This is a genomic window from Erythrobacter sp. HA7-11 (assembly GCF_055693605.1).
Genome location: NZ_JBVFUF010000002.1, coordinates 2,256,080 through 2,313,750 on the forward strand (window position 1 = coordinate 2,256,080; position 57,671 = coordinate 2,313,750).

General features: G+C 58.9%; 35 protein-coding genes and 2 pseudogenes (2 of these 37 running past the window's edge). 16 read left to right on the plus strand and 21 right to left on the minus strand.

What is annotated here, in order from left to right; all coding sequences use genetic code 11:
- The 4 genes and pseudogenes from ACZ1GU_RS11595 to ACZ1GU_RS11610 all read left to right on the plus strand — a co-directional run.
- Nucleotides 1–1,439, plus strand: a pseudogene (locus ACZ1GU_RS11595) (alpha-amylase family glycosyl hydrolase); it begins 398 nt to the left of the window's first position.
- 67 nt (nucleotides 1,440–1,506) lie between these two features.
- Nucleotides 1,507–3,167 (plus strand): annotated as a pseudogene (locus ACZ1GU_RS11600) (alpha-glucosidase).
- Between the two features lie 21 nt (nucleotides 3,168–3,188).
- Nucleotides 3,189–4,220, plus strand: coding sequence for a LacI family DNA-binding transcriptional regulator (locus ACZ1GU_RS11605; protein WP_472648143.1), 1,032 nt, complete (start codon nucleotides 3,189–3,191; stop codon nucleotides 4,218–4,220).
- Between the two features lie 6 nt (nucleotides 4,221–4,226).
- On the plus strand, nucleotides 4,227–5,747 hold the full coding sequence (locus ACZ1GU_RS11610; protein WP_472648144.1) for a tryptophan halogenase family protein: 1,521 nt from the start codon (nucleotides 4,227–4,229) through the stop codon (nucleotides 5,745–5,747).
- A gap of 122 nt (nucleotides 5,748–5,869) precedes the next feature.
- Here ACZ1GU_RS11610 and ACZ1GU_RS11615 read toward each other — a convergent pair whose 3' ends face one another.
- Entirely contained in the window at nucleotides 5,870–8,551 is a 2,682-nt protein-coding gene (locus ACZ1GU_RS11615) for a TonB-dependent receptor (protein WP_472648145.1), read from the minus strand.
- 503 nt (nucleotides 8,552–9,054) lie between these two features.
- Between ACZ1GU_RS11615 and ACZ1GU_RS11620 the strand changes: the two genes are divergently transcribed.
- From ACZ1GU_RS11620 to ACZ1GU_RS11650, 7 genes are all read left to right on the plus strand, one after another.
- Nucleotides 9,055–9,756: a DUF6445 family protein gene (locus ACZ1GU_RS11620; RefSeq protein WP_472648146.1), complete on the plus strand. Its 702-nt coding sequence runs from the start codon at nucleotides 9,055–9,057 to the stop codon at nucleotides 9,754–9,756.
- A gap of 15 nt (nucleotides 9,757–9,771) precedes the next feature.
- Nucleotides 9,772–11,283: a tryptophan halogenase family protein gene (locus ACZ1GU_RS11625; RefSeq protein WP_472648147.1), complete on the plus strand. Its 1,512-nt coding sequence runs from the start codon at nucleotides 9,772–9,774 to the stop codon at nucleotides 11,281–11,283.
- A gap of 100 nt (nucleotides 11,284–11,383) precedes the next feature.
- Entirely contained in the window at nucleotides 11,384–11,839 is a 456-nt protein-coding gene (locus ACZ1GU_RS11630) for a (2Fe-2S)-binding protein (protein WP_472648148.1), read from the plus strand.
- Nucleotides 11,840–11,866: 27 nt separating this feature from the next.
- Nucleotides 11,867–14,155 (plus strand): xanthine dehydrogenase family protein molybdopterin-binding subunit, encoded by a 2,289-nt coding sequence (locus ACZ1GU_RS11635; RefSeq protein ID WP_472648149.1) that lies wholly within the window; start codon nucleotides 11,867–11,869, stop codon nucleotides 14,153–14,155.
- 17 nt (nucleotides 14,156–14,172) lie between these two features.
- Nucleotides 14,173–14,340 (plus strand): hypothetical protein, encoded by a 168-nt coding sequence (locus tag ACZ1GU_RS11640; protein WP_472648150.1) that lies wholly within the window; start codon nucleotides 14,173–14,175, stop codon nucleotides 14,338–14,340.
- Nucleotides 14,341–14,349: 9 nt separating this feature from the next.
- Nucleotides 14,350–15,294 (plus strand): XdhC family protein, encoded by a 945-nt coding sequence (locus ACZ1GU_RS11645; protein WP_472648151.1) that lies wholly within the window; start codon nucleotides 14,350–14,352, stop codon nucleotides 15,292–15,294.
- Nucleotides 15,287–15,862, plus strand: a complete 576-nt coding sequence (locus tag ACZ1GU_RS11650; protein ID WP_472648152.1) for a nucleotidyltransferase family protein — start codon at nucleotides 15,287–15,289, stop codon at nucleotides 15,860–15,862. The genes ACZ1GU_RS11645 and ACZ1GU_RS11650 overlap by 8 nt, the downstream gene beginning before the upstream one ends.
- A 2-nt stretch (nucleotides 15,863–15,864) precedes the next feature.
- On the opposite strand, the gene ACZ1GU_RS11655 is transcribed toward ACZ1GU_RS11650, so the two are convergent.
- From ACZ1GU_RS11655 to ACZ1GU_RS11665, 3 genes are all read right to left on the minus strand, one after another.
- Nucleotides 15,865–17,082: an Nramp family divalent metal transporter gene (locus ACZ1GU_RS11655; protein ID WP_472648153.1), complete on the minus strand. Its 1,218-nt coding sequence runs from the start codon at nucleotides 17,080–17,082 to the stop codon at nucleotides 15,865–15,867.
- Nucleotides 17,079–20,714, minus strand: coding sequence for a hydantoinase B/oxoprolinase family protein (locus tag ACZ1GU_RS11660; RefSeq protein WP_472648154.1), 3,636 nt, complete (start codon nucleotides 20,712–20,714; stop codon nucleotides 17,079–17,081). Before ACZ1GU_RS11660 ends, ACZ1GU_RS11655 begins: the two co-directional genes overlap by 4 nt.
- A gap of 103 nt (nucleotides 20,715–20,817) precedes the next feature.
- Complete coding sequence (locus ACZ1GU_RS11665) at nucleotides 20,818–21,450, minus strand: bifunctional 4-hydroxy-2-oxoglutarate aldolase/2-dehydro-3-deoxy-phosphogluconate aldolase (protein ID WP_472648155.1); 633 nt, start codon at nucleotides 21,448–21,450, stop codon at nucleotides 20,818–20,820.
- 134 nt (nucleotides 21,451–21,584) lie between these two features.
- Here ACZ1GU_RS11665 and ACZ1GU_RS11670 point away from each other — a divergent pair, with 134 nt between their 5' ends.
- The gene (locus ACZ1GU_RS11670) at nucleotides 21,585–22,379 is read left to right on the plus strand and encodes a DUF1499 domain-containing protein (protein ID WP_472648156.1); all 795 of its coding nucleotides are present in this window, start codon (nucleotides 21,585–21,587) and stop codon (nucleotides 22,377–22,379) included.
- A gap of 5 nt (nucleotides 22,380–22,384) precedes the next feature.
- On the opposite strand, the gene ACZ1GU_RS11675 is transcribed toward ACZ1GU_RS11670, so the two are convergent.
- The 4 genes from ACZ1GU_RS11675 to ACZ1GU_RS11690 form a co-directional block, all read right to left on the minus strand.
- Nucleotides 22,385–22,822: a CDP-alcohol phosphatidyltransferase family protein gene (locus tag ACZ1GU_RS11675; RefSeq protein WP_472648157.1), complete on the minus strand. Its 438-nt coding sequence runs from the start codon at nucleotides 22,820–22,822 to the stop codon at nucleotides 22,385–22,387.
- Nucleotides 22,823–23,119: 297 nt separating this feature from the next.
- Nucleotides 23,120–24,445 (minus strand): NupC/NupG family nucleoside CNT transporter, encoded by a 1,326-nt coding sequence (locus tag ACZ1GU_RS11680; protein ID WP_472648158.1) that lies wholly within the window; start codon nucleotides 24,443–24,445, stop codon nucleotides 23,120–23,122.
- Entirely contained in the window at nucleotides 24,411–26,549 is a 2,139-nt protein-coding gene (locus ACZ1GU_RS11685) for an FAD-dependent oxidoreductase (protein WP_472648159.1), read from the minus strand. The genes ACZ1GU_RS11680 and ACZ1GU_RS11685 overlap by 35 nt, the downstream gene beginning before the upstream one ends.
- A gap of 73 nt (nucleotides 26,550–26,622) precedes the next feature.
- Nucleotides 26,623–27,741, minus strand: a complete 1,119-nt coding sequence (locus ACZ1GU_RS11690; RefSeq protein WP_472648160.1) for an FAD-dependent oxidoreductase — start codon at nucleotides 27,739–27,741, stop codon at nucleotides 26,623–26,625.
- 448 nt (nucleotides 27,742–28,189) lie between these two features.
- Here ACZ1GU_RS11690 and ACZ1GU_RS11695 point away from each other — a divergent pair, with 448 nt between their 5' ends.
- Nucleotides 28,190–30,037 (plus strand): DUF1800 domain-containing protein, encoded by a 1,848-nt coding sequence (locus tag ACZ1GU_RS11695; RefSeq protein WP_472648161.1) that lies wholly within the window; start codon nucleotides 28,190–28,192, stop codon nucleotides 30,035–30,037.
- A gap of 7 nt (nucleotides 30,038–30,044) precedes the next feature.
- Complete coding sequence (locus ACZ1GU_RS11700) at nucleotides 30,045–31,478, plus strand: DUF1501 domain-containing protein (RefSeq protein ID WP_472648162.1); 1,434 nt, start codon at nucleotides 30,045–30,047, stop codon at nucleotides 31,476–31,478.
- A 57-nt stretch (nucleotides 31,479–31,535) separates the two neighbouring features.
- Here the strand turns inward: ACZ1GU_RS11700 and ACZ1GU_RS11705 are convergent, their stop codons facing one another.
- The 3 genes from ACZ1GU_RS11705 to ACZ1GU_RS11715 form a co-directional block, all read right to left on the minus strand.
- Nucleotides 31,536–32,672 (minus strand): acyl-CoA dehydrogenase family protein, encoded by a 1,137-nt coding sequence (locus ACZ1GU_RS11705; RefSeq protein ID WP_472648163.1) that lies wholly within the window; start codon nucleotides 32,670–32,672, stop codon nucleotides 31,536–31,538.
- Between the two features lie 27 nt (nucleotides 32,673–32,699).
- The gene (locus ACZ1GU_RS11710; protein WP_472648164.1) at nucleotides 32,700–33,896 is read right to left on the minus strand and encodes an acyl-CoA dehydrogenase family protein; all 1,197 of its coding nucleotides are present in this window, start codon (nucleotides 33,894–33,896) and stop codon (nucleotides 32,700–32,702) included.
- Nucleotides 33,897–34,029: 133 nt separating this feature from the next.
- Nucleotides 34,030–35,613, minus strand: coding sequence for a sodium/sugar symporter (locus ACZ1GU_RS11715; protein WP_472648165.1), 1,584 nt, complete (start codon nucleotides 35,611–35,613; stop codon nucleotides 34,030–34,032).
- Nucleotides 35,614–35,800: 187 nt separating this feature from the next.
- Here ACZ1GU_RS11715 and ACZ1GU_RS11720 point away from each other — a divergent pair, with 187 nt between their 5' ends.
- Both ACZ1GU_RS11720 and ACZ1GU_RS11725 read left to right on the plus strand, forming a co-directional pair.
- Entirely contained in the window at nucleotides 35,801–37,450 is a 1,650-nt protein-coding gene (locus tag ACZ1GU_RS11720) for an acyl-CoA dehydrogenase family protein (RefSeq protein ID WP_472648166.1), read from the plus strand.
- Nucleotides 37,451–37,776: 326 nt separating this feature from the next.
- Nucleotides 37,777–38,784, plus strand: a complete 1,008-nt coding sequence (locus ACZ1GU_RS11725; RefSeq protein WP_472648167.1) for a transglutaminase-like cysteine peptidase — start codon at nucleotides 37,777–37,779, stop codon at nucleotides 38,782–38,784.
- A gap of 13 nt (nucleotides 38,785–38,797) precedes the next feature.
- Here the strand turns inward: ACZ1GU_RS11725 and ACZ1GU_RS11730 are convergent, their stop codons facing one another.
- From ACZ1GU_RS11730 to ACZ1GU_RS11775, 10 genes are all read right to left on the minus strand, one after another.
- The gene (locus tag ACZ1GU_RS11730) at nucleotides 38,798–39,745 is read right to left on the minus strand and encodes an HlyD family type I secretion periplasmic adaptor subunit (RefSeq protein WP_472648168.1); all 948 of its coding nucleotides are present in this window, start codon (nucleotides 39,743–39,745) and stop codon (nucleotides 38,798–38,800) included.
- Nucleotides 39,742–40,455: a cell wall hydrolase gene (locus ACZ1GU_RS11735; RefSeq protein ID WP_472648169.1), complete on the minus strand. Its 714-nt coding sequence runs from the start codon at nucleotides 40,453–40,455 to the stop codon at nucleotides 39,742–39,744. Before ACZ1GU_RS11735 ends, ACZ1GU_RS11730 begins: the two co-directional genes overlap by 4 nt.
- On the minus strand, nucleotides 40,433–40,774 hold the full coding sequence (locus ACZ1GU_RS11740) for a hypothetical protein (protein ID WP_472648170.1): 342 nt from the start codon (nucleotides 40,772–40,774) through the stop codon (nucleotides 40,433–40,435). Before ACZ1GU_RS11740 ends, ACZ1GU_RS11735 begins: the two co-directional genes overlap by 23 nt.
- Complete coding sequence (locus ACZ1GU_RS11745) at nucleotides 40,771–42,987, minus strand: type I secretion system permease/ATPase (protein WP_472648171.1); 2,217 nt, start codon at nucleotides 42,985–42,987, stop codon at nucleotides 40,771–40,773. Before ACZ1GU_RS11745 ends, ACZ1GU_RS11740 begins: the two co-directional genes overlap by 4 nt.
- 37 nt (nucleotides 42,988–43,024) lie before the next feature.
- Entirely contained in the window at nucleotides 43,025–44,425 is a 1,401-nt protein-coding gene (locus ACZ1GU_RS11750) for a TolC family protein (RefSeq protein ID WP_472648172.1), read from the minus strand.
- Nucleotides 44,426–44,443: 18 nt separating this feature from the next.
- Nucleotides 44,444–45,115 (minus strand): OmpA family protein, encoded by a 672-nt coding sequence (locus ACZ1GU_RS11755; RefSeq protein ID WP_472648173.1) that lies wholly within the window; start codon nucleotides 45,113–45,115, stop codon nucleotides 44,444–44,446.
- Nucleotides 45,116–45,194: 79 nt separating this feature from the next.
- Nucleotides 45,195–47,759 carry a hypothetical protein gene (locus ACZ1GU_RS11760; RefSeq protein ID WP_472648174.1) on the minus strand — a complete coding sequence of 855 codons (2,565 nt, stop codon included), beginning with the start codon at nucleotides 47,757–47,759 and terminating at the stop codon, nucleotides 45,195–45,197.
- A complete protein-coding gene (locus ACZ1GU_RS11765) occupies nucleotides 47,713–49,497 on the minus strand; it encodes a vWA domain-containing protein (RefSeq protein ID WP_472648175.1) in 1,785 nt (594 codons plus the stop codon). The genes ACZ1GU_RS11760 and ACZ1GU_RS11765 overlap by 47 nt, the downstream gene beginning before the upstream one ends.
- Nucleotides 49,494–54,512 (minus strand): beta strand repeat-containing protein, encoded by a 5,019-nt coding sequence (locus ACZ1GU_RS11770; RefSeq protein WP_472648773.1) that lies wholly within the window; start codon nucleotides 54,510–54,512, stop codon nucleotides 49,494–49,496. The genes ACZ1GU_RS11765 and ACZ1GU_RS11770 overlap by 4 nt, the downstream gene beginning before the upstream one ends.
- Nucleotides 54,451–57,671, minus strand: the 3' portion of a protein-coding gene (locus ACZ1GU_RS11775) for a beta strand repeat-containing protein (protein WP_472648176.1). The gene runs 2,242 nt beyond the window's last position; only the last 3,221 of its 5,463 coding nucleotides appear in the window; the start codon falls outside the window, past its right edge — the gene reads right to left on this strand; it ends in the stop codon at nucleotides 54,451–54,453. The genes ACZ1GU_RS11770 and ACZ1GU_RS11775 overlap by 62 nt, the downstream gene beginning before the upstream one ends.

Below are 57,671 nucleotides of genomic sequence, written 5' to 3' on the forward strand. Positions count from 1 at the left end.
CCATTTCGGGACAAACGCTGAGTTCAAGGCATTCGTCGATGCAGCTCACGCGCGCGGGATGAAAGTCTATATGGACATCATCACCAACCATACCGCCGATGTGATCCGATTTGAGGAAGGCGATGCCACCGGATACGTCTATCGCAGCAAAGGCGACTTCCCGTATTCGCGCCGACTTGGGTTGGACGGCGAGCCTATCAATGAAGGCTTCCTGGGCGACGAAGTGCGCACCGAAGAAAACTTCGCCCGCCTGACAGATCCTGGCTACGCGTACACGCCTGTCATTCCCGAGGCAGAGCGCGACGTGAAAGTCCCAGCCTGGCTGAACGACCCGATCTATTATCACAATCGCGGCGACACGACTTTCCGCGAGGAGAGCAGCCGCTTTGGCGATTTTGTGGGTCTCGACGATCTGTTTACCGAGCACCCCAGAGTGCTTGGTGGGATGATCGATATCTATGGTCAATGGATCCGTGATGCAGGCATCGATGGCTTCCGCATCGATACGGCGCGTCACGTCAATCCTGAATTCTGGCAGACCTTCGTCCCGGCAATGCTCGAAATAGCCCGCGAGGAAGGCAAGCCCAACTTTCACATCTTCGGTGAAGTATATCGCGACGGTCCCGATAACGGATATATCGCGCAATACACCCGCCGCGACCAATTGCCTTCGGTCCTCGACTTCGCCTTTCAAGCAGCGATGGTTGAGGTCGTCGTACCGCAAGAAGGGAACAGTCGTGCTGGCCGAGCTTTTTGATGGCGACGTTTTGTACGAAGGCGGAGAAGATGCAGCACTCTCGCTGCCAACTTTCCTTGGAAATCATGATGTTGGCCGTTTCTCGACCTTTGTGCGGAACGCCAATCCGGATATCTCGCAACAGGAGCTGCTTCAACGGGTCAAACTGGCTCATGCCGTGATGATGACTGTTCGGGGATCGCCCACAATCTACTCTGGTTCTGAACAAGGCTTCGTTGGCGATGGCAACGATCAGGCCGCACGCGAGGACATGTTCCCAAGCCTCACTGAGAGCTACAACGACAATGTGCTGATCGGAACGGATGCGACAACGGCAGATGAGAACTTCGACACTTCGCATCCTCTCTATCGACTGATCTCTGAACTGTCCGCTGTCCGGCAAGCGAACCCAGCGCTGCGTCGCGGCCTTCAGACGATGAGGGCATATCGCGATGAGCCGGGCATTCTGGCCATTACGCGCCGCGATCCTGAAACCGGTCAGCAAGTTCTCCTCGCATTCAACACGAGCACAGCGCCGATCAAGGAAAACATCCCAGTCGATTATCTGACGCGAGAGCTCTCCGCCTTGGCCGGCTCTTGTCCAGCGCGTGTCGCCGCACCGGGATCGGTCACGGTCGAGCTTGCTCCACTCAGCTTCTCGGTTTGCGAGTTGAAGGAAGCGGGCGAGCGCGAGGGATCATGAAACGGCTGACGAAACTAGTCGGCTCGCTCACGCCACTTAGCACGCTGAGCGCGAGCGAGACTGCACGATGAATGAGATGCTACCTGTGAACAGCGACAATTCCGCCTCAGCAAGCGATCAATGGTGGCGCGGCGCGGTTATCTATCAGATTTATCCGCGGAGTTTTCGCGATACGAATGGCGATGGCGTGGGTGATCTGCGCGGCATTGCCGATGGGCTGGATTACATCGCTTCACTCGGCGTCGATGGCATCTGGATCTCGCCGTTTTTCACCTCGCCAATGAAGGACTTCGGATACGACGTTTCCGACTATTGCGGGATTGATCCAGTCTTCGGTGACTTCGACGACTTCGACCGGATCATTGAAAAAGCGCACTCGCTTGGCCTGAAGGTCATCATCGACCAGGTCTATTCGCACACGTCTGACGAACACGACTGGTTCAAAGAGAGCCGCCGCGACCGCACAAACGACAAAGCCGACTGGTACGTCTGGGCCGATGCAAAACCGGATGGCTCTCCGCCTTCAAACTGGCAGTCGGTCTTTGGCGGCTCGGCGTGGCAGTGGGATGGTCCGCGCAAGCAATATTACCTGCACAATTTCCTGACCTCGCAGCCCGATCTCAATGTGCACAATCGCGAGGTTCAGGACGCGCTTCTAGAAGTGACGAAATTCTGGCTGGATCGGGGTGTCGATGGTTTCCGTATCGATGCGCTCAACTTTGCCATGCATGACCCTGAATTGCGCGACAATCCGCCGTCAAATGCTCCGATTGAGGACGTGACGCGGCCATTCGACATGCAGATCAAGCAGTTCAATCAGTCGCATATCGACATTCCACTGTTCATTGAACGCATTCGCCAGACAATCGATCAGTATCCGGGGCGCTTCACCGTGGCGGAAGTCGGTGGACCAGACCCGCTTGCCGAGATGAAGGCGTTCACAGCCGACGGCAAACGTCTCGATTCCGCCTACAATTTCGACTTCCTTTACGCGCCAAAGCTCAATGCCTCGGTACCGTCCGCCGGTCGCTTTCGCAATGGCCGGGCGAACAAGGCGAAGGATGGCCAAGCTGGGCGTTTTCCAACCACGATGCACCGCGCGCGATCACGCGCTGGGTCAGCGGCGGGATCAGCCAGCAGCAAATGGCTCGACTTGCCATGTTGTTGCTTCTGTCGCTTAGGGGAAATCCGATTATCTATCAGGGCGAAGAGTTAGGTCTGCCGCAAGGTGAGGTTGCTTTCGAAGACCTGCTCGATCCCGAGGCGATTGCAAATTGGCCGCACACATTGGGCCGCGACGGTGCTCGCACGCCAATGCCATGGATGGCGAACGCGCCGCAGGCAGGCTTTTCAAACGCGAACCGCACATGGTTGAAAGTCGATGCGGCGCATGCCGAACTCGCGATTGATAAACAGCGCAGTGATCCCGCCTCAACCGCAAGCTACACACGTGATCTGCTGGCCCTGCGCCAAGAGCACTTTGCTTTGGTCGATGGCAGCTCTGATCTGCTCGAAACGCCTGAAAATGTACTCGCGTTCATTCGCGAGAGCGCGGAAGCGCGCGTATTGTGCGCCTTCAACCTCAGTGATGAGCCATGCGAATGGTCACCGCCTAGCGAATTTGCTGGGGCAAAAACCATTGCAAACCAGCAGCAAGTGGGTTCACCTGACCCCATCAATACCGCTATGGTACCTTGGTCGGGTTATTGGGCTGCGACACAGGGGTAAAAGGGGCAAACTGGCGCGCATATGATCGACGAGCAGGACGAAAAAGGGACAAAGTCGGCCCGGCTCGAAGACATTGCGCGCGAGGCAGGGGTTTCGATCTCGACCGTCTCACGCGCACTGAACGACAATCCCGCCGTGAAGCGCCGGACCAAGCAAGCGATCTGGAAGATTGCGCGCGCCCACGATTACGACTTTCGCAGTACGATGCCCAACGCGCCCATTGGCGCCGAGGCAACCATTGCAGTCGTCGTTCCTGCTCCACAGGCCCGTGAGACCCGCGTTGCCGACCCCTTCTTCCTGGAACTGCTCGCTGGAATTGCTGAAGCGGCGCGCTCACGCAATGCCGACCTGGTCATGAGCCACCTCAGCCCGAGTAGCGCTGAAGATCTCGAGTTCGCAATGAACACAAGCAGGGCAACCGGCGTCATCTTCATCGGACAAAGTTCGCTGCATGATGCGTTCAACGACCTCTCCAAGCGCGATAGTCGCTTTGTCGTCTGGGGAGCCGAATTTGCCGATGCGGCCTATTGCTCTGTCGGATCGGACAATGTCGCTGGCGGGCGGCGCGCCACATCGCATCTCGCCCGCTTGGGCCGCGAGCACATCCTCTTCCTCGGCGACACAGAGGCGCCCGAAGCCGAGCAACGCTATCGCGGCTACCGTCAAGCGCTCGAAAATGCCGGGGTTGCGGTGCGCAGCGAATTGCAGATGCCCGCGCACTTCGATGTGCATTCCGGCGAGGCAGTTACCCGTTCGGCCATTGATCAGGGATTGCAGTTTGATGGGATTTTCGCAGCGAGCGATTTGATCGCGATCGGTGCCATGCGCGCGCTGGCGAAGGCGGGCCGTAAAGTGCCAGAGGACGTTTCCGTCGTAGGCTACGACAACATACCAGCGGCTCGGCTCGTCACGCCGCGCCTGACAACAATCGATCAAGATGCAAACCTCGCTGGACGTATGCTGGTTTCGAAACTGATCGACACGAAAGGCGGACAGGCGACATCCGACCGGCTCGAAACAAGCTTGATGATCCGCGAAAGTTGTGGCGGATAGGGAGAAATGGCTAGCACTCACTCTCCATTGAAATCGATCATCATAGTGGGCGGCGGCAGCGCAGGCTGGATGACTGCGGCGGCGCTCTCGAACACGCTGGGCAAAAGCTGCTCGATCACTCTTATCGAATCCGAAGCGATTGGAACGGTCGGCGTGGGCGAAGCGACAATCCCGCCTATCCGCCACTTCAACCAACGGCTCGGGATTGATGAAGCGACGTTCATCAAGGAAACCGGCGGCTCCTATAAGCTCGGGATTGAATTCGTTGATTGGGCGCGGCTCGGTCACAGCTACTTCCACCCCTTCGGACAGCATGGCGCTGAATTCGACAGCGTGCCCTTTTACCATTTCTGGATGCGCGAAAGCCTCGAAGGGCGGGTAGACGGCCCGATTGACGACTTCTCTATGGGTTGGGCGATGGCCAAGGCGGGCAAGTTTGCGCACCCCCTACCCGACCGCAGGCAAATCCAGTCGACCTATGACTATGCCTATCACTTCGACGCGGTTCTTTATGCCGCCTTCCTGCGCAAATATGCCGAAGCACGCGGTGTCGAGCGGGTTGAAGGCAAGGTAGTTGACGCGACGCTTGACGGCGAGAGCGGCGCGATTGCGAGCGTCACACTAGAAAGCGGCGAAGAGCTGGAAGCGGAGTTCTTCGTCGATTGCAGCGGTTTTCGAGGACTCTTGATCGAAGGCTCGCTCGAAGCGGGCTATGACAATTGGCAGCACTGGCTTCCTTGCGACCGAGCGGTCGCCGCGCCTAGCCCAAAAGACGAAGAGATAGCGCCCTACACACGCTCAACCGCGAAAAGCGCAGGGTGGCAATGGCGCATCCCGCTGCAGCACCGCACAGGCAATGGCTATGTCCATTGCAGTCAATTCATCAGCGAAGAGGACGCGACCGAGACGCTGCTGAATTCACTTGAGGGTAAAGCACTCGCGGACCCGCGCGTGTTGCGCTTCGTCACTGGCAAGCGCCGCAAATTCTGGGACAAGAATTGTGTCGCTATCGGATTGTCAGCGGGCTTTATGGAGCCGCTGGAATCCACCAGCCTGCACTTGATCCAGTATGGCATTCTCAGGCTGCTCGCCCTGTTACCCGACAGCGAGATGTCGCCGCTGCTTGCGCAGGAATACAACTCGCAGACCGCCGCCGAATATGAGCGGATCCGTGATTTCCTGATCCTGCACTACAAGGCAACTTCGCGTGATGATGCAGAATTGTGGCGTTATTGCGCGGCAATGGATGTTCCAGACAGTCTGCAGTACAAGATCGATCACTTCCGCAATTACGGGCTGCTCGTGTCGGACGAGCGCGAATTGTTTAAGAACCCGAGTTGGATCGCCGTATATCTCGGACAGGATATCGTGCCCGATCGAGCACCAGCCTTGGCTGCGATGCGCGGTGATGCGGTGCCAGTGAGCCAGAGGATGGACGCAATTTCGGGCGCCATGCGCGATGCTGTGGCAGCCATGCCAAAGCATTCGGAGTTTCTGGGCAAGCACTGCCCTTCCCCGCACGCCTAGATCGCGCGAACCACATCCGCCGCTGTCGTAACGCATCGGGTTCATTCTCAACTTTGGAATGCAAAAAAGGGCCCGCCATTTCTGGCGGGCCCCTCTTTCCAGTTGCGACCCTGGGAGAAAGCCTAGAATTCTTTCTTGATCGTGAAGTTGTAGGTCCGGCCATACAGCTCGTGACGGCTCGGGAACCTTCCAACCTGGGTGCCACTCGCATTGAACAGGTCGTTCTGCGTTACGAACGGCTCATTGGTGATGTTGAACACCTCAAACTGAACACCCACACCTTCAAGGAAGCCGCTAGCGTCTTCGAATGTGTAGCCAATCTGGCCATCCAGAATTGTTTCGCTGAGCGCGTCTGCACCGCTCAGACTTCCGTCGAAGTTTTGAACCTCTGACAGGAAGCCGCTGCGATAACGCGCGCTGAGCTTAGCCTGGAAGCCATTCTTTTCGTAAAAGACATCGCCCGACCAGACTGTTTCCGAATACCCTGGAATATCGAGCAGGTTCTGCATTGTGTCTTCAACTTCCGCATCTGCGTAAGTGAAGCTGAAGCTGCCGCCAAACCCATCAAGGCTCTCAGTCAGGTCAACAAAGTCAACGCGCAAGGTTCCTTCGATGCCGGTGATTGAACCGTCGCCGAAGTTCACAGGACCGCTGAACGAACCTGTTGCCAGTTCAGGAGCAGTCGTCAGGATCGAACCAAAACCAGCGTTGTTGATCTGTTGTTCAAGATCAATCGTGTCGTTGAAGTCGATCACCCAGTCAGACAGATCCTTGTGGAACACTGCCAAGACCAAGGCGGTCCCGCGTGAGAAGTATTTCTCGAACGAGATATCATACGAGGTGGATGCATATGGCTGCAAAGCGGGGTTGCCGCCGCCCAAATTGAAGCAAACGAGCGATGGCGGATTGAACCCGATCACTGTGTCAGGGATCTGGTCACCATCTGTGTCAGTACAGCTCAGTGGATTGACCGAGATGTTCTGGTTCGCGGCCAACTGATCAAGCCGTGCACGCGTGATCGTTTTAGCAAAGGCCAACTTGATGAAGAAGTCATCTGCAACTTCGAAGCTCAAGTTCGCGCTTGGCAACCAGTCATCGTAGCTTTCGGTTACAGTGTTGACGAAGCCGCCACCGATCGTGCCGGTCGAGCTCTGAGTCGTTTCGACATATTTGAGGCCGATATTGCCGCGGAGCGGAACCGAACCGAGTTCGGTGTCGATATTGGCCTGAGCGTAGAAGCTGTGGATCTCTTCCGAAACCACCCACTCGGTGTCAAACGTTGCCTTTTCTACGACATAGGTTCCGTCGGTCAGGAAGCTCGATGGATCATAAGCGATGATGTCAAAGCCAAGACCGCCGGTGTCGGTGCTTCCAACGATGGAACCAGCAGGAATTGCCAGCGAGCCGCCAGTGAATGCTGCAGATTCGCGAAGGAAGCTCTCGTTCGAGTCGAAAGTCTTCTCGCGATCGGTGTAAATCCAGCCAACGGTAATGCTGGAAAGGAACCCGCTATCGAAAGCGTAGTCCGCTTCTGCCCGCAGCTGGTGGAGCTCGTCGTCGATCTTGGGCTCTTTAATGAAGCCAACCTGGCCCCACCCACCCGGGTCGGTCAGCAGAACCGTGCCTGGATCGGTGTAGTCAAGCTGAGTATCGACACTGTAGCGTCCATTCCGAGGGAAGGTGAACGTGAGGGTGTCTTGCGCGCCCGAACGTCCCGGCCCAGTTCCGGCATAGCTTTCATAGTCGATATCATCGCGATCGAGCGTTGAATAACCGTAATCAAGTTGCAGAGTGAGATTATCCGTCACGCCCCATTCGAGGTTGGCCCCAGCAGCGAAGATCTGCGCTTCGTTGCCTTCGGTGTCTGTCCGGAGGATCGGAACAACCGCAGAGTAAGTCGCGGTGTCGGCAAAAGGTCCGTTGCCTGTCGCTCCATCAAAGCTCGCCCCGCTCCATGATGCAATCGGAGTCTCGGTGCCGCGGAAGATGCCTGAGTCTTGCGTATCGGTGTAGAACGCATCGAGCGTCAGCGAGAAGTTATCGGCTGGCTCAAACTGGAGCGCACCGGCAATCGACGTACGCTCGAAATCGCGCGAAACGACACCTTGGCGTGGGTTGTCCGATGGATAGATCAGACCATTGGCATCGATAGAAACCTGGTTCTGGTTGGTCTTGAGTTCACGCGAAAGGAACTGGGTAGGGTTCGACTGGTGCGTAACACCAAGTGACCAACCAACGGTTCCAGCATCGTTCTGACCAATATACGAACCAAAGAAACGATACCCGTCATTGCTGAAGTCCGGGTTCAGTTCGCCGCTATCGTTAATTACGTAGCGAGCAGAAAGGTTCAGCTTGGTTTCGTTGAAATCGAGAGGGCGAATGGTCCGCAAATCGACCGCACCGGCAATGCCGGTTGCAGCAAGGCTTGCGTCCGCCGTCTTGTAGACAACACCTTGCGCAATCAGTTCTGATGGGAATTGGTCAAATTCAATGCCACGGTTGTTGCCAGCGGAAACGACTTCGCGCCCATTGAGAAGAGCAAGCGAAAAGTCTGGGCCAAGGCCGCGAATAGAGATTTGCTGCGAACGGCCACGCACACGCTGAGCAGTAACACCTGGCAAGCGAGCAAGCGCATCAGCGATGGACAGATCAGGCAGTTTACCGACGTCTTCCGCCGAGATCACCTCGACGATGCTTGAGCTTTCCCGCTTTGCCTCGAGCGAGGTCTCGATAGCGCTGCGGATGCCGGTCACAACAATTGTGCCCTCTTCCGCGTCGTCCTGTGCAGCGTCGGTACGATACATCTTGAGCGACTGCCGGAACAGCTGTCGCCATCATCGCGAGGCCGGTTGCCGCCCCGCAAAGCAGGCGAACATTCGCCGATTTACGCGTAGATACCATTATGATCTCTCCCCTAACGCCGCAACGATCCCCGGCGTTTGCATCTTTTTTCATAACGGGAATTTTTGCGCAGGTAAATGCAAAATTTTTATCCTGCAGAAGTCGGGACAGAGGAGAATAAGACTCTATTTTCCTGAGATTTTCTCTCGTTTCGCTCGGTATATTGCAATTCGGCCCTCAGACATTTCAACAGCTTGTGGCCAAGCGGTCACACCTGAGGTGCAGCAAACGCAACATTGCCCCCTCGCGGATTCGCGAACCTCCGAAGTTGGCGATCAAAATTCATCTGCATATTCAGATAAATTACTATAAATCAGTATTTTAAATTCTCATGATTGGCTGCGAAGTACGACTTTGTTAGTTTGAGGAGAGACTGATTCCGATAAAAAGCGAGCCGAGCGCAGCCATGCATGATTTGACAATTTCGCTTGCAAACTCGCGCGCATCACATTTTTCATCGAATAAACATCATCTTATCTCAGTTCAGGACTTCCTCGACAGTCCAGAAGAAGCGATTATCAGCGCATCTTTGCAAAAATTTGCAAAGATCACGCCTCAATATCCCGGAGTGCGCGCGCCGCTTGCTGCCGCTATTTGCGAGGCATGGGCAAATCAGCTTGCGCCTACGCTGAACGATTCATTTGGCGAGAGTCGGAATGGCTGGGTCATGCAAGGCTGGTATTCGATCGTAACTACACCGCCGGAGCAATTGCTGCCGATACAATGCCTGCCCCACGTTGATGGCACTGACCCAGATCAGATCGCTTTGATGCTTTACCTTCACAGAACCGCGCACGGTGGCACAGCCTTTTTCCGTCACAAATCGACCGGGCTTGAAGCGCTGACAGACGCGACCTACCCGACCTATGCGGCAGCACTCCAGCAAGAGGTTAAGCAGCATGGCCTGCCTCCAGCTGCATACACCAAGGATGGAGAACCGTATTTCGAGCGGACCCATCTGGTCTCGGGCGAGTTCAACACGGCGGTTTTGTATCGTGGCAACATCTTGCATAGCGGGGTTATCGACAACACCTCGCCCCTTTCGTCCGATCCACGTGAAGGGCGCCTGACAATCAACGCATTCATCCGGCCCGTCGCTGCGGGTTAGCATCAAGAGCAGTATATGAGCGAACAACCCAAACGGACACTGGTGATCGTAGGCGGCGGAACCGCAGGCTGGATAACCGCCGCCGCCTTTGCGCGTCTGCTCGGTCAAAATCTTACGATCAAGCTCGTCGAATCCGAAACCATCGGCACGGTGGGGGTTGGTGAAGCGACGATCCCGCAGATCATAAGGCTCAATGCGATTCTCGGGATTGATGAGAATGATTTCCTCAAGAACACCTATGGGACGTTTAAGCTGGGCATTGAGTTCGTCGATTGGGGCAAGAAGGGGGACCGGTATCTCCACACCTTCGGGGATACGGGCCTTAACCTCTCAAGTGTGCCCTTCCACCATTATTGGCGCCGACGCTCACTGAGCGCAGAGGCGAAGGATCTTTGGCATTATTCCCTCCATCAAGTGGCAGCAGACGGTGATCGCTTCGGCAAACTGGATCGGGTCGGCAACACCGCGATGACCGGCCTCGCCTATGCGTACCACTTCGATGCCAGCTTGTACGCCCGCTACCTGCGCGCCTACTCGGAGGATCGCGGGGTGACACGACACGAGGGGATTGTCGCATCGGTTGAGCGTGACGGTGAAAGCGGTGATATTACATCCATCACCCTGGAAGACGGCGAGACCTTAGCAGGCGACTTCTTCATCGATTGCACCGGCTTTCGCTCGCTGCTGCTCGGGCAACAACTGGGTGTCGGATATCAGGATTGGTCGAAGTGGTTGCCATGCGACCGCGCGCAGGCCGTGCCAAGCGAGCGGTTACCAAACCTGCCGCCCTACACCCGCGCAACCGCGAAAGACGCTGGGTGGCAGTGGCGCATTCCGTTGCAGCATCGCACTGGCAATGGCCATGTCTACTCGAGCGGTTTCAAAACCGATGACGAAGCGACCGAGACGCTGCTTGCGGGCCTCGATACCAAGCCGCTCGATGATCCACGCCCGCTGCGCTTCACCACCGGAAGGCGCGAACAATTCTGGTCGCACAATTGCGCCGCGCTAGGCCTCTCGAGCGGTTTTCTGGAGCCTCTGGAATCGACCAGCATCCATCTGATCCAATCGCAGGTCAGCCGATTGATCCAGCTCTTCCCGCGCGGCACAAACGCCGATGCAGAGCGCGCGGAATATAATCGCCGGTGTGCGACAGAGTTTGAGCAAATCCGCGACTTTCTCGTGTTGCATTACCATCAGACAGAGCGCGAAGATACCGAGTTCTGGCGCTATTGCAAGAATATGGATGTGCCTGACAGCCTCAATCACAAACGCGATTTGTTCGCCTCAACAGGTCGATTGGGGCGCGATGTCGATGACCTTTTCCGCGAAGCAAGCTGGGTCCAGGTGATGCTGGGCCAAGGGATCACGCCGCAAAATTACGACCCGATGGCTGACACGATCAGCGATCAGCAACTCGGCGAATTCCTCGGCAATCTGCGCACGATCATCGAGCGCTCGGTGGGCGGATTGCCGACACACGCGGATTACATCACGCAGAACTGCGCGGCGCCCATCAACGCCTGAGAAAACGGCGGTTCCTCCGAGCGACACAATTTGGTAGTCTTGTGCAACTGAATTGCAGCCGACGTTCTTAGGCGTCGCAATCCTCGACGGAGCAGAGTGCATGATTTCCTTCACCATCAATGGCGAGCCGCAAAGCGTCGACGCCGATCCGGCTATGCCGATCCTCTGGGTCGTCCGCGAGAAGCTCGGCATGACAGGCACCAAATTCGGATGCGGGATTGCTCAATGCGGCGCATGCACAGTGCATTTGGATGGCGAACCAATCCGGTCATGCTCAATGCCTTTGTCAGCAGCAGAAGGGCGCTCGATCACCACGATTGAGGGCATTTCAGGCGAAGATGGAGCGCTCACACCTGTCCAGCAAGCCTGGATCAGCGAGCAGGTGCCGCAATGCGGATATTGCCAGTCTGGCCAAATCATGGCCGCGACGGCGTTGCTGCGCGACAATCCCTCACCCAGCGACGAAGACATTGACGCGGCGATGAGCGGCAATATCTGCCGCTGCGGGACGTACACTCGTATTCGTAAAGCGATCAAAGTCGCGGTACGGACTTGAACAAGCCACAGACGAGGAGACGGCAGCATGAGCGAGCAAGCTGACACTCCCGTAGGCGAAAAACCCGAACGCAGCGCCGCAGCCAAATGGAGTCGCCGCGGCTTCATCGGCGCGGGCGTACTTGCAGGCGGCGCATTACTGATCGGCGTAGGCGTTCGTCCCGGCAATCCTGTTGGCAAGCTCGCTCCGCTTGTGGCAGGCGGCGAAGGCGAACAGCTGGTCAACAGCTGGGTGAAGATCGGCGCGGACAACATCGTCACCGCGATCATCCCGCATTGCGAGATGGGTCAGGGGGCGCATTCGGTGCTCGCACAAATGCTCGCCGACGAACTAGATGCCGACTGGTCGATGGTCGAGGTGATGCAGGCGCCGACCGATGGCAGCTATGTCGTGAGCGACACCGCGCGCATGTTCGTCGCACCCTTCACCATGAACGCTGCGGACTGGCTCGAACCCACTTGGGACGGTCTCTTCACGCAAATCGGCAGGCTGGCCGATGTCATGATCACCGGCGGAAGTTCGTCAATACGAACGACCGGGCAATACCAGATGCGCATCGCCGGTGCGGCAGCGCGCAAGATGTTGGTTGGAGCGGCCGCGCAGGAATGGGGCGTGCCGGCTAGCGAGATCGCGACGCGCGACAGCACGTTGATCCACGAGGCGAGCGGCAAGTCCGCGCCCTATGCTCAGTTTGCGGCCGCCGCTGCCGAGCAACCAATGGACAGCTCACCCAAGCTCAAAGACCCCAAAGACTATCGTCTGATGGGCAAGAGCAAGAGGCGCACGGACATCCCAGCGAAGGTCACTGGAAAGGCTGACTTTGGCCTCGATGCCCGGATTCCCGGCGTTGATCCGGCCCATCTGTCTTACGCAGCGGTCCTGCGTCCACCTGTGCCCGGAACCCAAGTTACCTCGATGGATGCGGAGGCCGCGAAAGGCATGCCCGGCGTTCAGCAAATCCTGAACATGGGTAGCTTTATCGCGGTCGTCGCCGATGGATACTGGAACGCTCAACAAGCGCTGAACACGATCACCGCCGAATACAGCGCTTCGGAAAGTCCGATCAAGACGACCGAGGATCAGTTCGCAGCCTTTGCGAGCGCACTGGATGCCGCGGGCGAAGATGGCGGGAATACCGCCGCCTCGCGCGGTGATGCGGTGAGCGCCTACAACAATGCCGCAACCAAGATCGAAGCAGAATATAAAGCGCCCTTCCTCGCCCACGCGCCGATGGAGCCGGTCAACTGCACCGCTTGGGTGCGAGACACCGGTGATGGCGCGAAATGCGACATTTGGACGAGCACGCAGGTTCCGCTGATGGCTCGGAGTGCTGCCGCAAAAGCTCTCGGAATGGATGCCGACGATATCACCGTGCATCATCCATTTCTGGGCGGAGCGTTCGGACGTCGGCTTGAGAACGATTACGTGACTATGGCCGCCCGCATCGCCAAGGCCACCGGCTATCCAGTCAAAATGATCTGGTCGCGCGAAGAGGATACGCAAAAAGCGCTATATCGGCCCGCCGATCTCAGCCGCTTCAAGGGCGGATTGGATGCAGACGGCAAACTTGTTGCGTACAACAATGTCTTCACGCAGCGCCATGATCCTGCCGAGGCCAGTGTGCCAGGTATCTACGATATTCCCAACACCTCAGTCCGAGTGGCCGAGGCTGACCTGCACCTGCCCTTCTCCGCATGGCGTTCGGTCGATCATTCGCAGCAAGGTTTCTTCATCGAGAGCTTTATCGATGAGGCTGCGCATGCCGCGGGCGCTGACCCGATTGCTTACCGCTTAGCGATGCTCGGCGCGAACACCGAACGGCACAAAGCTGTGCTCGAAAAGGTTGCCGAGATAAGCGATTGGAGCACACCACGCGAAGAAGGCATCGGCAAGGGCGTCGCGATCGTCGAAAGCTTCGGGACCGTCGCGGCTGAGGTGATCGAGGTCGACATGACCTCTGGCAAGCCCAAGCTGCTGAATGTCTGGACTGCAGCAGATGCAGGCTATGTCATGAATCCGGATGGCTTCCGCAACCAGATCGAAGGCGGGATTGTATTTGGCCTGACCGCCGCGCTTTATGGCGAGATCGACATTGTCGACGGCGCAGCAAAGCAGAGCAACTTCCACGACTACAAAATGCTGCGCATGAATGAGACACCGGCCATCGAGGTGGCGATCATCAATAGCGGTACGGTGCCTGCAGGCGGAGCGGGTGAACCGGGCACGCCTCCTGCCGCCCCGGCCCTCGCCAATGCCATCTTTGCAGCGACCGGCAAACGCCTGCGCGAAATGCCATTCGCAAAGCAGTTCGCGTGAGCAGGAGGGGCAAGGTGATGCGCGCAAACTCGGTCATGCTGCTTGCAATTGGGACGTTGGGTCTCGCTGCCTGCGGCTCTGAAGTGGAGGAACCTGTCGAGCAAATCGTAGTCGCTGAACCGGGCGAGGCGGCAAGCTACCCGCAACCGGAAGAGAATTCTGAGTCCGAACAGGCGCCAGAGTAAGCACCAGCGATGGACCGCGATCGGGTCTTCGAATTTCTGTTCGATTGTCAGCGCGCGGGCCAAGCCTGCGCTCTCGTAACGGTTATGGCTGTTGAAGGCTCGTCCATCCGCAATCCCGGCACACATATGGGCGTTTGCGAAGACGGCAAATTTGCAGGCTCGCTATCAGGCGGCTGCATCGAGAATGCGGTCGTTTCAGAAGCGCTGGAAGCGCTACGCGAGAGTGCGCCAAGGGTCGTGCGCTTTGGCAAAGGCTCTCCCTATATCGACATCACCCTGCCCTGTGGCGGAGGCATTGATGTGCATTTTCAGCCGCTAGACGATGACGGCTTCACCAATGCGTGCTGCGCGGCAATCAGGGCGCGCGAGCCATTCACTGTGCTACTGAACAGCGAAGTCGCCCGATACGACCCGGGATGGCGAGAACCGCTCATCGACCTTGAGACAGGAACGGCTGCGTTCGGTCACTTTCCGCAGCCGAAGCTATGCATCGTCGGGCATGGAGCGAGCGTTGAAGCCTTGGCGAAGCTCGCGCGAGCGATGGACATCGAAAGCGATGTCCTGACGCCGGATGCGGCCATATGCAGCCGTCTGAAAGCCGATCATTTCACGGCCCACCAGTTGGAAAAGACAAGCGATACTGATGCGCTCAAAAGTGATCCTTGGACTGCTTTTGTCTTCCTGTTCCATGACCACGACTGGGAGGTGCAATTGCTCGCCCGCGCGCTGAGCCTGCCGCACTTCTATTGCGGCGCGATGGGCAGTCGCAAGGCGCATGCCTGGCGCAGCGAAGCGCTCGCTGGGGCTGGCGTCAGCGCGCAGACCATCGCTTCGATCAACGCACCCATTGGCCTGTTTCACTCTTCCCGCGATCCAGAAACCCTCGCGCTCTCGACCTTAAGCGAGATCGTTCAAGCATATCAGGCCGCCAATTTTGGGGCCGCAAATGACTGATGCGGGAGGCCTCGCGATTGCCATCCTCGCCGCAGGACAATCACGCCGATTTGGAAGCGAAGACAAGCTGACGGCGGATTTGGATGGGCGCATGTTGGGGCTGCATCCGAGCGAGACTTTGTCTGGTCTTCCAGCGGCACACCGCTGGGTCGTCGCGTCTTCTGCGGAGCATCCTTGCGCCGATGGGTGGCGGGCGGCAGGCTTCGAAATCGCCGTCAATAAAAATGCAGAGAATGGCCTCGGCACTTCGGTCGCGCTAGCGGCGAAACTTGCAAGCGAGGCTGGCGCGATAGCTCTGCTAATTGCGCTGGCTGATATGCCTTTTGTGTCACGCGCACACTTCGCCGATCTCGCGAGCAAAGCAGCTCCGGACATATTGCTCGCCTCCCACAACCGAATGGCTCCAACCCCGCCAGCCTTGTTTGGTAGCGATCATTTCGCAGCCCTGATGCAAGCTACCGGCGATCGCGGTGCCGGCACCTTGCTAAAGCATGCTGAGATTATCCGTTGCCCGGCTGAGGATATGCGCGATGTCGATGTTCCCGAAGATCTGACGGGCGAGGGATAGGGCTACATCAGCCCAGCGGCGCGCAGCACCAATCGCAACCCTAGTCCGCTCGCGATGAGCAGCACGACCACGCCAAGTATATTGGCCAACATGCCGTTCGCATGCTCGCCCAATATGCTCTTCTGGTTCATCACATAAAGCAGGAAGACGGCGATGATCGGCAACAGCAATCCGTTAGCGAATTGCGCGGCGACGATCACTTCGATGGGCTTGATACCCAGCATCGAAATGCTCGCCCCGATCACAATCACGCTGAGTGCGATGGCGCGAAAAGCGAGCGACTTCTGGCCGCCTTCGAGCTGCAGGATTTCGGTCATCGCAAAGGCGGTCGCTAGAGGAGCAGTGATGGCGCTGGTGAGGCCTGCAGCAAACAAACCTAGTCCCAACAGATATTTGGCCGAGGAACCGAATAATGGTTCGAACTGCCCGGCCATTTCAGCAGCGCTTTCCACCTTGATCCCGGCGGCAAACAGGCTCGCGGCGGCGGTCGACACAATCAGGATTGCGATGATCCCGCCAAGGCCAATGGCGATGCTTGTGTCAGTACGCGCAGCGCCGAGATCTTCTGCGCTACTCCAACGCGCTTTCGCAGCCGAGGCATGAAGGAAGAGGTTGTAGGGCACCACGGTTGTGCCGATCAGAGCGACCACTGTCAGCAAGGCATCTGCCGGGATGCTGGGTGAGAACATGCCTTGGAGCATGCCACTGAGATCGGGGCGAACCGTCACAAATGTTAGCGCGAATGCAAGCGCCATGATCGCAACCAACCCGAGCAAGACCCGCTCGATCTGTTTGTAAGTGCCGGTGAGAAGCAGCGCGACCGCGAGGATCGCAATAATGAGCACTGCGAGCGTGAAGACGCTGTCACCCTCTCCAACGATCGCTGCGATGCCGAGCGCTGCGCCTGACAGATTGCCCGCCTCGTACGCCGCATTGCCTGCATAAAGCGCCAAACCGACAAGCAGAACCAAGGGCCATTTGAGGAAGGAATGGTCGAAGACCTTGGCGATGCTTTCGCCAAGCCCTTGCTGCGCTACTGTGCCAAGCCGCGCGGACATTTCCTGCAGGATGATCGTCGCGATGGTTGCAAACACGAGCGCCCACAGCAACGCATAGCCAAAGCTCGCGCCCGCGATTGTGCAAGCCGTAACCGTGCCAGGTCCGATAAATGCGGCGGTGACCAGCGCGCCGGGGCCGATATTGCGAATGCGCTCGATCATTCCGACTTGCCTCTTCTGCGCTGATTGACTGGTCCAAAGCCACCACCTGTCGGCGTCTCGATCACAATCCGATCGCCGGGCTTCATTTCTGTCTGCGCGCAGCCGCCAAGGTCTTCGAGTGCGCCATCGCTGCGCTCGACAGTGTTGCGCCCCAGCCTGCCATCCTCGCCTCCCTTCAATCCCGGTGCCGCAACTCGCCTGCGATCAGACAGGATCGAGCTTTGCATATCCTCTCGGAAGCGGATCACCCGGCGCACACCGTCGCCCGCATTCCATTCACCCTTGCCGCCCGACCCGCGATCAATACCGAACTCGTCGAGTGCTACCGGATAGCGCTGTTCGAGAATCTCAGGATCGGTCATGCGCGTGTTGGTCATATGCGTGTGGACCGCCGATGCACCGTCAAAACCAGGACCAGCAGGCGCACCCGAGCAAATCGTCTCGTAATATTGCACGCGGTCGTTCCCGAACGTCAGATTGTTCATCGTGCCCTGCCCCGTCCCCAGCTTTCCGAGCGCGGCGAACAGAGCATCCGTTACCGCTTGGCTCGTTTCAACATTGCCCGCGACGACCGCGGCAGGGAAAGCAGGGTTTAGCATCGAGCCCCTCGGAATGATCACGTCGAGCGGTTTCATGCACCCGGCGTTCAAGGGGATGTCATCGTCAATCAGGCAGCGAAACACGTAGAGGATCGCCGCATTTGTGACCGCAAATGGCGCGTTGAAAGCGCTGTCCAATTGCGCGCTCGTGCCGGTAAAGTCGATGGTCGCGCGACCAGCCCGCTTGTCAGCCCGCACAGCAACTCTGATCACCGCACCGCTGTCGAGATCAAGTGCAAATTCGCCATCATCAAGCTCGGCAATCGCCCGCTTGACCGCCGCTTCAGCCGCATCCTGGATAAAGCCCATATAAGCGCTGACCACGGGCAGGCCGTAGCCTCGCACCAGTTTGGCAAGCTCGTTTGCGCCTGCTGCATTGGCCGCGACCTGCGCCATCAGGTCGGCGACATTCTGCGGAATGTTTCGTGCCGGGTAAGGACCACTGCCAAGTATCTGCTCGATCCGCTCACTCTGAAACTCGCCGCTTTCAACCAGCTTCACGTTGTCGAGCAGCACGCCCTCTTCATGGATGGTCCGGCCCATAGGCGACATCGATCCCGGCGCAATACCGCCGATATCTTCATGGTGCGCACGCGACGCGGTGAAGAACATCAGTTCACCACTCAGCTCATCGAAAACCGGCGTGACGACTGTAACGTCGGGTAGATGAGAGCCGCCCTTATGCGGGTTGTTGTGAACGAAGGCGTCGCCTGAATTGATCACTTCACCACTGTCCAGAATGGTCTTCACGCAGGCATCCATCGAGCCGAGATGCACCGGAACATGCGGGGCGTTGGCGACGAGATTGCCCCCAGCATCGAAGATCGCACAGGAGAAATCGAGGCGCTCCTTCACATTCACCGACTGCGACGTGTTGCGCAAGACAATGCCCATCTGCTCAGCAATCGACATGAAGAGATTGTTGAATATCTCGAGCGTAACGGAATCTCGCTCGACCACGTCGCCCGCATGCGTGATCGAAGGTTTCGCGGAGGATTGAGCGGTCACGATCAAATGTCCGAAACGATTGAGCTTCGCGCTCCAGCCCGGCTCAATTATGATGGTTCCGGTTTCCTCGGTGATGATTGCCGGTCCAGTGATGCGATGGTCAAAATGCACATCTTCAATTTTGAAGATCGGCGCGTTGTGGAATTGCCCTTTTGAGAACATTTGGAACGTATCGATAGCCTCCAGAGCTCCGTTCACACGCTCGTCAATCGCGCTTTCTTCAGGTGCACCGGCATCCACCCTCGACGCAACCAAAAGCGTGTCGAGCAAGACGTCTTTTCCCGACGCCAGAAAGCCAAATTGGCGGGCGTGATCCGCCTCGAATTGCGCGCACATATTTTGCGCGCTGCCCAATGGCACGCGGATGACCGTGTCGGTGCCGCGATATCGCAAGAGCGCCGACGCCTCGTGCTCGACTTCTGTCTCGGCCACGCCCTGCGCAGCCATATCCTCAAGGTTCTCCGCTTCCAGTTCAGTGGTGATCGCGCGCAGCTTCGTCTGATCAATCTCACCCAGCGCCAGCTCGATCACGCGCTGCCGCTCGGTCTCAATCGCCGCGAGGCCCATGCCATAGGCCGACAACACGCCTGCAAATGGGTGCAGCATGATCGTGCGAATCCCCAAGCGCTCGGCAACCAGACATGCGTGCTGACCGCCAGCTCCACCGAAGCAATTGAGCACATAATCCTGCACGTCATATCCGCGCGAGATCGAGATTTTCTTGATCGCTTGGGCCATGTGTTCGACAGCAATGTACAGGAAGCCTTCCGCCACTTGCTCTGGCGAGCGGCCATCTCCAATCTCATCGGCGAGCGCAGCGAAGCCTGATAGCGCGGCATCGTAATCCAAGGCCTGATCTTGGTGTGGCCCGAAGATTTTCGGAAAATGGTCAGGCTGCAATTTGCCGAGACACACATTAATATCCGTCACGCTCAACGGCCCGCCTCTGCGATAGCTGGCAGGGCCCGGATCAGCCCCTGCCGATTGCGGGCCTACTCGCATGCGTCCTTCATCACATCGCAAGACCGACCCGCCGCCTGCCGCAACCGTATGGATGTGCAGCATCGGCACGCGCATTTGCACACCTGCCACCTTCGTCTCATAGACCTTTTCGAATTCGCCGGCGTAATGCGAGACGTCGGTCGATGTGCCGCCCATGTCGAAACCGATCACGCGGTCGAAACCGGCGAGTTTGGCGGTGTGAACGCAGCCAACAATTCCCCCTGCTGGCCCGGAGAGGATTGCGTCGCGTCCACGAAATTGCACCGCATCGACCAAGCCGCCAGCGCTTTGCATGAAAAGCAGCTGGCCAGCTTCCTGATCGCCTCCGAAAGCGCCTGCGACCCGATCGACATATCGTCGCAGGATGGGCGTGAGATAGGCGTCGACGATCGTCGTTTCTCCGCGCGGCACAATCTTGCTGAGCGGGCTAACGTCATGGCTCGCAGAAATTTGCGTGAAACCGATCTCGCGGGCGATCTGGGCGACTTGCTGCTCGTGTTCTGGAAATTTGAAGCTATGCATGAGCGCGATTGCTACCGCCCGCAGCCCTCGATCGTAGTGCATCTGCAGAGATCTGCGCACTTGATCATGGTCCAGCGGCTGCTCCACTGTTCCATCAGCCAGGATGCGTTCATTCATTTCAGCCACGGCGCTGTAGAGAAGGTGCGGCTTTTCGATGTTGAGCGCAAACGTGTCGGGCCGAGACTGATAGCCGATCTCGATCACATCACCGAGGCCGCACGTTACCGCCAGCAATGTCGGTTCACCTCGCCGCTCCAAGAGGGCATTGGTGGCGATTGTCGTGCCCATCTTGATAGCAGCTATCCGATCGAGGGGGATGGGCGCGCCCTCATCCACGCCCAAAACCATGCGGATGCCGTGAAGCGCGGCATCCCTGTAATGCTCGGGATTATCAGACAGATGTTTGTGGGTCGTCAACGCGCCATCAGGCGAGCGGGCTACAATGTCGGTGAATGTGCCGCCGCGGTCGATCCAGAATTGCCAACCCGCCGTTTCGCTCATCACGCGTCGTCGCCCTCTACTCCCGTCATCCTGGCAGGGCATGAGCGAGAGTAGTCCGCTTGGCAAGCTACCCTCTGGCGATGGTGACCGCCTCTTGCGCAAGCTACCCTCTGGCGATGGTCACCGCCTCTTGCGCAAGCTTAGTGATCGCCGCGTAATCGCCGCTTTCGGTTGCAGATTTTGGGGTGAGCCAACTGCCGCCGCATGCGAGGACCTGATCGAGCGCGAGGAATTCGTGCAGATTTGCCGCCGAAACTCCCCCGGTTGGCATAAAGCGCATCTCGCGGAATACTGAACCGAGCGCCTTGAGCATCGGCACTCCTCCGGCGAGACTGGCTGGAAAGAACTTCACTTCGCGCAGGCCCAATGCGTAAGCGCGCTGAACTTCGCCAGCTGTCATTGTGCCGGGGAAGATCGGTACATCGTTCTCGATGCAGTACACCGCTATCTCGTCGACGAGGCCGGGTGAGACGATGAATTGCGCGCCGCTGTCGAGCACAGACTTGGCCTGATCCAGTGTCAGGACAGTGCCTGCGCCGACGATCAAGCCTTCGGTCTTCGCGATAATAGCTTCCATCCCTTTTTGTGCATCATCACTACGCATAACGACTTCAATGACTGACAATCCGCCCGCCACCAAAGCCTCTGCCGTCTTCACGGCCACATCGGGATTGTTCTCGCCGATCAGGGGAACCACTGGAGCTGCTGCGAGGCGGGTGGAAAGGTCGTTGCTCATTGCCAGATCTCGTTCGTTTTCAGGGTGTACACGGCATTAGCGCGCCAATTGCAATCAATGCCACTGAAATACGTATCCAAAGCGAGGTTTCTGCACGCTTGCACGAATTGACCGGGTCGCTAAACACGCGAGCCATGAAACAATATCCTTGGCACACTCGCGCTGTTTTCTACATGGCATTGCTGCTCCCGATTTACTTTGCGGTGGCTGCGCTCGGCACAAAGTTCGGCATTTGGGGCTGGCAGTTCAGCCTCGGCACGCTGATCGTCAAAGTCGGGCCGATCCTGCTGGGAGTCGTAGCGTTTGCGTCGCTGGTCTCGCTGGTCGTCGCCGCGCTGAAGAAGCCGCGCAAAGGCTGGCTGCTTTCAGTCATCGCTCTTTTTATTCCGATTTCGGCCTTTGTTCTGCTCGCTATGGCTCGCAGCCAGGCTGGCGCGGTTCCGCCGATCCATGATGTCTCGACCGATACCGCAAACCCGCCTGGTCTTTCAACAGCAGCTCTGGCGGCGCGTGATGAAAGCGGAGCAAACCCGATCAACGATTACCAGACGCCGTTGGGTCAGCTTGAGCCATGGAAGGATAGCGATCCAGAGCTTGCTTCGAAATCGCACGCGCAGATTATCACGAGTGCCTATGCAGACCTCGCCCCTCTGCCGCTCGGCGGTGCAAGCCAGGCTGACGCTGTCGTAGCCGTCGCAGCCGCGATGGAAGATATGGGCTTTGCCGAGGTGACTGCGGACACCGAAACTGGCCGGGTCGACGGTGTTGCAGAGACTTTCTGGTTCGGCTTCAAGGACGATGTGACGGCCCGCGTCAGCGAGAGCCAGATCGACTTCCGATCCGTTTCTCGTGTTGGCCTGAGTGACCTTGGCGCGAATGCTGAGCGGATTGAAGAATTACGCTCCAATGTGGCGGCGCGGCTTAACTGATCAGATCAATCTTTGAACTGATGGACAGCCATTGCGCTGCGCTGAAAGACGGTCGCTAAGCACAGACTCGCATGCGCGTATGCGAGCAAGGCGAACCATGTTGGAAACACGCACATTGCGATAAATACCACAATGGTTTCAGTCCCTTCCGCCAATCCGGTCGAGTAAAAGAAGCTCTTCTTCCCGTGTGCGTCTGTTCGTAAGCCGCGCTCTGCCGCAATGGTCGCAAATGCGAGGAAACTCGTGCCGGTCAGAACGAAGCTCGCAACCAATACCAGCGCGGGCAAAGCGTTCTCCGAAGCAGCAAATCCAAAGCCGACCGGAACCACGACATAAAACGCAAAATCGGCGACAATGTCGAAATAGCCGCCCAATGCGGTTGGCTGGGTGGCGCGCGCCACCGCGCCGTCCAAGCCATCGAGCACCCGGTTGGCGACAATCAACGCGAGCCCCAGCCATAACTCGCCAAAGCCGATCGCGGCTCGCCCCGCCCAGCCCGATCACGAGCCCACCAAGGGTCAGCATGTTCGCGCTGACACCGACGCGCGCGAGCACAGCGCCAATTCGGTTGAGCGGCGGATCAATCAGCGGGCGCAGCTTGGCGTCAAACATGGCTTTCTTTCTAAACGCCGCGACCTGCGCGGCGCAAACCTCCCGCTCCGCTTCCCGACCCGGCCACCAAGGAAACTATCAGGATATGGTGGCCGGGTGGGGAGGCGGGGCGGGAGGTCTGACACATACTAAAATGTCACCAGTCCAATCCACGCGCCCGTCATCGCGGTCGCCAGATTGCCCGCGATCCAGCTCTTCATGCCGAGGCCTGCCGTTTCTGCGCGCCGTTCCGGGCACAAGGTGCCAATGGTCGACACCAGCAGGCCAACGCTCGCAAGGTTGGCGACCCCGCACAAGGCATAGGTCACGATCAACAGGCTGCGCGGACCGAACGTGCCATCGGGCAATCCGGCCAGCTCCAGATAGGCGACATATTCGTTGAGGATCACCTTGGTACCCATCACGCCGCCAGCGGCCTGCGCTTCGCCCCAAGGCACACCGATCAGCCACATCAGCGGCGCAAACAGCCAGCCAAAAATCCGGCTGAGGGTTAGCGCTTCATCGCCGACCAGCGGCAAAAGCGCCAGCGCCTGATCGACCAGAGAGACCAGCGCAAACACCACGATGATCACCGCGATAACCGCCAGAAACAATTGCATCCCGTCCATCGTGCCTTTGACGATGGCATCGATACTGCCGTCATATTTCAGGCCCGGCTCGTTGCGCTCAACTTCGGTTCCGCCCGCATTGTCTGCGCCTGCAACCGCCACATCAGGCACCATCAGCTTGGCGATCAGCAAGGCTGCTGGCAGCGACACCAGAGAGGCAGCGATCATATGACCGACAGCATCGGGCACGGTCTGCGACAGGGTCGTCGCATAAAGGATCAGGATTGCGCCGCTGATCGTCGACATGGCGAGCACCATCACCTGAAACAGCTCTGCCCGGCTCATCTTGGCAAAGTAAGCGCGCACAACCAGCGGGCTTTCCACCACGCCGAGAAACATGTTCGCACCCCCCGAAAGGCCGACAACGCCGCTCACTTTCAGCGTCCGCCGCAGCAGATAAGACAGGCCGTTCACCAGCCAGCGCAATACGCCCCAATGCCACAGCAGCGCGGCGAGCGCAGAAAAGACAATCACCAGCGGCAGGATCTGAAAGGCGATGATAACCGGCGCATCCACGCCCTCTTTCAGCTCAAACGGCAGCGGCGCGCCGCCGAGATAGCCGAACATGTAAGACGAGCCATCGAGCGTCGCGCGCTCAATCGCGGAAACACCCGCATTGGCAAATTCCATCACGCTCCAAATGAAGGGTACGCGCACGATGATCAGGGCGAGCAGCCCTTGCAGCGCCAGCGCTCCTGCGATCCATTGCCACGTCGGGCGGCCTCCACGGTTTTCGGACAGGCTCCAAGCTAGGGCGACCAGGACAATCAGCCCCACTCCCCCCGGAACTGATCGAATAGTTCTATTCCGCTCAACCGCGCCGCCAATCGTGATACTTCTCGACAATACCGAGCAGCTTTTCAGGCTTGTTGGCTTTCTTCCAATTTCCGGCTGCGAACTTGTTCGCCTCAGCCATGGTCGGATATGGATGCACCGTGCCGAGGATCTTGTTGAGGCCCAGCTTGTGCTTCATCGCCAGCGTGTATTCGGCCAGCAATTCGCCCGCATGGCTGCCGACAATCGTCGCGCCGAGGATCGTGTCCTTACCCGGAGGCGTCAGAACTTTGACAAAGCCTTTGGTCTCGCTTTCGGCAATCGCGCGGTCGAGATCGTCGAGGTCATAGCGGGTGACTTCGTATTCGATGTTCTGCTCCTTCGCCTCGATCTCGTTGATGCCAACGCGGGCAACTTCGGGATCAAGGAAGGTCACAGCCGGTATCACGCGGTAATCCGCCTTAAAGCGTTTAAACTGGCCGAAAAGCGCGTTGACGCTGGCAAACCATGCCTGATGGCTTGCGGTGTGGGTGAACTGATACGGACCGGCGACATCGCCAGCGGCGTAGATGTTGGGGAATTTGGTCGCGAGAAATTCGTCGGTATTGACCGTCTTGTTGGTGTCGATACCGATGTCTTCAAGGCCGTAGCCTTTAAGACGCGCCGCACGGCCCACGGCGACGATCAGCGCGTCATAGGCAATGCTTTTTTCCTCGCCGCCATGCTCGACCACGACTGATCCATCGGCCACGCGAACAGCCTTGTGATCGGTCAGCACGTCGACGCCGGATTCCTCAAGCGATTGTTGAGCGAGTGCGGACACTTCTTCATCTTCGCGGCCAAGCACGCGCTCAGCCATTTCAATCTGGGTCACTTTGGAACCAAGCCGCGCGAGCGACTGGCTGATTTCGCAGCCGATTGGCCCACCGCCAAGCACCGCGACACGCGCAGGCGCTTCGTCCATCTCGGCAAACGCATCCCACATCGTGTCAGAGGTGAGGTAATTGCCTTCTGCAAGGCCATCGAGCGGCGGCACGAATGGCTCTGCGCCTGCTGCGATGACGATGCTGCGCGTGGTCAGACGCTGGGTCTCGCCATCATTGCGCGCAATCTCTACGGTCCAGGGGTCGATCACCTTGGCATAGCCTTCGACCACATCAACGCCGAGGCCGGTGTAGCGCTCGACACTGTCATGCGGCTCGATCGCTTTGATTGCGCCCATCACACGCTCGATCGTGTGCTTGAAAGGCACTTTGGGGTCGTGCGCGGCAAGACCATATTTGTCCGCATTGCGCATCATCTCTGCAACCTTGGCGCTTTTGATCAGCGCTTTGGACGGAACACAGCCGGTGTTGAGGCAATCACCGCCCATCTTGTTCGCTTCAACCAGGGTCACCTTGGCTTTGACGGTTGAGGCGATCAGGGCCGAGACAAGGCCAGCCGACCCTGCACCGATAACCACCAGATTGCGGTCAAAGCTCTTGGGCTGGTTGAAGCCTTTGTAGACCTTCCGGCGTTTGATAGCGGCGATGATGCCCTTGGCGATCCACGGGACGATCGCGAGAAGCACGAAGGATCCGATGATCGCAGGGGTGAGGATGCCGCTCGGGCTTTCAAGCGAGGCGAGCTGCGTGCCGGCGTTCACATAGACCGCGGTGCCGAGCAGCATGCCGACCTGGCTCACCCATGCGTAGGTGAACGTCTTGATCCGGGTGAGGCCCATCACAAGGTTGACGACGAAGAACGGGAATGCCGGGATCATCCGGATCGTGAAGAGATAGAACGCGCCATCGCGCTCCAGCCCGTTATTGACCGCTTTCAATCGGTCGCCGAACTTGCTCTCGATTGTATCGCGCAGGACAAAGCGAGAGGCGAGGAAGGCGAGGGTCGCACCAAGAGTCGAGGCGAAGGAGACAACGATCAGTCCGGTCCAGAAGCCGAACAGCGCGCCAGCCGCCAGCGTCAGTAAGGCCGCGCCAGGGAAGGATGCGGCGGTGGCGATGACATAGATCGCGAAGAACACCGCGATGACCTTGACCGGATTGTCGGCAAAGGTTTGCTGCGCGCCTGCGACCTGCTGCTTGATACCCTCAAAGGTCAGATATTGCCCGAGATCGAAGATGAAATAGGCCGCGATAAGCGCGCCAATGGCGAGAAGGATGATGATCTTCTTCATAAAAGTCCCTGCTTGGCGAAGTGATATCGCCCGATTGTTCTTCTCGCCTATTTCGTGACGTGGCCGCGCCCGGTTACATTTTTCCGCTCAACCGCGCGTACCGATCAAGCCAGCGCTTGTCGATCCAGCGTTTGAGTGCCGAGGCCCAGCGCCCTTTGGCTGCGAATGGGCCATAGGTCGCGATGGCAGACCCATTGCCGGTCGAAAGCAGGTAAAGGCTGGCCGTACGCGGGGTGTAGCTTTTGCGCGGAGCGCGCCCTGCGGCCGCGGCACGAAGGTTGGCAGCCAGCACAGGCCCGGCGTGAACAGCGTGGACGCCTGATCGCTCGACACAGCGATCTTGCCGCGACGCGACGTCACCGACCGCGTATATATGCGGGTGGGAGTGCGAGCGCTGGAACTGGTCGACCGCGATGAACCCGGCCTCGTCTGTGGCGAGGCCGCTGGCGGCGGGCCACTCGGGAGCGCCGCTTCCGAGCGCGGCAACGATAAGATCGACGGGTTCAAGGTTTCGATTTCCCGCCTGAAGCTGCCCGGAGGCGAGTTTGGCGTTTTCGGCGATGAGTTCGATCTTTGCGCGTTTCAGCTCGGATCGGACCAGCTTTTGAGCCGCCTCGCTAAAACCCGGCAGGACACCATCGCGCCCTGCGATTAATGTCAGCCGCGACTGGGACGCCTCGCCCAGCCGAGCGCGCAGACCAAACGCGAGCTCAACTCCGCCCGCCCCGCCGCCAATGACGCACAGGTGCTTGATATCCAGCCCGTCCCATTGGTCGGCCATCTGAGCGACGAATTGATCAATCGGCCTGACATCGAGGATGCGCGGGTCCTCTCCCAACAACTTTGCCGCCCTTCCGACCCCTCCGGTATCAATCGAAGCCGTCTCAAAGCTCACGCCGTCGCCGTCTTCAGTGACGATGAGCGAAGCATCAGGATCAATGCGCTTGCACCGGTCGAAAATGATCTTGGCGCCGGCGCGCTCGGCAAGCGCTGCCAGATCGACCAGCCCATCGGACTGGCTGTACTCCCCCGCGATCCATCCAGGCACCGTCCCGGAATACCGCAAGTGTCGATGTGGCGTCAGCAGGACCGCCTCGGGAAACGGCAGTCCGTGCCTGATCCAGTCAGCCAGAACCGCGAGGTGCGCATGCCCTCCGCCCACAAGCACAAGATTGGAAGAATGCGCCGCCATTCATTCTGCCCATCGCGGCTTGTCGGCTGGTTGTCAAAGCCTGTCGCCGTTATCCCAATCCACGGTCCCAACGCGCCCATGCCAGCGCGGCGACTCGGCAATAAGCCCATTCAAATCAACCGCTCATCGCACGTCAGCCAGCGTTAGTCTTATGTTAGCTAACTCATCCCGCGATCGCTCACCGCTTTGCTTCGCAAGCGCGCCAATCTCTGATGCTGCTTGTGCACATTCTTTCAGTCACCCGGTGGCGAAAGCGGGCTGAGACGAATTTTCGGCCCGGTGACAATTCACAAATTCTTCGGACAATCGCGATAGTCACTTCGGTCCTGAAGTGATGAAAGCCGCGTTAGCCTTTGTGTTTAGGAAGTGGTTACCTCGCCACTGATAGCGTGCGCGCAGCTTGGGATTGAGCCCGCTGAAAGGCGGGAATTCGGGAGTGGGACCAGTAATGAGTGAAGACGTAATCGACAAACCGGTGCCAAGCACATCGGTAGAGCCCGAAGTAGCTAAAGCCGATACAGCTGACACTGGCAACAGCGGCCAGATGGCCAAAATTGGTCTCGTTTCCACCCTCGCGCTTGCAACCGCAGCATGCGGCGGCGGTGGAGGTTCCGGCGGCGGTACGCCAACAAGCGGAGGCGGCGGCGGGACCGGTGGCACCCCAGCGCCAACGGTCGTCACCCCACAAACCGATGAAGAAGCAGCGCGTTTCCTGCTTCAAGCATCGCTTTCAGCGTCCACGGCGGAATTGTCAGCCCTTCGTTCAGAAGGATATGAGCCTTGGCTCAACCGCCAAATGAGCCGCAACAACGATCAAACCGCGCGGCAATATTTCGCCAGCAACGGCTTCGATGTGGTTAACTCAGAGCGCTATTATTTCAACTCACGCATCGCCGATAACATGTTGTGGAGCCAGCTGCTTTCAGGGGGCAGTCAGGTGCGCAAACGCGTTGCTCTAGCCCTGTCCGAATTCTTCGTCATTTCCATCAGCGGCATCAACAATGCATGGCGCTCACAGGGCGTCGGCGAATATTGGGATATCCTGAACCGCCACGCGTTTGGCAACTTTCGTGATCTGCTTGAGGACATCACCCTCAGCCCGGTGATGGGGATTTATCTCAACACGCTGGGCAATCGCAAAGCGGATCCAAATTCCAGCCGCGTTCCCGATGAGAACTTTGGTCGTGAAATCATGCAATTGTTCACAATTGGCCTGTTCGAACTGAACAATGACGGAACCCTTCGCCGAAATGGCAGTCAACCTATCGAGACTTATGACAATGATGATGTCACTGGCATCTCGAAAGTCTTCACCGGCTATGACTATGATTTCACCGGCATAGGCTTCACGCGAGATGGTGGTGGGGGCAGTTTTGACGTTCCCGACCCTGATTACACCCGCAACCCGATGACAGCCGACCCATCGCGTTGGCGCTACCCACGCAATGAAAGCTTTCATTCCGATGCGGAGAAGACATTTCTCGGCACGACTATTCCGACCGGTACCGGCGCGGCAGAATCGCTCCGGATCGCGCTCGATACGCTGTTCAATCACCCCAATGTGGGACCATTCTTTGGCAAGCAGATGATCCAGCGACTGGTCACCAGCAATCCATCGCGCGCCTATGTCGATCGTGTTGCCACCGTGTTCAACGACAATGGCAGCGGTGTGCGCGGTGATTTGCGTGCGGTTTTCAAGGCCATTTTACTTGATGACGAAGCGCGGGCGATGACCAATGTTACCAATCCCAACTTCGGCAAGCTGCGCGAACCCATGTTACGCTTTATTCAGTGGGGGCGCACCTTTGGCGCGCAATCGTCCGATGGCATTTTCAATCTGGGCGATACGTCCGACACGGTAAACCGGATTGGCCAATCGCCGATGCGCTCTCCGTCGGTGTTCAACTTTTTCAGGCCCGGTTATGTCCCGGCAGGATCGCAGGCTGCGGATCGCAACCTGCTTGCCCCGGAATTCCAGCTGGTGAACGAAACATCGGTTGCCGGATATGTGAATACGATGGAGCGCGTGATCGATGGCTCGGTGTTCTGGCTGCGCGACGTGAGTCCGCAATACACCGCAGAAATCGATCTGGCTAACGACAGCGACGCCCTGCTCAATCACCTCAATCTGCTCCTCACGGGCGGCCAGCTGAGCGACAATGCGCGCGGCCTGATCAAGCCGGTTCTGGACGAAATCGAAGTGACAGCGACCAGCGACAATGAAACCAAACTCAGCCGTGTCCATCTCGGCGTGCTGCTGATCATGGCTTCAAACGACTATCTCGTTCAAAAATAAGGATTGCATGATGTATATTGGCAGAGGAACCGAACTTTCGCGCCGCGCATTCATGCGTCGCTCCAGCCAGCTTGCAGGCGCAGGCGTGGCATCATCTTACGCACTTGGTCTTGCCGGCGCTGGCGAAGCCGCGGCATTCTCTGCAGCGGGCGGATATAAAGCGCTGGTCTGCGTCTTTCTTTATGGGGGCAATGACCACGGCAACACTTTCATTCCGTACGACGCAGCAAATTATGCTCGATATGCGGATATTCGTGGCGGCCAGAACGAGGAAGGCGGCGGTATTGCTCTCGCGCGGTCCAGCCTCGCCAACACGGTGTTGGCTACTCCCAGCGACCAGACGCTCACCGATGACATTCAATATGCTCTTGCGCCGAGCATGCAGCGCCTCAAGGCGCGCTTTGACCAAGGGGCCATGGCGCCGCTACTCAATGTCGGTCCGCTGGTCGTTCCGCTCACAAAAGAGCAGTTTGAAAGCGGGAACAATTCGCAATTCCCGCGCCCGGCTAAGCTGTTCTCGCATAACGATCAGCAATCAACCTGGCAGAGCTCTCAGCCCGAAGGGTCAACCACGGGCTGGGGCGGACGCATGGGTGATCTCGCGCAGTCGAGCAACACCAACTCCATGTTCACGTTGATCAATGCAACTGGCAACGCAGTGTTTATGACGGGCGAAACCGCAACACCTTACAAAGTCTCTAACCAAGGGGCCACTTTGTTTCGCGGCATTGATCGAGGGCGTGTTTACCGCTCCCAATCGGCTTCAACCGCACTCGATGGCCTTTTGCGCGCAAGCGGCGGCAACGTCTTGGAAGCTGACCACTCAATGGTGAATGCCCGCTCCATCGAATATGGCGGCTTCGTTCGCGATGCGCTGGAAAACACAACGGTTTCAACTGACTTTGGCCAAGGAAACAGGCTTGCCGCACAGCTTTCGGTTGTTGCGCGCCTGATTGCGGCGCGAAACCGGCTGGGCGTGACCCGCCAGGTCTTCATGGTCGGCATGGGCGGTTTCGACAATCACGACGGATTGATTGGCCAACACGAAGGCTTGCTCAGCACACTCGATTTTGCATTGGACGCGTTTTATCAATCCACGCTCGACCTCGGCATTGCAGATCAGGTCACAACCTTTACCGCATCTGATTTTGGCCGCACCCTCGCCTCAAATGGCGACGGGTCGGACCACGGTTGGGGAAGCCACCACATGATCTTAGGCGGCGGTGTAAACGGTGGCCGGTTCTATGGCACCGCGCCGCAAGTCTCGGTCGAAAGTGATGACCAGGTTGGTCGCGGGCGTCTGCTCCCGTCAGTTTCGGTTGACGAGTATTCCTCGACGCTGGCGCAGTGGTTCGGCGTTAGCTCGTCAGAGCTGCCCTCAATCGCACCGAATATTGGCCGTTTCGCCAGCCCTGATCTGGGCTTTATGCAAACGACCTAAGAAGAAGGGGCTCCGCGCACTTACGCAGAGCCCCACTCTTCTTCGGCCATGCGTCGCCTAAGCGTTGGCGAGCGCGATATGCCGCTTCATGTGGTGATCGACATTGCCAAACTCGCTGTCGAAGATCGTCAGGCGCTTGAAGTAGTGCCCGATGGCATATTCATCGGTCATGCCGTTGCCGCCGTGGATTTGAATCGCTTCCTGACCAATATAGCGCGCCGCCTGACCGACACGGACTTTGGCCGCTGAGACGGTGAGCTGGCGCTCTGCCTCAGGCGCGTCGAGCTTGAGCGTCGCCAGATAGGTCATTGAGACCGACTGCTCGTATTCGGTGAACATGTCGACCATACGGTGTTGCAGCACCTGGAACTTGCCGATCGGCACGCCAAACTGCTTGCGCTCGCGCGAATAGTCGACCGTCATGGTGTGCGCGACCTTCATTGCGCCGCAGGCCTCTGCGCACTGCGCAGCGATGGCTTCGTCAGTCACCCGCTCGATCAGGGGCAGGCCATCGCCTTCCTCGCCGATCAAGGCTTCGGCGGGGATCGAGGCGTTCTCGAAGAAGACTTCCGAAGCGCGGCGGCCATCAACCGTCGCATAGTCGCGGGTTACGACGCCATCGGCGTTCTTGTCGACTACGAATACCGACACACCCTCGCGGTCACGCCGGTCGCCCGATGTGCGCGCGGTGACGATCAGATGGGTCGCCCACGGCGCGCCGATTACAACAGCTTTGTGACCGTTGAGGACATAGCCGGAACCGTCCTTTTTTGCGGTCGTTTCCAGATCGGCATAATCATAGCGGTCGCGCGGCTCGGCATAGGCGAAGGCAAAGATCTGCTCGCCCGAGACTATGCCCCCGATATGCTCTTCCTTTTGCGCGGCGGTGCCCGCGTGCTTCAAAAAGCCGCCCGCGCACACAACGGTCGGAACGAACGGCTCGACCACCAGACCTTTGCCGAACTCTTCCATCACGATCATCGCATCGACCGCGCCGCCGCCGAAGCCGCCATCTTCTTCGGCAAAGGGCATGCCGAGCAGGCCGAGTTCAGCCAATTGCGCCCAGATTGCAGGCTGCCAACCGCTTTCGCTGTTGATCGCCTCCATGCGCGTTTCCCATGCATAGTTTTCGCGAACCAGCCGCGTCAGGCTGTCGCGCACCATGTCTTGTTCTTCGGTGAAATTGAAATCCACGTAGTTTCTCCCGCGCGTTAACGCGCTTTACAGGCCGAGGATCATCTTGGTGATGATGTTGCGCTGAATCTCGTTCGATCCGCCGTAGATCGAGGTTTTGCGCATGTTGAAATAGGTCGAGGCGGAGTGCTCGGCATAGCCTGGGCCGACCGGATATTCATTCGATCCCGCATCCGAAACGCTCGGGTAGAACGGCGTGCCATAGTGTCCGACGGCTTCCAGCGTCAACTCTGTGAGGCGCTGTTGGATCTCCGTCCCCTTAATCTTGAGGATCGAGCTTTCCGGACCCGGCCCCTTGCCCGCCTGCTCCCCTGCAAGCGTGCGCAGCTCGGTGATTTCGAGCGCGGACAGGTCAATTTCGAGCTGGCTGACTTTGCGCGCGAAGTCGAAGTCGCTCATCAGCGGCGCACCATCCATCTGTTCCGACTTGGCGATCTCGCGGAGTTTCTCCACACCGCGCTTCGAGCGAGCAACACCGGCAATCCCGCTGCGTTCGTGAGCGAGCAGGAATTTGGCGTAAGTCCAGCCCATGTTCTCTTGCCCAACGAGGTTTTCGACCGGCACGCGCACATCGGTGAGCCAGGTCTCGTTGACCTCATACCCGCCGTCGATCAGCTTGATCGGGCGCACTTCTACGCCCGGTGTCTTCATGTCGATCAGGATGAAGCTGATGCCCTCTTGCGGCTTGGCTGCATCAGGATCGGTGCGGCACAGGAAAAAGCCCCAGTCAGCGTGCTGCGCGAGCGTCGTCCAGGTCTTCTGACCATTGATCACATAGTGGTCGCCATCGCGCACGGCGGTGGTCTTGAGCGAGGCAAGGTCGGAACCCGCGCCCGGCTCTGAATAGCCCTGACACCACCACACATCGCCGCTGCGAATGCCCGGCAGATGCTGCTCTTTCTGCGCGTCATTGCCGAAGGTGTAGATCACAGGACCAACCATCGAGACGCCGAATGGCAGCGGCATGACCGCATTTACGCGCGCGTTCTCTTCGGACCAGATATAGCGCTGCGTCGGGGTCCAGCCCGTGCCGCCATACTCGACCGGCCAAGCGGGAACCGACCAACCCTTTTCACCCAGCACCTTGTGCCAGGCGACCATGTCTTCTGGGTCGAGATCGTCGCGCTGCGTCAGTCCCTCAAGCTGCTTCGGATAGTTCTCTGCGATAAACGCGCGAACCTCATCGCGGAATGCGAGCTCTTCGGGGGTGAAATCCAAATTCATGGGAGTCTCTCCTGATCATTCCCTCACAGCGATAGTGGCATTCCTGCGAGGGACTGAAAAGGGGTGACGCAACGGCAAGTGGCGCGATTTTTTTGCAAACCCGCGCGCACGGACCAGAACTGTTGCGCCTAACTCACCAAAGAACGGCGTAGAGCCCGACAAGAATCGCGATGGTCAGGATCGAAAGCGCGTTGAAGATCGGAGCGGTCGCGAAGGCTATATCGCCCAGCTTCACGGTCCGCTCTTCGTCAGGTGCAGCGGTCATGCGAGACACCGCAGCCGCCGCGACCAAGCCAACCAGGAACACGATCCAAATGCGGATCACGAAAGGCATATCTGGCAAAGCGGCGTTGACAATAAAGTTCATCACCACGGACCCGATAAGCGCCGTAAACGCTCCTGCCGCGTTGGCACGCTTGTCGAAGAAGCCCAGCAAGAATACGATCACAACGCCCGGCGCGATATATCCCGTGTATTCCTGAACCGTCTGGAACGCGCTTTCAAAGCCTCCCAGAAAGGGCTGCGCAAGAACAAGCGCCAGCGCCATCGCGGTGAAGGCCGCGATGCGTCCAACCGTCACGTAGTGATGCTCGGTCTCTTCCGGCTTTACGCTGCGATAAAGGTCCATTGTGAAGATGGTCGAGATCGAGTTCATCATGCTCGCCAGCGACGACACGACCGCAGCGATCAGCGCCGCGAATACCAGTCCGCGCAGGCCAGCAGGCGCAAAGCCCATCAGCTCGCCATAGGTCCGATCTGAACGCTCAGCCAAAGCGCCCGCATCGAGCGCGCCTTGCTGCGCAAGGATCACCGCCGCAATGCCGGGGATCACCACAATGAATGGTACGATCAGCTTGAGCAGCGCGGCAAAGGCCAGGCCCTTTTGCGCTTCGCCGAGGTTTTCAGCGCCCAGAGCGCGCTGGATGATATATTGGTTAAAACCCCAATAGCTGAAGTGGAGCACCCACAACCCGCCAAGCAGGGTCCAAATGCCCGGCAGGTCGCCATAGGCGGGATGATTTTCATCAAGGATCATTTCGAAATGACCCGGCATTTCTTGGGCGAGGAATCCGAGGCCACCCAGTGCGCCATCCGCTGGCAACGCATCAAGCGCGAACCATGTGATGGCAAACCCGCCAAAGATCAGAATGACGACCTGGATGATGTCTGTAAGGGCAACCGCTTTCAGGCCACCATAAAGCGAATAGAGCGCCGCAAAACCCGCCAGCGCCGCCATGCTCGGCAGCACCGCCCAGCCGGTCAGTGTGCTTACGGCAAGACCGCCAAGCCAAAGAACCGTGGTGAGGTTCACTGCGGTATAGAGCGCAACCCAGAAAACGCTCATCAGCGTCTTCACGCCGCTGCCATAACGCTGCTCAAGGAATTGCGGCATCGTGTAGATGCGCCGCTTCAGGAAGATCGGCAGGAAGTATTTCGCAACAATGATAAGGACGAGCGCCGCCTGCCATTCGTAGGCGGCAATCGCGATGCCCACGGCAAAGCCTTGACCCGACTGGCCAATGATCTGTTCGGCTGAGATGTTGGAAGCGATCAGCGACGCGCCAATCGCCCACCACGGCAAAGCGCGACCGGCGAGGAAGTAGTCCTCCGTGTTCTTGTCGTGGCCCTTTGGCTCACGGCTTACTGCCAAGGCGATTCCCAAAAGCGCAACCGCATAGGCCGCGATAATCACGATATCGATCGTCTCAAGCGTCACGAAATGTACTCCCCAGTGATCCCGTGTTGCGACATGCGGTAAAATGAAGCGCATGGCCAGACCTGCGGCTCAAAAACCCCCGGATGAGGCGGGTCTTGCTTCCGTCCTCGGGATGCGTGACGATGAAGCGGAGCAAAGTTTGGACACATGACTGGCGAATCTGGTCGCATTGCGTAAGCATGGCACGATGACCGACTGGATTTCACTCGCAAGCGAAGCAGCCGCCAAGGCCAAGAGTTTTTCGGACCGCGTTCACTCCAAGGTTGCCGATCGCATTTTCACCGATGGAAGGCTGGATGCGGCGCTCGCCGAGCAAGGGCAGCGCGCTCTGCACGGATTTGCATGGATAACCACCACTGTCGAAGCGCTGGGCGCTGCGAGCCGCTGGGCGAAGTCTGCATCGGACGTCGGGGTTTTCCAACCGGTCGATGAATTGTGCCTGAGGGTCGGGTTCGGGGAATATTGCGCGCAGTTAGCAGGCGGCGTGGCGATGAGCGCCAATGAGATCGTGCGCCCGGCTGAATTCGGTCTGGAAGACGCCGCGAGGAGCTTTGCCCAAGATCCAGCGATCGCGGCCTTTCTGAGCGAGGGAAGCACAGCAGCAACGCGCGCCGAGCTGGCGCAGAGGCTGGCCGAGGGTGAGCGCCCCTACGAAAGCCTGGGCGATGAAACGCTCGATATGATCCGCGATCAATTCCGCGCCTTCACCGCCGACCAGATCACACCCCACGCGCACGAGTGGCATCTCAAGGACGCGCTGATCCCGATCGAGGTCATTCAAAAGATGGCCGACCTCGGCGTATTCGGCGTCTGCATCGCCGAAGAATATGGCGGGCTTGGCCTTGGCAAGCTTGCGATGGCTTTGGTGTCGGAAGAATTGTCGCGTGGATGGATTTGCGCGGGCTCACTCGGTACACGCTCGGAAATCGCGGGCGAGTTGATCGGCGAGAACGGGACGGACAAACAGAAAGCGCGGCTGCTGCCCAAGATCGCCGATGGCTCGATCCTGCCGACTGCCGTCTTTACCGAACCCGACACTGGCTCCGACCTCGCATCGGTAAGCACCCGCGGCCGCCAGCAGGGTGACGGCACATGGCGCATCGACGGCGCGAAGACCTGGATCACCCATGCAGCTCGTGCGGACCTGATGACGGTTTTGTGCCGAACCGATCCGGACAGGCCGGGCTATGGCGGGCTTTCCATGCTGCTCGCGGAGAAAACGCGCGGCAGCGACGACGCGCCCTTCCCCGATGCGGGCATCGACGGCAGCGAAATCGAAGTGCTCGGCTATCGCGGAATGAAGGAATACGCGCTCGGATTCGATGGCTTTGTCGCGGGTGCTGACAGTCTACTCGGCGGGGCGGAAGGGCAAGGCTTCAAGCAGCTGATGCGCACCTTCGAGGGCGCGCGCATCCAGACCGCCGCCCGCGCCATCGGAGTGGCTTGGAACGCGTTCGACCTCGCGCTCGGCTATGCGCTGGAACGCAAGCAATTCGGCAAGAACCTGCTCGCCTTCCCGCGCGTGTCAGACAAGCTCGCGATCATGGCGGCGGAAACGGTGATGGCGCGCGAACTTACATACGCCTCTGCCCGGCACAAGGATCGCGGAGAGCGCTGCGATATCGAAGCGGGGATGGCGAAGTTGCTGAGCGCACGTGTCGCTTGGGCGAATGCGGACAATGCGCTGCAAGTGCATGGCGGCAATGGTTATGCGCTGGAATACCCGATCAGCCGGGTGCTGTGCGATGCGCGCATCCTCAACATTTTCGAGGGTGCGGGCGAAATACAAGCCCATGTGATCGGGCGCGGATTGATCGCGGGACGCATCAACAACTAGCTTTGCGAACCGTGAACCGGCGCGAGAGAATCGATTTGATCTGACCCCTTGCTTTGGGGCGGTCGCTGCAAGTTGCTTAGGGAATTCGGACCAGAGATTCTGAATCAAATGCTAAGCTAACGCTAATTTCTGCAGTATTGTTTGCTCGAATACTGTGATCAGGTGTCGTTTATTGATTGCCCGATGGGCCTAAAAATTTCCGAAAACCAACCGCTTAATGATCCGCGCCATGCGGCCTGCGCGGTCACTTGGAAAAAACATAGTTTCCTCGGAATTAACTCTACCTAAGAACTCATCCTTGGCAGTGACCGTGCGAATTGGTTCGCATGACACGGACCAACCTCTTCACGCAGACAGCCAAGGGACTCTTCGGCTGCTTTGCGATCAGCGCAGGCATCGCCGCAGCTCCGGCGCATGCAGGCGTGATGGCGGTTGCTGTCCAGCCGGTTTCGACGACTATCGCGGCCAATACCTTGTGTGCGACGCCAACCGTCGCGCCCGCATTCGCTCAGCAAGCGCAGCCCACAACTGTGCGCGGCGCCAAGAGTCAGGCGATCCTTGGCAATGAAATGAGCGCGCTCGAGTTGATGCGGGCCCAGCAGGCAGGCGCAGGCGCGGCGCAGGTTGCGGAGACAGTCCAGACCTTTACCGTCGAAACCCTCGCTCCTGCGAGCGCAGGACGAGGCAAGCTGATTGAAACCTGCAGCTCCAGCATCGCGCCGCTTATTGGCGGTTCGCAAGAGAGTGGCATCATTCAGATACCGGGCAGAGCCCAAACTGCGATGCCAGCTGGCGCACGCGCGCCGATCCTCCAAACGCTGGGCGGCGATGATTTTCTCGCTTCCAAGCGGATCAAAATCGGCAAAACCAGCTTTGATCGCGACTGGAAACGCGTGCGCAAGGAGTCCCTGTCAGGCGTTCTTCGCGCAAACTTCGGCAAAAAGCCTGGCGCGTCGCTAGAGACGATCGACCAGATCAATCGCTGGGTGAACCGCAAGGTCGACTACGTTGAAGACCGCGATCTGTTCGGCAAGGCCGACCATTGGGCGGGCGCGCGCAAGACTCTGAAGCTCGGCAAAGGTGATTGCGAGGATTACGCGATCACCAAGATGCAGCTGCTCGCAGCAGCCGGCATTCGTCGCAAGGACATGTTCCTGTCGATTGTGAAGGACACGGTACGCCGCCAGGACCACGCGTTTCTGGTTGTCCGTCACAAGGGCCAGTACCTGATCCTCGACAATGCGACGGACACAATCCTCGATGGCTCGCAATCGCACGATTACCGCCCTGTCCTGAGCTTCAACTCAGACAGCGCGTGGCTCCACGGCTACTGATTTTTTGCGCGATTTAGCGCTCGGTTAGAGCGCGGTCGAATGCCTTGGACACCGGCACGATCTGCATGATCTTCTCGCCCGCATTTACAAAACCGCCTTCTGTCGTGATCTGAACGTCATTGACAATGCCGTCGGCAGGCGCGCGCAATTCGTTGCGCTGCTGACGCGCTTCGGCCCCGCGAATGGTCTCTTCATTAATTGCCATGCGCGTGGTGACTTCGCTGCGTTCGTTGAGCGCTTGTTGCCGAAAGTCCAGCTGGGCCGAATTGAGATCAGCCTGCGCCTGACGGATCGCAGCAGAGGCTCGCCCGGCGGCCTGCTGAGCGGCGGACAAGCGCCCCTGCGAGTCCACAAGATCGCGCTGCGCGGTCAGCAATTCAGTACGCGGAACAATGCCTTGCTGCGCCAATGGCTCAAGCATGGTGACCTGCTCGCGGGCAAGCCGCACGCTGTCGCGCAGAGACGAAACCGTTGCCTGCGCCTCGCTGAGATCGCGGCGACGCTGATCAATAGCAGCGGCCAAAGAGCGCTCCCGCGCCCGCGCTGCCTGCGTGCGGGCCTGTTGCAAACGCTGCTCATCAGCGCAGACCGTTCCCGGTTCACACCCAAGCGATCCGCCTGACGCTTCGTTTTCGAGCCGCTGCGCGCGCACCGCAAGCCGCTGATTCTCGGTCTGCAACTGGCCCAGCTCCGAGGCCGACTGCGCATCGTCGAGCAGAACGAGCAATTGCCCCTCTTTCACTGTCTGTCCCCCGCGCACGAGAATTTCCTCGATCACCGCAGGCTCGGAAGGCTGCACCAATTGCGCTTTGCTCGACGGGATTACGCGGCCCGAACCGCGTGTAATGCTATCGACCTCGGCAAACCCGGCCCAGACCAGCAGGATCAGCGTGCCAACGGCGGACGCGATGATGAGCTTGCGCGAAGCATCGAGCCGATCCCAGCGTTCCGTCACGCTCACTGGGCTGCCTCCCCTGCAGGAACTTCCTCAGGCGCGTCCGCATCGCGTTCGGCCACAGCCTCACCCTGGCTTTCCAAAGCCGAACGATAACTGCCGCCAAGTTCGGTCGGGTCGGGAATGCTCAAACGCCATTCCTTTGTCGTGTCGATACGCCCGCCAACATCATTGACCGCATGGCGATCGGTCTCAGCGGGAGCAACCGTGAGGCCGGGCGTCCAGGTTTCCTCAAGCGCCTCAATGCCCAATTCCGCGTCGGCATCTGCCAGAGCCAATTCGATCCGCGCCCAATTGATCTGCGGTATCCCCTCAGAGCGTGACCAGCGTGCCCCAAACGCACGCGGCTCGCCCGCACTGCCGGGGAACCGATAGAAAATATGCCGCCCGATCACGTCGAGCTTGGCCAGCGTAAACGCCCATTTCGGCACGACATAATCGGCGTGATAGTGCGTGGCGGTGCCGACGTCGGGCAATTGCTTCCCGGCAATCGCCTCTTTCGCAACTTGCAGAGATTCCGACCATTGGCGCTGCAAAGGCTTGCGCAACAGCGCACCATCGCAAGTGAAACTGAACTGGCAAACCCGCTGGTTCACGCCCTGATAAACAACACCGCAGACCGAGTTCGGATAAGCCGGATGGCGCATGCGGTTGAGCACGACCTGCGCCACCGCCTGTTTGCCGCGGCGTGGTTCATTGGCGGCTTCGTAGTACACAGCCTGGGTTAGGCATTTGAGCGCCGTGCCATACTGCGCACTGCCGTACCGCAATCGGCGTGTAACTCGAAAGGCTACTGAGCATGCCGGTGACCTTGGGAATGCGCGAATTGCGCGATTGCGCATCCATTCCGGCCAGCACCAATTCCTGCCCTTCTCCGGTCGACATATCGGTGAGCGAGCGTTCAATCGCCGGGGCAATCCGCATATTTTCCGCCGCCATGCTGGTGCCATGCGGAGCCATCATCGGCGATCCGACCAGAGCCAGCACCGGCAGCAAAGCCAGCGACTTTAAGCCAAGTTTGCGCCACCGGTTCATTGCGCCAATCCTTCTGCAGCGCCGCCTGCCGAAGCGAGCACATCCTTGATCGGACCGTCTGCGGCGATCTTGCCATTGCTGAGGACAATCAAGCGATCACACAGTGAAAACAGCGCCGGACGGTGGGTCGAAATGACGAGCGTTTGATCGGGCGCAAGCGACGCGCCCAGCTTCTCGGTGAACAGCTTTTCCGTCTGGCTGTCCATCGCGCCGGTCGGCTCATCCAGAAACAGCAATTCGCACGGCGTTACCATCGCCCGCGCCAATGCGAGAAACGAGCGCTGACCGCCAGACAGACGACTGCCGCCTTCGCCGACCGAACGCTCAAACCCGCCGCCTTCGCGCGCGAGGAATTGATCCGCTCCGGTTTCCTGCAGCGCGGCAATGATCCTGTCGTCGGTCGCATCGCGGCGCCCAAGCGCGAGGTTGTCGCGCACCGTCCCGGAGAAGAGCGCGGCATCTTGTCCGACATAGCGCAAGGCATCGCGCAGCTGCCCCAGCCGGTATTGGCTGGCATCCAAACCGTTGACGAGCATCGAGCCTTCGCCCGGTTGATAAAGGCCGCACAGAACCCGCCCCAAGGTCGATTTGCCCGAAGCAACGCGCCCAACAATCGCGATCCTTTCGCCCGGCTTGATCGTCAGATTGATCGCATCGAGCGCCGGTTGCGGCGCGTCAGGGTAGGAAAAGCGGACATTGTCGAGCTGGATTGTCGGCTTTTCGATCACGCTCGCGGTCAGCGATCCGCCCTCTTGCCGCTCGTCGCTCGATTCAAACAGCCGTTCAATGCTGGAAAGCATTTCATTCGCCTGCCGCCCGCGCGTCAGCACGAAGGCGATCTGGCCTGCCGGTGCGAGCGAGCGCGAGGCGAGCATCACGATCGCAATGATCGCGCCCATCGAAATTTCGCCCGCTGCGAATAGGTAATAGCCGCCAATGATCAGCGAAACGGTGGAGACCTGCTGGAAAGTCTGGGCGAGCCCGACGGCGGTCGAATTGACCTTGCGCAGACGCTCTTGCGAGTGTCCGCCTGCTTCGGCCAAACGATACCAGCGGCCCAGCGCTCCGCCCTCGCCGCCCATGCTCTTGAGCGTTTCGATGCCAGCAAGCGATTCCACCAGCAGCGTCTGCTGCAGCCCGTAATCCGCCTGCGCGTCTTGGGCCGCTTCGGTCACTTTGCGCTGCAGGAAATAGCCGGCGATCATCATCGCGATGATGATGGTGAGCGGGATCAATGCGAGCCACCCACCGATGATCGCAATCACCCCGACAAAGACGAACAGGAACAGGACGTCGATCATCAGAACGATCGTCGTCGAAGCGAAGAAATCGCGCACAATCGCATATTCTGAGACGCGTGCGGCCAAGGCTCCGGTATTGCCCTGCCGCTCGTCTAAGGGCGTTGCGAGCAATCGTCCGAAAATCTTTTGCGACAGTTTGAGGTCGAGCCGCCGCGCGATCTGATCAAGCACCGTCGTGCGCCCGCGCCGCAAGGCAAACTCGAGCGCGAAGACCAGCGCCACACCCAGGCCAAGCACCCACAGAGTTTCTGTTGCGCGGTTCGGGATGACCCTGTCGTAGACATTCATCGTGAACAGCGGCAGCGCGACGGCCAGCACGTTGATGTTGAACGAGGCGAGGATCACCGGGCTGAAGGATTTGTATTCCTTGCGCAGCTCACCCCAGAACCAATGTCCGCGCGCCTTTGCATGCCACGGTGCTTCCTCTTCGCGCTGAAGATCGGGATTGGCGTAAACCGAGTAATGCCGCCCGGCGTAATCATCAGCCAGATCTGCGTGCGGACGCCACACTTCCTCGCCGCTTTCCGGCTCCCAGACGCGCAATTCGCCCTCGTTCGCTTCGAGAACGAGAATAAACCGCTCGTCGGAAAGCTCGACCAGCGCGGGATAGGCGTGGTCTTGTTTGGGCAGCTTGCGCTGCCTCAGCGTGTCGTAATTGACGCCCGCAAGATCCAGCGCGGTGTCGGCCTGATGCCAAGGCAGGCGGCCATCAGCGGCTTTAGGTAGAGCTGAGAAGGCGGCGGGGGACAGGCTGGATGCGTAGCGGAGCGCAATCTCCGTCACGCATAGCGCGAGACTATCAATTGCAGGAGCCGCAGCAGGATCCGAAGCTTCGGCGGAGGCGGCTTTCGCCCCCGCACTCGCTTCCGTTCCCGGCCCGGTGTCCGGCAATGTGTTCTCGTGAAAGTTCAACTCTGTCTCTCGTCATCAGGCCAGCTTTCTAGCCCAATTACTTGGGATAGACGCGGCGTTGCAGCTCGGCATCGACCGGTGGACCATACTCGAACCGTTCGCGCTCATTCTCACCTGCGCCTGCGCCAGGTGCAACCCCGAGAGCGTCGATGAAGTTATTGGTAGCAGCCAAAATCTGGTAACGCGCGAAAATTTCGGAGAAACGTGCCGTTTCGAGACGAACTTGCGTGTTAAACCTAGTGTTTTGCGCGTCCAGCACGTCGAGCAGCGACCGCCGACCAATGTTGAACTGGCTGCGATAGGACAGCAGCAGGTCATCGGAAACGCTGGCCTGACGGTCCAGAGCCTCGGCAATCCGCGCCGATGTGTCGCGCGCATTCCATGCCGAGCGCACGTCTTCTTCGGCCTGACGCTGGCGGGTGTGCAGCGCATAACGGGCCTGCGACGAGCGGCGTGTCATTTCCTGAATGCGGGCGCGGTTAATGCCGCTATCCCAAACATTCCAGCGGAACACGACGCGGCCTTGCACATCATGTGTTTTGCCAGAGAAGCCATCGATATCGTCACCGACACGGCCGCGTACTTCGAGGCCGACTGTGGGGTAAAGCTCCCCTTCGGCGGCATCGACGCGGGCATTCGCCGCATCAACATCGGCTTGCGCTTCACGAACCAGCGGGTTGCGAAGACGGGCCTGTCCAACCGCTTGGTCGAGCGAGGTCGGCACAGCTGATGACAGGTCGGGCGGAAGCACAACATTGGTCAGATCGAGCCCAGTCAGCGTCCGCAGCGAGATCTGCGCATCGGTCAGTGTCCGGCGCGCTTCTTCCTCACGCACAACCGCAGCTTGAAGCCGTTCTTCGGCTTGTTGTTGGTCGGCCACACTGATCGAGCCTTGCTCCACACCTTGCGAAAGGTCTTGGAGCAGCATCTGGTGGAACCGGCGATTGTCCTGCGCAGCGGCAGCAACGCGCTGTTGCAACAGCACATCGAGATATTGCCGCGACACCTGGAGCGCGATGAATTCAGACCGCTCCAGCACCCGCAGAGATGCCCCGTCTACGCGCGCAGCCTGACGCAGCAATTCGCCGCGGCGGCGCCCGAAATCGAGCACTGTCCATTCACCCGTAATCCCGATCTCGACCGGGTAGAGTTCCTGGTCGGCAATGCCGAGATTGCGGCGCGTGTTGTTTTCAAGCCGCCGGACACCGGCAGACCCTTCAATATCGACGCGCGGGCCGAACAGGCCTTGCGCTTGCTTGCGCTCGAACTGGATGCCTTCCTTGTTGAACTGGGCTTCTTGCACTTCCGGGTTGGTGCGAACGGCGACATCAATCGCCTCCTGCATCGTCACCGCACCGCCTGAGTTTTGCGCATAAGCAACCGAAGATCCGCCAGAAAGGAGAACTGCAGCCGCTGCTGGTAGAATATACTTAAACATCGAACTTACTCCCCACCCTTACCGGGACACCGTGACTTCAACCCGGCGATTCTGCGGGTTACGAACACCGTCTTCAGTCGGCACTCTTGGATTGCTTTCACCTTCGGCGCGCACCGACATCTGGCTGCGATCAATACCCATGCTCGCCATCAGATCGGCAATCGCACCGGCGCGGCGCATCGACAGCGCGTTGTTATAAGTGTCGCTGCCTGAAAGGTCGGTGTGACCCACCACGCTGAACGAAGACCAGTTGCAGCGCTCCGCCGTGTCGGACACGTTGCGGACTGTCTGGGCAGCATCACCAGCGGGAACCGAAGAATCCCAATCGAAGAAGATCAGCGTCGGCTCCTGCGCGTTGCACTCTGCGCGCTGCGGCGGCGGGGCGACTGGCGGCTGCGTCGGTGGCGGCGGCACGAGGCTCATGCGCTGGTAGGCGTAGTCACACTTGCTAAGGCTTGTCTCGTCACGCGTGCCGGATTTGAGAAATCCGATCGCGATGGCGCACTGCACTTTCGCTTCCGATGCCCACATGTAGCGCGGATCATTGGACGATGCGACGCTATCGTCTTTGGTCGCCGCCAACGCCGCATCGTAGCGCGTCTGAACCGCAGAACGGAGCGTATCGGTATCGCTCGAAGCGAGGTCGCCAGTTAAATCCTGCGCGGCGGCACCCGAAGCGGTTGCTGCCAAAATTATGGTTAACGCAGAGACTGGCACTGATTTTTTTCGTAGAATCATAGTTTCCCCCACTGGGTCCAGTACGTTTTGATTATCCTTGAGCGGAAGCGACCGCGGCTTGCTCCAATTGACCGTCCATCGTCTCCAGCGGGGTCGCTGGATTGATGCCCATGTCAAAGGTTTGATTGAGCAAGTCGGAGTCGATTCCGGCAAATTTGAAGATCGGCTTATCAGCCAAATCAGGGACTTGCGACAGATTATCGATGATCTGATCGAGTTGTGAGGTGGCAGCGATATCCGCGAGGATCGCATCAACCGTTTCACCCATCCCGATTTCTGTTCCATCGATCGTTTCGGTTGCGACCGTATCCAGCATCAACAAAGCTTCCATGCTTTGCGCGACAGCGGCATCGCTCATTCCGCCAGCTACCGGGCTGTGCGCGATCGGACCACTTTCCGCCGCCTGCTCGAGCAGCGGAGCCACCTCATGCTGCTCTGCTTGTGCTGCAAGTGAGAAGCCTGCCGGCGATGCGTCAACATCATTGGCTGCATTGCCATGCTGCACATTTTCACTGCCTGCGAATTGAGCGGCGCTGGCGAGGAAGTCCGAAAGATCCCAATCGGCATCGATCGCAGGCTCCGGCATTGCATCGACGAGCGTTGCAACTGCGAAGACCGGCGCGGCACCCATATCGACGCTGTCAATCGGCACAAACGTGGCGGCATGATCTGCCACCGTGAAGGCGGCAAAGCCAGCTGCGGCAGCGGCTGCCTGCTCCAGCGTGCGGCTGTTGCGCTCGGTAGAGAACGCCGCATCCGCCAGCTCACCCGTGCGGCCATCGCCGAAAGTGAAGGTGGACTTGCCGAAGATGGTCACATCGCCGCCCGCAGCAGTGCCTGGGACACCGTCAGAAACCAGATTGATGGCTATGATCCCGGCGTCTGAGAGGCTGGTGAATTCACCATCGTCATTGGCGCCGTTGAGGTTGGCATCCTGCCAGATACCGAATTGGCTGAAGGCCGCATCAGACGCATCAAGAACGCCATCACCATTGTCGTCAAAGCGCTGCGCAACCGCTTCGAGGTCGGTCAATTGCGCATTGCCGAACACGAATTCGGACGCATCGCTAACCAGCCCGTTGCCGTCGGCGTCATACGCCAGGATTGCATCGTCGGCTCCGGCCCAAGCGGTCGCTTCGAGCGTTCCGTCACCGTCATAGTCATAGGTGACGCCAGCAGAGATACCGACGAATTCGGCTCCGTCGCCATCGAGGTCGAGGACGATTGGGCGGACCGCCCCGGCACTGACCAGAGCCGCAAGATCGGTCAGGACTACGCCTTCAATCTTGACTAGCGAGTCGTCGCTTTGCAGCGGGTTAGACCGATCTTGGTTGAACAGATATGTGTCATTGCCGACAACGAAGGCGACCACTCGGTTCTCGCCGATATCCGTCGTGCCAGATTGTGACTGGAGATAATCTACGACCGCTGCAACGTCGCTCTCGCTCGTCAAAGTGAGCGGGTTCGAGAATGTGTTGCTGGTTGAGAAGGTGATGATGCCGTCGGAAATGGCGTGCGATTTGATCGTCTGCCCTCCGATGGTGAGGGTCGAATCGACGCCATTGGTTCCCGAGGTGTTGCTAGCAACGATCCGCGAACCGCCGTCGGTGAAGTTAATGTCGTCAACCGACGCGTCGTAGTCGACGATCGTGTCGAACCCGGTGATCGTTCCATTGTCACCCGATCCGCCGACGGTCGCGATTGAATCGCCATCATTGATAGCGAACACATCAGCGCCCGTGCCGCCAACCATGACATCGGCGCCATCACCACCGATGATCGTATCGTCGAACCCGTCGCGGTCGATCAGGATGTCATCGCCGCTCGTTCCATCAAGCTGGGTCTGACCCGCTTGCTCACGGTTCACAGTGACAAACGCGTTATTGGCATCGCCACCATTTTCAGCGGCATAGGTGAAGCTGCCACCCGCATCGCCCGTATCGGTGAATGTGATCGTGCCGCCGCCGATGCCAACGCTGCCGTCAGATGCATTGGCCACAGAGGTGATGGTCGTGCCGGCCTCGTCATTGGCCAGCAACCAGCCCTCATCAATCGTGACGGTCGAACCGCCATTGGTGATGACGACATCATTGAGCGCGAAGTTGTTGTTTTCCGCAACCGCAGCGATATCGATCCGCAGCACAGCGCTGTCGACATCGCCATCGCCATCGACGACGGTGTACTGGAAATTTTCGATTTCCGGCACGCTCGTTTCAGGCGGTACATAGCTGTAGCTGCCATCTGCGAAATCGAAGGTGAGTTCTCCGCCGAACGCGGTGGTCGCAGTGAACGACGTTCCGGTGATTGGCGAGCCGCCGCTTGGCGTGATCGTGTTCACCCCGTCGAAGGCATAGTTCACGCCATCTACGGTAATAGAAACGACCGCAATGCCGTTGCTCGCCGGGATATCGTTGTCGAGGACATTGCCCGAAATTTCTGGCGTGACCACTGAAATCAGCGTGTCGAGCAGATCGCCGAAATCATCGGCCAGCACGGGCGCGCCTTCGCCATCTACGTCGACGTCTTGCAGGCGATCAATGTTGACGCCGTTACCGATACCGACGTACCGTGACGTTGATGTCGTTATCGTCGACAAAGCTCTGCCAAGCAGCCTGCGCAGCAGACGACAGGGAGTTGATGACGTTTCCGTTTGTATCGTTCTGCGTCTCCCGGTTCGGATTACCATCGCTCAGGAAGAATACCTGATTGTTCGCGTTGGGATCCGGGGTGAAGTCCGCAATCACCTGCTCAACCGCATCGGTAAAGTTGGTCGCGCTGCTAAATGGACGGTCGCCGCCCAATTCTTCGTTCAAAGCATCCAGCGCAGCCGCAAACGAAGCGAAGTCGCTAAACGTTCCTTCGGTCTGCGCGGTGGTCGAGAACGAAATCAGGGTGATATCGAGCGCACCTGTCGTGCTCTCGAACAATTCAAAAGCTGCGTCCTTCACGGCGTTGAGCTGCAAGTTCAGTTCGGCATCGTTCACCGAGCCGCTGAAATCCAGTACGAAGGCCGCGTTGATGTCCTCCGTGACAAGCACTGCGTCGTTCAGATCGTCCTGAGCATCCGGTGCGTCGTCAAACAGGTTGATGACGAAATCGTCCATCGCGCTGTCGCCATCGCTGTCAGTCAGCTTGACCGAGACAGGGATGTCGACATCGACGGTCGTTTCCGTGACGCCCACATCGATCAGGTTCAGCTTAACCGAGCCTTCTTCGCTGTATACGTCGATGTAGGAAAGCAGTGCACCGGGAGGCGCATTGATGGTGATCGTGCTGGGATCACCCGCCGCCGCATCAAGCGTAATCGTCTCAGTAGTGCCATCGGTGAAGCGGGCCACAAAATGGACGACGTCATTGTTGCCGCCATTGGAGCTGAAGTTCTTCAAATCAAATGTCGCAAATGATGCGTTGAGCACATTTGTGCCGCCTGGAGGCGTGAACGAACCAGCACCATCATAGTCATCCAAAGCTCCGAAATCGAAGCGGATGAACTGACCTTCGTCAAAGTTGTTGCTGCCAAGACCGAAGCCCGCCGTCGAACCATTGACGCTCGGATCCTGATTGAGCGTTGGCGTGCCGCCGGCGAGGAAATCAGCCAGCTCGGCATTGGTCAAAAGACCACTGCCCGCCGTCGGGTTCCAGCCGGTTACAAATGTCAGTTCGCCGACGCCTGCTTGGGTGACAAGCACGCTGTCGCTTGGACCGACGCCGAATGCCGTTCCTTGCCCCAGAATAATCTGGGTCGTCTCGCCATCGACCGGAACGAGCAGGTCGAACGTGTATTCGCCCGAGGTTCCTGCGGCAGGATCAACCGCCAGCGTGAACACTTCCAGATCGCCGGCACTCAGATCACCGCTGCCATCGCTGTCTACAAAGCCTGTCAGCACATTGCCCGTTTGCGACGTGATGATCGGCTGACCGCCAACGGTAATCGCGCTGACATCAGCCATGATCATCGTGGTCGTGCCAGGCCCGTCTCCGCCTGCAGCAAAGTTCAGATCGCCGACAAGCGACGGCTGACCGGGATCGTTGAGCACTTGCTGATCCGAAATCGGGCTGGTGATTTCGGGACTGTCATCTTCGATATTGACCGTGATCGCGTCGATCTGCGTGGTCGTGTCCGCGCCGTCGCTGACGCTGACATCGACGGTGAAGCTGGTCACATCTTCGCTTGTGGTATCAGCGTGATCGATCTGCGCCAGCTGCGTCACGGTGAACGCACCCGTATCGTCGATCACGACAGTCAGGACTGCGCCCGCACTGGTGGTCGAACCGGTCAGCGTCTTGCCATCCGCGCTCAGCGACCAGGTGATCGCCTCACCGCCAGAAGTCAATGCATCGCTTGGTATGTTGAGAGTGACCGTAAAGGTGCTGCTATCGACATCGGTGATCGAAATCGTGCCGTTGGCGACGTTCGAATCCGTTGTGTCGGTCGGGTTGCCGGTACCGTGTCGGCAAGTCCGCCGGCAAGTCCCTCGTCAGAGGTCGTCACCACAGCCGAGCCGACAACCGGAGCATCATTCGTGCCAAAGATGCTGATCGTGAGTGTCGAACTGTCGGACAGATCGCCGTCAGACGCGGTGTAATTGAACGTGTCGGTCAGCGGCGCGTCGCCTTCGTTCAGCGCCTGAACCGCAGGATCGTTGTTATTGAGGACATAGCTGTAACTGCCGTCCGTGTTCAGTGACAGCGTGCCGTAAGTGCCCACAAATACGCCTGCTGTCGTCACGCTCAGCACATCGCCATCAATATCGGTATCCGCAACGTCGGCAAACGTGCCGCTTGGCGCACCTGCATGCGCGTTGTCTTGCAGCACATTGCCAAGCGCAGTTGCTTGCGTGTTTTCAATCACGAAGTTGGTGTCGGCAATCGCGACAGGCGCGTCGTTGGCACCGTTGATTGTGATGGTCAGCGTCGCTTCAGACGAGTCCCCATCCGCATCTTCGATGGTGTAGGTGAAGGTCTCTGTCAGCGTTTCGCCATCATCAAGACCCTGAACCAGCGGATTGGCGTTATCAAGGTCATAGGTATAGCTGCCATCGTCGTTCAGCGTCAGCGTGCCATACGCCCCCGCTGTCGCTCCGCCGACAACACCTGCCGCGCCGCCAACGCCGGTGGTTGCGACAACCGCAGGATCTCCTGCGCCGTCGGCGCCGAATTCGTCTGCGACTGCATCGGTCACGACATTGCCGGTGACCGTGTCGGTGTCCTCGCCAAGTGCATTAGTATCATCGGTCGCAACCGGGCTGTCATCGTCGATGATGACAGTGATCGCGCCGCTCGCGGTTTCGCCTTCGGCATCCGCGACAACAACGCCGATGCTCAGCGTTTGATCGTCTTCGCTGGTGCCATCAGGATGCGCAATCGGAGCCAGCAGGGTGAACGTGTATGCGCCCGTCGCAACATCGGTGATCACCACAGTGAACACATCATCGCCGGTCGAGGAGTCCTGTCCGGTGAGAGTATTGGTGAGCGGATCCCACACGGTTTCGACCGCATTGCCATCCAGCGTGACCAGACCAGTGTCAGCCACCGCCGTCAGCGTGATCGAGCCGGGTCCATCTGTGCCAAAGTCGATACCGGCCAATGTGCCAGACTGGACGGTGACTTCGCCCGGCGCATCGCCAGAACTGTCGCCGTCGCCCGGAATGCCGCCAAGCCCCTCTTCGTCGACGGTAAAGGTCGCAGCATCGGCGTTAATCGAAGGACCATCGTCGGTGAGGCGGATCTGGAACGTCGCCGTAGTCGTATCGCCGTCACCATCGGTGATGGTGTAGGTGAAGGTTTCAACCTGATCGGCAAACGGAGCCGTAATGTTTGTCGCCGAGGTGTAGAGCAGATTGCCGCTGCCATCGATCGTGATCGTGCCGCCTAGGCTGCCAGTGGCGATCGTGATCGCGGTCGCGCCCTCGCCATCCGCACCGAAATTATCATTGCCGGTAAGGTCGGCGATGGTGCCGACATTCTCGCCGCTCGCATTGTCATCAACGCTGGCGATTTCGCCATCGTCATTGGCAACCGGCGTATCGTCATCGACCGTGATCGTGAGCGAGGTCGTTGCCGTGTCGCCGTCGCCATCAGTCAATGTCGCCGTGAGAGTGAAGCTCTGCTCATTCTCCTCGTTAGCGGCGTCATCTTCGTGCAGAATGTTGGCGTTTTGAACGACCGAATAGTCACCAGTGGTCGGATCCAGAGTGACGGTCACAACGGTCACCATGGTTCCGTTCTGATCCTGCTGGATCAGGATGTTCGAGCCGCTTGCAACATAGGTGAAGCCTGCAGGCGCCCCTGTGGTCGCAAACGCAACCGTACCGCCATCATTGCCGAAGCCTTCGGTCGGATCGACCAAAGTGCCGGTCAGATTGGCCGTGTCGGGATCCTGATCATCGGGCCCACCGGCATTGCCGCCCAGGGCATCATCATCAAGCAGCGCCTCGAGCGTCGGTTCTGCAGTTGGCGTGTCATCGGTGAAGTTGAGGTTCTGCCCGATATCGAGCACAGCTTCATCGGTGTCGCCATCCTGATCGGTGATCGTTGCTGTCAGCTGGATCAGATCGTCAGCAATCAAGGTCGATGTCGTATCGCCATCGCCATTGCTCAGCGCGTGATCAATCGCACGGCCCAGATCGAGCGTTACCTCGCCCGTCGCATCAACCGAAACAACAAACACAACCTGGTTCGAAGTCGCAGTATACCCTTCGATTGTACCGTTGAATTCGCGCAGCAAAATCGGCTCATCCGTGAGCGCGTCGACCAGGCCGGAATCGGCGCCATTGGTGGTCGAGAGCGCATACTCGATTGTTGCTGTGCCATCCTCTCCGCCGTCAAAGATGAAGGCATCCGAGAAATCCTGATCATCGTCGCCGAACACGGCGTCGCTGACCGTGAGGTCATTCGGAGTGGTCGACAGCTCAACCGACGGACCATCATCGAAGAAGGTCAAGGCCCCGCCGATTTCAACCGTCGCGCTATCGGTGTCGTTATCGCCATCGGTGATCGTCACGGTGGCGTTGATCAAGCCCGCAAGATCGAGCGTGTCGTCATGCGCCGGTCCAGCCGGGCCATCGGTGTTGTGCTCAAGCGCGACAAGCTGCGTCAGCGTGACCGTGCCATCGGCGTTGATGACCACAGTGAACGCGTCCTGCACGCCCGTGCCATCGTTGAACTGACCGGTGATAGTGGTTGGGTTGGTCTGCACCAGTGTGATCGGGAAATCACCGACAGCCGTCGCCAAGCCACTGTTAGTGTTAACAATTCCTAGCGTGAAGGCGGTGCCGTTATCGCCATCTTCACCAAAATCGGCCACAAAATCGAGAATCGAAGCGGTTGAAGTTGCGCTGTCCAGGCCGCCGGTTTCATCGACGCTCACAGAGCTGTTCAGAGTGACATTGGAAAGCGCAGGTCCATCATCGAGGAAGGTCAACGCGCCCGCAATATCCGCCGTCGCGCTGGCTGTATCGCCATCGGCATCAACGATAGTACCAGTCAGCGTGATGAGGTTGGCGGCCGAGAGAGTAACCGGCTCGTTGTCGTCGGCGGTGTTGGCGTGCACGACCGCGCGCTGCTGATCGAGAGTGACCACGCCATTGGCATCAACCGAGACGGTGAAAACGACATCGCCATCAGCGTTGCTGCCGGTGACCACTCCGCCCACGAGCGAAAGCGTAACCGGCTGTCCGGTTGCTGTGTCGACAAGTCCGGTCGCACCGGGATTGATGCCGAGCGCATAGGTCACGGGGCTGCCCGGACCGTCGGCGTTTACATCCGCGGTGAACAGGCTCGAGAAGTCAGCGGTCGCATCTTGCAGCAGGTTGGTCTCATCGACCGTCAGCGCATCCGCCGCTGGCGTGCCGGCTGTGATCGTTGGCAGGTCGTCTTCGACCGACACCGAAACGGTCGCCGAAGCTGTGTCGCCGTCGCTATCGGTGGCGACAACATCGACATCGCCGAGATCGAAGAGATCGGCGGCATTGACCACCGGATGATCGTCAAAATTGTCGTTTAGTGTCGCGGTGACTGTCGCAACATTGTTAGTCACCGAAAGGTCGAGTGTGACGACCAAGCGGCCATTGTCGGAGCCGGTGATTTGCGTGCCATCTGGCGAGCGGACCCATGTGAGCGCCGGGTCGAGACCGGTCAAATCGGTGCCAAAGACGATAGAGGCAATGTCGTCCGAGCCAGGCGTGAAGGTGATCGTGTCACTCACGCTGGTCGATCCGGGTGCCGAGCCATCAGGCAAGGTCGCGTCATCAAGACCAAGAGAAATGTCAGGACCAGCCGCAGGGCCAGCGCCGTCAGTGATCTCGATCGGCTGCTCGGCGGTATCGAAATCGCCGTCGCTATCCGTCAGCGTATAAGTGAACCCTGCGTCAATTGGGCCTGCGCTTTGATCAAGGTTCGGGTTCGGATCGAAAGTCCAAGCGCCGGTCTGATCAATGGTGTAGGTGCCATTCGCGGTCACAACGGTGACACTGGTGCCATCTTGCGGCACGGCGGTTGTGTTGCCGTCAATCGTGATCGCAGTGACGGTCGCACCATCCGCGCCCTCGGTGTCCGGTGTGCCATCGGTAACGACATTGCCGCTGATCGTGCCTACGGCATCCTCAGCGACCGAGACCAAGGTCTGATCGGTCGCGGTTGGAACATCATCAACGATGTTAACGTCGATCGTGCCTGTGCCGATGACGTTGCCCGCAGCATCTGTGACGGTGTAGTTAAAGCTTTCTTGGCCGGTAACGGTGTTGGCGCCGTTGTTTCCGCCCTGGCTCGGGCTGAGGCTATCGCCATCGACCGGAGCGGTCAGCTCATACGAGTATGTGCCGTCCGGATTGAGCGTCAGCGTACCGAAATTGCCGACTGCCGGATCATCAAGCGTAAAGGTGAACGGACCAATCGCGTCGGTCACGGTGATCACGCCTGTTGCGAAAATCTCGCTGTCAGATGTGCCGTCGCTGCCGATACCATCGAGACCAGCTTCGCTGACGGTCGCATTGTTGTCCGAGACGGAACCCGCGACATTGGCGATGTTAATCGTGAGAACAGCGGAATCCGTGTCCCCGTCAGCGTCGACGACTGTGTAGGTGAACAGCTCAACCGCATCGACATTGGTCGAATTGGGGTTCGAGACATAAGTGTATGCGCCGGTCACCGGATTGAGCGTGAGCGTGCCGAACTCGCCGACCACGACCAGGTTGCCCGCGCCGTCTACGGTCGGACCATTGGCGGTGTTGTCGCTGACGACGGTCTGGATCGCACCGGTTGCGGCAAAGCCATCCGCGCCGGCCACATCAGTGCCTTCGCCATCGTCGTCTGTCAGGATATTGCCGCTGACGGAGCTGCCTTCGGTCACCGAGTTGAGGTTCTCGGTAGCGGTCGGCGAATCGTCTGCAAAATCGATGAAGAGGGTTGGCGTGCCCGATGGCGAACCGTCGCCTTCGATGACGTCGCCATCGCTGTCTGTGACAGCAAGCGGCACTAGCCGTGTCGAAAGGCAGGGTGAAGTCTTCCCCGCCGCCGGGCAGGTGAAGCACGTTGGTCAGCAGTGTGACTTCGTAAGCCCCGGTGGCCGGATCGGTGATCTCAACCGTGAACAGATCGGTTCCATCGCGGTCACCGCCCGTAATGGTTGCGGTCAGGACATTGCCGACAACCGAATAGGTCACGGTTTCCTGGCCGACCGTCGCGGTCAAACCATCGGCAGCAGCCGCGAAGCCGATAGTCGCCGGTCCATCATTGCCCACATCGAAGGTAAGTGTGCCGTTGAACACCGCCCCAAGCCCGCTTGGCGAGCCGGAAAGAGGGTTGCCATCAGGCAGTCCATCGTCATCCAAAGCTGCGAAGGTTACGTCAGCCGTCGGCTCTGAATCCGGTTGCAAAGTGACAGTAACCGTCGCGGTCGCGGTATCTCCGTCGGCATCGACAATCGTATACTCGAACGTATCAGTGGTATTGCCGTTCGAACCCGCGCCAGGCGCAGGCGTGTAGGTGAACAGCCCCGTCACCGGATCATAGGTGACTGTGCCTTGGGTCGCCTGTGTCGAAACGGTAACGCTGGCGGCATCAGTGATGTCGACGCCATCCGCACCAAACGCATCGTTCGCGAGTGCATCAATGGTAAAGGCAGCGTTTTCAGTCGCTTGCGTTGCAGTATCGTCAGCCGCAGTCGGACCATCATCGTTGAAAACAAGCGAGAGATTGGTGAGCGCGGTCTCGCCTTCGCTGTCAGCGACAGTGAAATCGAGCGAGGCAAATGCGTTGTTTTCATCACCGCCATCGGCGTGGATCACATTGTCGAGCAAGGTGACAACATAGGCGCCAGTCGCAGGGTCGGTGATCTCGACCGTGAACAGATCGGTTCCGTCGCGGTCACCGCCAGTAACGGTCGCGGTCAGGGTCGATCCGCTTACGCTGTAAGTGACAGTTTCCTGACCCACAGTCGCGGTCGAACCATCAAGCGTTGGCGCAAAAGTGATTGTCGCTGGAGTGTCATTGCCGACGTCGAAATCGAGCGTCCCGGTGAAGCTCGCCTCGCTCGTATCGGCAGGATCGTCATCGACATTCGCGTCGATATCGCCAACGGTCGAAAGGGCGTTGCCATCAGCCAGCCCATCATCGTCCAATGTCGCAACGGCTTCCCCGCCTTGCGGATCGGAATCGTCCAGCAGCGTGATCGTGACCGTGGCGGTCGAGGTGTCGCCGTCGCCATCGGTGATCGTGTAGTCGAAAGTAACGGTGCCTTCTTCGTTCGGCCCTGGCGTGTAGGTGAAGGTGCCGTCGCCGTTGTAAACAATGCTTCCCGTGCCGCTCAGCGTGCCATCGACAATCGCAATCGCATCCAGCGCAACGCCATCGGCGCCTTGCGTGTCATTGGCGAAAGCATCGACGGTGACAGGTGCGTTTTCAGCCGTTTGCGTGGCGCTGTCATCAACCGCAGTTGGCGTGTCATCGACGATGGTGATGTCAAGCGAAGCGGTGTCGGTCGAGCCGTCCGTGTCAGTCGCCACCACTTCAAAGCTGTCCGTGAAGGAACCATCATCCGCGCCGGTGTGAAGCAGTGAATTGTCTTCGAGTACGTAGGTGTAATCGACCGTCGCGCTGACCACATCGCCATTCGCATCGAGCACAGGCGTGACGCTTGTGATGGTCAGAAGCCCATAGACAGGGTCGTCGATCGTGATCGGACCCGTGACGGGATTCGCGGCGTCGAACACTGTCACGCCGCCGACCGTCAGCGTCGACAAGCCATCCTGGCTGGTGATCGAGAAGCTGCCGGTTTGCGTGAGCGCCCCATTGTCTGGCGAACTACCATCGGCAAGATCGTCTTCGTCGAGGACTTCTTCAGGAGCCTGACCGTCAAGGCCGTTGATGACGACCGGATCATCGGTGCCGTTGATCGTAATCGTGACGGTCGTGGTTGATGTGTCCCCATCGCCATCAGTGATGGTGTAGGTGAAGACATCGGTCAGCGTTTCGGTGCCGTCGAGCCCCTGAACATCGGCATTGGTGTTATCGAGTTCGTAAACGTACTCGCCGTCCGCACCAATCGTGATTGTGCCATAGGTTCCGGTCACGCCAGCGCCCACATTGCCCGTCACCGCAGTAGTTCCGCCGCCTGCAGCAACGCCGGTCACATCAGCGCCATCAGCACCGGTTGTATCGGCACCATTGTCGCCATTGGCTTCGACATCGGTGATGACATTGCCGCTCGCGGTAAGTGGGCCGTCTTCGGTGACGAAATCGGTATCGGCAACCGCCTCTGGCATGTCGTCGATGATGTCGATTTCGAGCGTGCCGGTGGCTTCATCGCCATCCTGATCGGTGACGACAATCGCGAACTCATCCGCAGTGTCATCGCCATCGGTGTTGGTGGTCAACTCATAGGAATAGCTGATCACGCCACCTTCAATCGCAGTGATCGTCAGCGTGCCAAACGCACCCGCGAATGTCTGACCGACGCTCGTGACTTCGACGCCATCAATCGTGACGGTCGCAGGGCCATCAGGCGCGGCGAAGGTAAAGCTGCCAGCCGTGGTCTCAAAGTCGGACGCCGCATTGCTGCCCGCTGGCGGGCCGTCGAGGCCTGACTCGAGCACTTGCGTGCCGTCGCTGCCCGAGAGCGGCACGTCGAGCGTGACCGGCGCATCGGCAATCGTGATGACCAGATCGGCCTCAGCCGTGTCTCCGTCACCATCGGTTATGGTGTAGGTGAAGGTGTCGGTTACCCCGCCCGGAGTGCCCGGATCGCGCGTGTAGGTGTAGCTGCCATCGGGATTGATGGTGAGGACACCGTATTCGCCTTGGATCGTGTCACCCGGAGCCCCCGATCCTCCCGCGCCGGTGATCGCGGTAACGTCCGCCCCGTCAGCGCCTTCGGTGTCGTTGCCGAGCACGTTGCCGGTAGCGGGGCCAAACTCGCCGGCGTCCAATGAATTGGCGTCATCCTCGGCCGCTGGAACATCATCGACAATGTTGATGATGAGGTCAGTCGAAGCGGTGTCGCCATCGCTGT

Excerpts from the sequence above, each read along its gene's own strand:
- ACZ1GU_RS11710 (WP_472648164.1), bottom strand. The coding sequence starts at position 33,896 with ATGAATTTGGATTTCACCCCCGAAGAGCTCGCATTCCGCGATGAGGTT.
- ACZ1GU_RS11630 (WP_472648148.1), top strand. The coding sequence starts at position 11,384 with ATGATTTCCTTCACCATCAATGGCGAGCCGCAAAGCGTCGACGCCGAT.
- ACZ1GU_RS11615 (WP_472648145.1), bottom strand. The coding sequence starts at position 8,551 with ATGTATCGTACCGACGCTGCACAGGACGACGCGGAAGAGGGCACAATT.
- ACZ1GU_RS11605 (WP_472648143.1), top strand. The coding sequence starts at position 3,189 with ATGATCGACGAGCAGGACGAAAAAGGGACAAAGTCGGCCCGGCTCGAA.
- ACZ1GU_RS11685 (WP_472648159.1), bottom strand. The coding sequence starts at position 26,549 with ATGAAGAAGATCATCATCCTTCTCGCCATTGGCGCGCTTATCGCGGCC.
- ACZ1GU_RS11700 (WP_472648162.1), top strand. The coding sequence starts at position 30,045 with ATGATGTATATTGGCAGAGGAACCGAACTTTCGCGCCGCGCATTCATG.
- ACZ1GU_RS11650 (WP_472648152.1), top strand. The coding sequence starts at position 15,287 with ATGACTGATGCGGGAGGCCTCGCGATTGCCATCCTCGCCGCAGGACAA.
- ACZ1GU_RS11690 (WP_472648160.1), bottom strand. The coding sequence starts at position 27,741 with ATGGCGGCGCATTCTTCCAATCTTGTGCTTGTGGGCGGAGGGCATGCG.
- ACZ1GU_RS11625 (WP_472648147.1), top strand. The coding sequence starts at position 9,772 with ATGAGCGAACAACCCAAACGGACACTGGTGATCGTAGGCGGCGGAACC.
- ACZ1GU_RS11620 (WP_472648146.1), top strand. The coding sequence starts at position 9,055 with ATGCATGATTTGACAATTTCGCTTGCAAACTCGCGCGCATCACATTTT.
- ACZ1GU_RS11740 (WP_472648170.1), bottom strand. The coding sequence starts at position 40,774 with ATGAACCGGTGGCGCAAACTTGGCTTAAAGTCGCTGGCTTTGCTGCCG.
- ACZ1GU_RS11725 (WP_472648167.1), top strand. The coding sequence starts at position 37,777 with ATGACACGGACCAACCTCTTCACGCAGACAGCCAAGGGACTCTTCGGC.
- ACZ1GU_RS11645 (WP_472648151.1), top strand. The coding sequence starts at position 14,350 with ATGGACCGCGATCGGGTCTTCGAATTTCTGTTCGATTGTCAGCGCGCG.
- ACZ1GU_RS11610 (WP_472648144.1), top strand. The coding sequence starts at position 4,227 with ATGGCTAGCACTCACTCTCCATTGAAATCGATCATCATAGTGGGCGGC.
- ACZ1GU_RS11640 (WP_472648150.1), top strand. The coding sequence starts at position 14,173 with ATGCGCGCAAACTCGGTCATGCTGCTTGCAATTGGGACGTTGGGTCTC.
- ACZ1GU_RS11695 (WP_472648161.1), top strand. The coding sequence starts at position 28,190 with ATGAGTGAAGACGTAATCGACAAACCGGTGCCAAGCACATCGGTAGAG.
- ACZ1GU_RS11670 (WP_472648156.1), top strand. The coding sequence starts at position 21,585 with ATGAAACAATATCCTTGGCACACTCGCGCTGTTTTCTACATGGCATTG.
- ACZ1GU_RS11660 (WP_472648154.1), bottom strand. The coding sequence starts at position 20,714 with ATGAGCGAAACGGCGGGTTGGCAATTCTGGATCGACCGCGGCGGCACA.
- ACZ1GU_RS11655 (WP_472648153.1), bottom strand. The coding sequence starts at position 17,082 with ATGATCGAGCGCATTCGCAATATCGGCCCCGGCGCGCTGGTCACCGCC.
- ACZ1GU_RS11750 (WP_472648172.1), bottom strand. The coding sequence starts at position 44,425 with ATGTTTAAGTATATTCTACCAGCAGCGGCTGCAGTTCTCCTTTCTGGC.
- ACZ1GU_RS11720 (WP_472648166.1), top strand. The coding sequence starts at position 35,801 with ATGACCGACTGGATTTCACTCGCAAGCGAAGCAGCCGCCAAGGCCAAG.
- ACZ1GU_RS11635 (WP_472648149.1), top strand. The coding sequence starts at position 11,867 with ATGAGCGAGCAAGCTGACACTCCCGTAGGCGAAAAACCCGAACGCAGC.
- ACZ1GU_RS11665 (WP_472648155.1), bottom strand. The coding sequence starts at position 21,450 with ATGAGCAACGACCTTTCCACCCGCCTCGCAGCAGCTCCAGTGGTTCCC.